The 55992-nt window shown below is 70.2% G+C and carries 55 protein-coding genes, 2 tRNA genes and 1 pseudogene (1 of these 58 only partly in view); 37 read left to right on the forward strand and 21 right to left on the reverse strand.

Annotated features, from left to right (window positions below; all coding sequences use genetic code 11):
- Positions 1-33: 33 nt before the first annotated feature.
- Together JYK18_RS20870 and JYK18_RS20875 are read left to right on the forward strand one after the other, a co-directional pair.
- Entirely contained in the window at positions 34-282 is a 249-nt protein-coding gene (locus JYK18_RS20870; RefSeq protein ID WP_206803611.1) for a hypothetical protein, read from the forward strand.
- Positions 269-769, forward strand: a complete 501-nt coding sequence (locus JYK18_RS20875; RefSeq protein ID WP_206803612.1) for a DUF5130 family protein — start codon at positions 269-271, stop codon at positions 767-769. Before JYK18_RS20870 ends, JYK18_RS20875 begins: the two co-directional genes overlap by 14 nt.
- A 55-nt stretch (positions 770-824) precedes the next feature.
- Here the strand turns inward: JYK18_RS20875 and pepN are convergent, their stop codons facing one another.
- Entirely contained in the window at positions 825-3392 is a 2568-nt protein-coding gene (gene pepN / locus JYK18_RS20880) for an aminopeptidase N (protein ID WP_206804374.1), read from the reverse strand.
- 144 nt (positions 3393-3536) lie between these two features.
- Between pepN and JYK18_RS20885 the strand changes: the two genes are divergently transcribed.
- Entirely contained in the window at positions 3537-4160 is a 624-nt protein-coding gene (locus tag JYK18_RS20885; RefSeq protein WP_206803613.1) for a DsbA family protein, read from the forward strand.
- A gap of 44 nt (positions 4161-4204) precedes the next feature.
- On the forward strand, positions 4205-5491 hold the full coding sequence (locus tag JYK18_RS20890; protein ID WP_206803614.1) for an MFS transporter: 1287 nt from the start codon (positions 4205-4207) through the stop codon (positions 5489-5491).
- A 7-nt stretch (positions 5492-5498) separates the two neighbouring features.
- On the opposite strand, the gene JYK18_RS20895 is transcribed toward JYK18_RS20890, so the two are convergent.
- Together JYK18_RS20895 and JYK18_RS20900 are read right to left on the reverse strand one after the other, a co-directional pair.
- Complete coding sequence (locus JYK18_RS20895; RefSeq protein WP_206803615.1) at positions 5499-6239, reverse strand: MBL fold metallo-hydrolase; 741 nt, start codon at positions 6237-6239, stop codon at positions 5499-5501.
- On the reverse strand, positions 6236-7003 hold the full coding sequence (locus JYK18_RS20900) for a 2-phosphosulfolactate phosphatase (protein ID WP_206803616.1): 768 nt from the start codon (positions 7001-7003) through the stop codon (positions 6236-6238). Before JYK18_RS20900 ends, JYK18_RS20895 begins: the two co-directional genes overlap by 4 nt.
- 59 nt (positions 7004-7062) lie before the next feature.
- On the opposite strand from JYK18_RS20900, the gene JYK18_RS20905 reads away from it, so the two are divergent.
- Positions 7063-7530 (forward strand): ribose-5-phosphate isomerase, encoded by a 468-nt coding sequence (locus JYK18_RS20905; protein ID WP_206803617.1) that lies wholly within the window; start codon positions 7063-7065, stop codon positions 7528-7530.
- Entirely contained in the window at positions 7530-8339 is an 810-nt protein-coding gene (locus JYK18_RS20910; RefSeq protein ID WP_206803618.1) for an Fpg/Nei family DNA glycosylase, read from the forward strand. Before JYK18_RS20905 ends, JYK18_RS20910 begins: the two co-directional genes overlap by 1 nt.
- Before the next feature lie 145 nt (positions 8340-8484).
- Here JYK18_RS20910 and JYK18_RS20915 read toward each other — a convergent pair whose 3' ends face one another.
- The 3 genes from JYK18_RS20915 to JYK18_RS20925 all read right to left on the reverse strand — a co-directional run bounded on the left by JYK18_RS20915 (position 8485) and on the right by JYK18_RS20925 (position 10966).
- Complete coding sequence (locus JYK18_RS20915) at positions 8485-9264, reverse strand: hypothetical protein (RefSeq protein ID WP_206803619.1); 780 nt, start codon at positions 9262-9264, stop codon at positions 8485-8487.
- 113 nt (positions 9265-9377) lie between these two features.
- Entirely contained in the window at positions 9378-9875 is a 498-nt protein-coding gene (locus tag JYK18_RS20920; protein WP_307795971.1) for a C40 family peptidase, read from the reverse strand.
- A gap of 281 nt (positions 9876-10156) precedes the next feature.
- Positions 10157-10966 (reverse strand): class I SAM-dependent methyltransferase, encoded by an 810-nt coding sequence (locus JYK18_RS20925; RefSeq protein ID WP_206803620.1) that lies wholly within the window; start codon positions 10964-10966, stop codon positions 10157-10159.
- A gap of 82 nt (positions 10967-11048) precedes the next feature.
- Here JYK18_RS20925 and JYK18_RS20930 point away from each other — a divergent pair, with 82 nt between their 5' ends.
- The 8 genes from JYK18_RS20930 to JYK18_RS20965 all read left to right on the forward strand — a co-directional run bounded on the left by JYK18_RS20930 (position 11049) and on the right by JYK18_RS20965 (position 17162).
- Entirely contained in the window at positions 11049-11582 is a 534-nt protein-coding gene (locus tag JYK18_RS20930; RefSeq protein ID WP_206803621.1) for an AAA family ATPase, read from the forward strand.
- A 71-nt stretch (positions 11583-11653) separates the two neighbouring features.
- Positions 11654-12286: a hypothetical protein gene (locus JYK18_RS20935; RefSeq protein WP_206803622.1), complete on the forward strand. Its 633-nt coding sequence runs from the start codon at positions 11654-11656 to the stop codon at positions 12284-12286.
- Complete coding sequence (locus JYK18_RS20940) at positions 12283-12582, forward strand: transcriptional regulator (RefSeq protein ID WP_206803623.1); 300 nt, start codon at positions 12283-12285, stop codon at positions 12580-12582. The genes JYK18_RS20935 and JYK18_RS20940 overlap by 4 nt, the downstream gene beginning before the upstream one ends.
- The gene (locus tag JYK18_RS20945) at positions 12582-13292 is read left to right on the forward strand and encodes an ABC transporter ATP-binding protein (protein WP_206803624.1); all 711 of its coding nucleotides are present in this window, start codon (positions 12582-12584) and stop codon (positions 13290-13292) included. Before JYK18_RS20940 ends, JYK18_RS20945 begins: the two co-directional genes overlap by 1 nt.
- A complete protein-coding gene (locus JYK18_RS20950) occupies positions 13289-14101 on the forward strand; it encodes an ABC transporter permease subunit (RefSeq protein ID WP_206803625.1) in 813 nt (270 codons plus the stop codon). Before JYK18_RS20945 ends, JYK18_RS20950 begins: the two co-directional genes overlap by 4 nt.
- A 34-nt stretch (positions 14102-14135) precedes the next feature.
- Entirely contained in the window at positions 14136-15014 is an 879-nt protein-coding gene (locus JYK18_RS20955) for a TIGR03619 family F420-dependent LLM class oxidoreductase (RefSeq protein WP_206803626.1), read from the forward strand.
- A complete protein-coding gene (locus JYK18_RS20960) occupies positions 15011-15457 on the forward strand; it encodes a nuclear transport factor 2 family protein (protein ID WP_206803627.1) in 447 nt (148 codons plus the stop codon). Before JYK18_RS20955 ends, JYK18_RS20960 begins: the two co-directional genes overlap by 4 nt.
- Before the next feature lie 685 nt (positions 15458-16142).
- A complete protein-coding gene (locus JYK18_RS20965; RefSeq protein ID WP_206803628.1) occupies positions 16143-17162 on the forward strand; it encodes a hypothetical protein in 1020 nt (339 codons plus the stop codon).
- Positions 17163-17165: 3 nt separating this feature from the next.
- On the opposite strand, the gene JYK18_RS20970 is transcribed toward JYK18_RS20965, so the two are convergent.
- Together JYK18_RS20970 and JYK18_RS20975 are read right to left on the reverse strand one after the other, a co-directional pair.
- Positions 17166-17636 carry an NUDIX hydrolase gene (locus tag JYK18_RS20970; RefSeq protein WP_206803629.1) on the reverse strand — a complete coding sequence of 157 codons (471 nt, stop codon included), beginning with the start codon at positions 17634-17636 and terminating at the stop codon, positions 17166-17168.
- Between the two features lie 9 nt (positions 17637-17645).
- Positions 17646-18389 (reverse strand): DUF5919 domain-containing protein, encoded by a 744-nt coding sequence (locus JYK18_RS20975; protein ID WP_206803630.1) that lies wholly within the window; start codon positions 18387-18389, stop codon positions 17646-17648.
- Positions 18390-18544: 155 nt separating this feature from the next.
- Between JYK18_RS20975 and JYK18_RS20980 the strand changes: the two genes are divergently transcribed.
- The 7 genes from JYK18_RS20980 (at position 18545) to JYK18_RS21010 (ending at position 24351) form a co-directional block, all read left to right on the forward strand.
- Complete coding sequence (locus tag JYK18_RS20980; RefSeq protein ID WP_206803631.1) at positions 18545-18967, forward strand: hypothetical protein; 423 nt, start codon at positions 18545-18547, stop codon at positions 18965-18967.
- A 9-nt stretch (positions 18968-18976) separates the two neighbouring features.
- Positions 18977-19201, forward strand: coding sequence for a hypothetical protein (locus JYK18_RS20985; protein ID WP_206803632.1), 225 nt, complete (start codon positions 18977-18979; stop codon positions 19199-19201).
- Between the two features lie 236 nt (positions 19202-19437).
- Entirely contained in the window at positions 19438-19692 is a 255-nt protein-coding gene (locus tag JYK18_RS20990) for a hypothetical protein (protein WP_206803633.1), read from the forward strand.
- Positions 19693-20022: 330 nt separating this feature from the next.
- Positions 20023-21429 carry a type IV secretory system conjugative DNA transfer family protein gene (locus JYK18_RS20995; protein ID WP_242579304.1) on the forward strand — a complete coding sequence of 469 codons (1407 nt, stop codon included), beginning with the start codon at positions 20023-20025 and terminating at the stop codon, positions 21427-21429.
- Positions 21426-23021 (forward strand): replication initiator, encoded by a 1596-nt coding sequence (locus tag JYK18_RS21000; RefSeq protein ID WP_206803635.1) that lies wholly within the window; start codon positions 21426-21428, stop codon positions 23019-23021. The genes JYK18_RS20995 and JYK18_RS21000 overlap by 4 nt, the downstream gene beginning before the upstream one ends.
- A gap of 14 nt (positions 23022-23035) precedes the next feature.
- Entirely contained in the window at positions 23036-23230 is a 195-nt protein-coding gene (locus tag JYK18_RS21005; protein WP_206803636.1) for a helix-turn-helix domain-containing protein, read from the forward strand.
- A 203-nt stretch (positions 23231-23433) separates the two neighbouring features.
- A complete protein-coding gene (locus tag JYK18_RS21010) occupies positions 23434-24351 on the forward strand; it encodes a tyrosine-type recombinase/integrase (protein ID WP_307795972.1) in 918 nt (305 codons plus the stop codon).
- 90 nt (positions 24352-24441) lie between these two features.
- Here JYK18_RS21010 and JYK18_RS21015 read toward each other — a convergent pair.
- A tRNA-Gly gene (locus JYK18_RS21015) sits at positions 24442-24515 on the reverse strand.
- Between the two features lie 84 nt (positions 24516-24599).
- Here JYK18_RS21015 and JYK18_RS21020 point away from each other — a divergent pair.
- Positions 24600-24673: transfer RNA gene (locus JYK18_RS21020), tRNA-Pro, on the forward strand.
- A gap of 67 nt (positions 24674-24740) precedes the next feature.
- Entirely contained in the window at positions 24741-25220 is a 480-nt protein-coding gene (locus JYK18_RS21025; protein WP_206803638.1) for a hypothetical protein, read from the forward strand.
- Between the two features lie 6 nt (positions 25221-25226).
- On the opposite strand, the gene JYK18_RS21030 is transcribed toward JYK18_RS21025, so the two are convergent.
- The 4 genes from JYK18_RS21030 to JYK18_RS21045 form a co-directional block, all read right to left on the reverse strand.
- Positions 25227-25775: a hypothetical protein gene (locus JYK18_RS21030; protein ID WP_206803639.1), complete on the reverse strand. Its 549-nt coding sequence runs from the start codon at positions 25773-25775 to the stop codon at positions 25227-25229.
- A gap of 87 nt (positions 25776-25862) precedes the next feature.
- Positions 25863-26015, reverse strand: a complete 153-nt coding sequence (locus tag JYK18_RS21035; RefSeq protein ID WP_206803640.1) for a hypothetical protein — start codon at positions 26013-26015, stop codon at positions 25863-25865.
- A 4-nt stretch (positions 26016-26019) separates the two neighbouring features.
- Positions 26020-27456, reverse strand: a complete 1437-nt coding sequence (locus tag JYK18_RS21040) for a serine/threonine-protein kinase (protein ID WP_307795973.1) — start codon at positions 27454-27456, stop codon at positions 26020-26022.
- An 88-nt stretch (positions 27457-27544) separates the two neighbouring features.
- Entirely contained in the window at positions 27545-28462 is a 918-nt protein-coding gene (locus JYK18_RS21045) for an AraC family transcriptional regulator (RefSeq protein ID WP_206803641.1), read from the reverse strand.
- Between the two features lie 87 nt (positions 28463-28549).
- Between JYK18_RS21045 and JYK18_RS21050 the strand changes: the two genes are divergently transcribed.
- The 3 genes and pseudogenes from JYK18_RS21050 to JYK18_RS21065 all read left to right on the forward strand — a co-directional run bounded on the left by JYK18_RS21050 (position 28550) and on the right by JYK18_RS21065 (position 30715).
- Positions 28550-28978: a nitroreductase family deazaflavin-dependent oxidoreductase gene (locus JYK18_RS21050; protein WP_206803642.1), complete on the forward strand. Its 429-nt coding sequence runs from the start codon at positions 28550-28552 to the stop codon at positions 28976-28978.
- A 51-nt stretch (positions 28979-29029) separates the two neighbouring features.
- Positions 29030-29699, forward strand: a pseudogene (locus JYK18_RS21055) (alpha/beta hydrolase fold domain-containing protein); the annotation flags it as partial.
- A gap of 137 nt (positions 29700-29836) precedes the next feature.
- Positions 29837-30715, forward strand: coding sequence for an RNA polymerase subunit sigma-70 (locus tag JYK18_RS21065; RefSeq protein ID WP_206803644.1), 879 nt, complete (start codon positions 29837-29839; stop codon positions 30713-30715).
- Here JYK18_RS21065 and argS read toward each other — a convergent pair.
- The gene (argS, locus tag JYK18_RS21070; RefSeq protein WP_307795974.1) at positions 30683-32395 is read right to left on the reverse strand and encodes an arginine--tRNA ligase; all 1713 of its coding nucleotides are present in this window, start codon (positions 32393-32395) and stop codon (positions 30683-30685) included. The genes JYK18_RS21065 and argS overlap by 33 nt on opposite strands.
- 220 nt (positions 32396-32615) lie before the next feature.
- Between argS and JYK18_RS21075 the strand changes: the two genes are divergently transcribed.
- A complete protein-coding gene (locus JYK18_RS21075; RefSeq protein ID WP_307795975.1) occupies positions 32616-33194 on the forward strand; it encodes a hypothetical protein in 579 nt (192 codons plus the stop codon).
- On the opposite strand, the gene JYK18_RS21080 is transcribed toward JYK18_RS21075, so the two are convergent.
- Entirely contained in the window at positions 33191-33580 is a 390-nt protein-coding gene (locus JYK18_RS21080; protein ID WP_206803646.1) for a VOC family protein, read from the reverse strand. The genes JYK18_RS21075 and JYK18_RS21080 overlap by 4 nt on opposite strands.
- A gap of 64 nt (positions 33581-33644) precedes the next feature.
- Between JYK18_RS21080 and JYK18_RS21085 the strand changes: the two genes are divergently transcribed.
- On the forward strand, positions 33645-35165 hold the full coding sequence (locus tag JYK18_RS21085) for an amidohydrolase family protein (RefSeq protein ID WP_206803647.1): 1521 nt from the start codon (positions 33645-33647) through the stop codon (positions 35163-35165).
- Positions 35166-35377: 212 nt separating this feature from the next.
- On the forward strand, positions 35378-36376 hold the full coding sequence (locus JYK18_RS21090; protein ID WP_206803648.1) for an autoinducer 2 ABC transporter substrate-binding protein: 999 nt from the start codon (positions 35378-35380) through the stop codon (positions 36374-36376).
- Here the strand turns inward: JYK18_RS21090 and JYK18_RS21095 are convergent.
- The 3 genes from JYK18_RS21095 to JYK18_RS21105 all read right to left on the reverse strand — a co-directional run bounded on the left by JYK18_RS21095 (position 36373) and on the right by JYK18_RS21105 (position 41236).
- The gene (locus tag JYK18_RS21095) at positions 36373-37815 is read right to left on the reverse strand and encodes a hypothetical protein (protein ID WP_206803649.1); all 1443 of its coding nucleotides are present in this window, start codon (positions 37813-37815) and stop codon (positions 36373-36375) included. The genes JYK18_RS21090 and JYK18_RS21095 overlap by 4 nt on opposite strands.
- Entirely contained in the window at positions 37812-39653 is a 1842-nt protein-coding gene (locus JYK18_RS21100; RefSeq protein ID WP_206803650.1) for a dynamin family protein, read from the reverse strand. The genes JYK18_RS21095 and JYK18_RS21100 overlap by 4 nt, the downstream gene beginning before the upstream one ends.
- 137 nt (positions 39654-39790) lie before the next feature.
- The gene (locus JYK18_RS21105; protein ID WP_206803651.1) at positions 39791-41236 is read right to left on the reverse strand and encodes an IniB N-terminal domain-containing protein; all 1446 of its coding nucleotides are present in this window, start codon (positions 41234-41236) and stop codon (positions 39791-39793) included.
- Between the two features lie 234 nt (positions 41237-41470).
- Here JYK18_RS21105 and JYK18_RS21110 point away from each other — a divergent pair, with 234 nt between their 5' ends.
- Positions 41471-42784, forward strand: a complete 1314-nt coding sequence (locus JYK18_RS21110; RefSeq protein WP_206803652.1) for an Hsp70 family protein — start codon at positions 41471-41473, stop codon at positions 42782-42784.
- The gene (locus tag JYK18_RS21115) at positions 42781-45273 is read left to right on the forward strand and encodes a helix-turn-helix transcriptional regulator (RefSeq protein WP_206803653.1); all 2493 of its coding nucleotides are present in this window, start codon (positions 42781-42783) and stop codon (positions 45271-45273) included. Before JYK18_RS21110 ends, JYK18_RS21115 begins: the two co-directional genes overlap by 4 nt.
- Before the next feature lies 1 nt (position 45274).
- Here JYK18_RS21115 and JYK18_RS21120 read toward each other — a convergent pair whose 3' ends face one another.
- The 3 genes from JYK18_RS21120 to JYK18_RS21130 all read right to left on the reverse strand — a co-directional run bounded on the left by JYK18_RS21120 (position 45275) and on the right by JYK18_RS21130 (position 50902).
- A complete protein-coding gene (locus JYK18_RS21120; protein WP_206803654.1) occupies positions 45275-46621 on the reverse strand; it encodes an FAD-binding protein in 1347 nt (448 codons plus the stop codon).
- A 10-nt stretch (positions 46622-46631) separates the two neighbouring features.
- A complete protein-coding gene (locus tag JYK18_RS21125; RefSeq protein ID WP_206803655.1) occupies positions 46632-48860 on the reverse strand; it encodes a hypothetical protein in 2229 nt (742 codons plus the stop codon).
- Positions 48861-49111: 251 nt separating this feature from the next.
- On the reverse strand, positions 49112-50902 hold the full coding sequence (locus JYK18_RS21130) for a fatty acid desaturase (RefSeq protein ID WP_206803656.1): 1791 nt from the start codon (positions 50900-50902) through the stop codon (positions 49112-49114).
- Positions 50903-51146: 244 nt separating this feature from the next.
- Between JYK18_RS21130 and tig the strand changes: the two genes are divergently transcribed.
- From tig to JYK18_RS21160, 6 genes are all read left to right on the forward strand, one after another.
- Positions 51147-52544 (forward strand): trigger factor, encoded by a 1398-nt coding sequence (gene tig / locus JYK18_RS21135; protein ID WP_206803657.1) that lies wholly within the window; start codon positions 51147-51149, stop codon positions 52542-52544.
- A gap of 96 nt (positions 52545-52640) precedes the next feature.
- Positions 52641-53249, forward strand: coding sequence for an ATP-dependent Clp protease proteolytic subunit (locus JYK18_RS21140; RefSeq protein ID WP_206803658.1), 609 nt, complete (start codon positions 52641-52643; stop codon positions 53247-53249).
- Positions 53250-53274: 25 nt separating this feature from the next.
- Positions 53275-53904 (forward strand): ATP-dependent Clp protease proteolytic subunit, encoded by a 630-nt coding sequence (locus JYK18_RS21145; RefSeq protein WP_153035081.1) that lies wholly within the window; start codon positions 53275-53277, stop codon positions 53902-53904.
- 216 nt (positions 53905-54120) lie between these two features.
- Positions 54121-55416 (forward strand): ATP-dependent Clp protease ATP-binding subunit ClpX, encoded by a 1296-nt coding sequence (gene clpX, locus JYK18_RS21150; RefSeq protein ID WP_113696774.1) that lies wholly within the window; start codon positions 54121-54123, stop codon positions 55414-55416.
- Between the two features lie 44 nt (positions 55417-55460).
- Positions 55461-55736: a hypothetical protein gene (locus JYK18_RS21155; protein WP_206803659.1), complete on the forward strand. Its 276-nt coding sequence runs from the start codon at positions 55461-55463 to the stop codon at positions 55734-55736.
- 70 nt (positions 55737-55806) lie between these two features.
- Positions 55807-55992, forward strand: partial view of a sensor histidine kinase gene (locus JYK18_RS21160; protein ID WP_307795976.1) — the beginning only. 753 nt of this gene lie beyond the right edge of the window; only the first 186 of its 939 coding nucleotides appear in the window; the start codon lies at positions 55807-55809; its stop codon lies off the right edge, out of view.

Here is a 55992-nt window from a genome sequence, read left to right on the forward strand (position 1 = left end):
ACGCTCGGCTGGGCCATCAGCTACGCTGCGCGCGTGAACTTGGTCGAGACGCTTCTGGTCTTCGCGGCCGCGCCGCTGGCCATCTACCTGGTGGTCAGCCTGTGGACGCTGCGGTCGAAATTCTCCGGTGCGCCGAGGTACCGGCCCGGCCAGCCCTGGGACTACGCGCCGATCTGGTGGAGCGCGAACCCCGAGGGAGCAGGCCGCCAGGCACCGGCGGGGACCGAGGAAGGCGGCGCCACCGCCGTCACGGCACGAGGAGGGGCTCGTGGGAGCTGGTGAACTGACGCACGGCGGCGCGAGCGCCGCCGAGGTCGACGAGCGCGACCTGCCGACCGGCACCGTGGTGCTGCCGACCGGGCGCATCACGGCCGCCAAGATGTACGAGCCCGCTGGGCCGAACGGCCCATTCAGCGCCGTCCAGCTGGCCCGCCTCGACGAGGCGCTGACCCTGGCCAGCCGCGAAACGGGCCTGGACTTCAGCGTCTACCTGGGCGAACTGGGTGAGGACACCCGCGCCGCGGCCGAACGGCTGCACGCCTCCACCGGCGAGGGCGCCACCCGTGCGGTGCTGATCGCCGTTTCGCCGGGGGAGCGCGTGGTCGAGGTGGTCACCGGTGAGCTGGCCTTCCAGCGCCTGCCGGACCGCGGCGCCAAGCTCGCGGTGATGAGCATGGTCGCCTCCTTCAAGGAGGGTGACCTGGTCGGCGGCCTGGTCAGCGGCCTGCGCATGCTGACCGACCAGGCGGGCCCCGAGCCCAAGCACTGACCCAGCGCGAACGAGAAGGGGCGTGACCACCGCGGTCACGCCCCTTCTCGCTGTCTCAGGCCTGCTGGTCGAACTCGCGGGCGGCCAGTGCGCGCACGATGCCCGCCCGACCTTCCGTGACCAGCCGGCGCAGGGCAGCCGGGTGCTCACCGGCGAGCCACGCGTCGGCCGCTTCCACGGTGGTGGCCTCCACCGCCCACGACGGGAAGAGCCCCATCACCGTCGGCTGCGCGCGCTCGCTGGAGCGCCGCTGCCACACCTCGTCGATCTGCGCGAAGTACTTCTCCACGTAGGCGCCGAGCAGGGCCTTCTGCCCGGGGTGCGAGAAACCGCCGATCAGCGCGTTGCTCACGGCATTGGGCAGCTCGTCGTCGAAGACCGCGCGCTGCCACGCGTCCGCCTTGGCCTCGGGCGTCGGGCGCAGCGCCCGCGAACCCTCGGCCTGGCGGCGGCCGGTGGCGGTGTTGTCGCGCGCCAGCTCGGCGTCGATCTCGTCGTCGCCCGCCTTGCCGTGCGCGACCAGCGCGTGGAGCAGCCGCCAGCGCAGGTCGGTGTCCACGGTGAGGCCCTCGAGCGGGGCGGAACCGTCGAGCCAGCCGGCCAGCTCGGTGAGCACGGTGTCGTCGAGCACGGCACCGGCGAGCGAGTTGACGAACGCCAGCTGGTGGTCCGACCCCGGCTGCGCCGACTTCGCCAGCTCCAGCAGCTTGCCGGTGAAGGTGGGCCAGCCCTGTGACATCGCCCACTCGGGCTCGGCGTAGGAGTTGAGCGCGGTCTGCGCCTGGAGCAGCAGCCGCTGCACCACGCCGACCTCGCTCTCCGCGTGCACGCCGCGCGAGACCAGGGTGACGAAGTCGCGGGCCTTCAGCTCGGCCTCGCGGGTCATCTCCCACGCCGCCGACCAGCACAGCGTGCGGGGCAGCGGGTCGGTGATGTCGGCGATCCGGTCGATCAGGGTGACCAGCGAACCGCTGTCCAGCCGCATCGTGCAGTAGGTCAGGTCGTCGTCGTTGACCAGCACGAGCTTGCCCGCGGGCACGCCGACCAGGTCGGCCACGGCGGTGCGCTCACCGGTCACGTCCAGCTCCACCCGCTTGGTGCGGGTGATCCGGCCGGCGTCGTCCTCGTCGTACACACCGACCGCGATGCGGTGCGTGCGCAGCTCACCGGCACCCGGCTTGGCGCCGGACTGGACCACGTCGAACGAGCTGAACTTGCCGTCGCCGTCCACCTCGAACCGCGGCGTGAGCGAGTTGAGCCCGGTGGTCTCCAGCCATTCGGCGCTCCACCAGGACAGGTCGCGGCCGGAGGCTTCTTCGAGCGCGGCGAGCAGGTCGGCCAAGGTGGCGTTGCCCCAGGCGTGCTTGCCGAAGTAGAGCCGCAGGCCGGCGAGGAAGTTGTCCTGGCCGACGTAGGCGACCAGCTGCTTGAGCACGCTGGCGCCCTTGGCGTAGGTGATGCCGTCGAAGTTCACCTCGACCGCGTGCAGGTCGACGATGTCCGCCGCGATCGGATGCGTGGACGGGAGCTGGTCCTGCTGGTACGCCCAGGCCTTCTCGACGTTGGCGAAGCTGGTCCAGGCGTTGCGGTACTCGGTCGCTTCGGTCAGGGCGAGGACGCTGGCGAAGGTGGCGAAGGACTCGTTCAGCCAGAGGTCGTCCCACCAGCGCATGGTGACCAGGTCGCCGAACCACATGTGCGCCATCTCGTGGAGCAGCGTCTCGGCGCGGCGCTCGTAGGCGTACCGGGTGACGCGCGACCGGAAGACGTAGTCCTCCAGGAAGGTGACCGCCCCGGCGTTCTCCATCGCGCCCGCGTTGAACTCGGGCACGAAGAGCTGGTCGTACTTGCTGAACGGGTACGGCGTGCCGAACTTCTCGTGGTAGAAGCCGAAGCCCTGCTTGGTCTCGGTGAACAGCCGGTCGGCGTCGAGGTGCTCGGCCAGCGAGGCGCGGCAGTAGATGCCGAGCGGGATCTCGCCGTGGTCGTCGGTGTAGGTGTCGCGCCATTCGGCGTACGGCCCGGCGATCAGCGCGACCAGGTAGGTCGACATGCGCTCGGCAGTGGCGAACACCGTGCGGACCGCGCCCTCCGGGGTGTCCTCGGTGGACTCCACCAGCGCGTTCGAGATGATCTTCCAGTCCCGCGGCGCGACCACGGTGAGCCGGTAGACCGACTTCAGGTCCGGCTGGTCGAAGCAGGCGAACATGCGCTTGGCGTCGGCGGTCTCGAACTGCGTGTAGAGGTAGACGCCCTCGTCGACCGGGTCGACGAAGCGGTGCAGGCCCTCGCCGGTGTTCATGTAGCGGCAGTCGGCCTCGACCACGAGCTCGTTCGACGCGGCCAGCTCGGGCAGCGCGATGCCGTCCTCTTCGCGGTAGTTCTCGATCGCGAGCTTGTTGCCGTTGAGCGTGGCCGAGCGCACCTGCTCGGCGACGATGTCGACCCAGGAGCCCTCGCCGGGCCGGGAGCTGGTGAACCGGACGGTGGTCTTCGAGTCGAAGATCTTCTCGCCCGGTCCGCCGCGGCCGTCGGTCAGGTCGAGCTCGATGTCGTAGGACTCGACTTCGAGCAGTCCGGCTCGCTGCTGGGCTTGGTCGCGCGTCAGGTTCGGGGCGGGCACAGGCACCTCTGGTCGTTGATATCGGTTATCGGTTCGCTTACCAAGGCATCCAATCATGTGAGCTGCCTCGCTGACGATGGGGAACAACAGCCGTGCCCGTGCTGTTGCCGAGGACAGGAGTGCCCTACCGAGCAGGGAGACGTGATGACCGCAGCCCAACCGGCCGAGGTGGATTTCTACTTCGACCCGATCTGCCCGTATGCCTGGATCAGCTCCCGCTGGATCCTCGAGGTGGAGAAGCACCGCGACATCGACCTGAAGTTCCGCGTGATGAGCCTGTCGGTGCTCAACGAGAACCGCGACGACCTGCCCGAGGGGTACCGCTCGATGCTGGACCAGGGCTGGGGCCCGGTCCGGGTGGCGATCGCGGTGGCCGAGGCCAAGGGCGAGGCGGTGCTGCGCGAGTACTACACCGCGATCGGCACCCGCATCCACAACCAGGGCCGCGGCTACGGCGACGACGTCATCCGCGAGGCGCTGCGTGAGATCGGCGCGCCGGAGGAACTGGCCGAGGCGGCGAACTCCACCCAGTACGACGAAGCGCTGCGCAAGAGCCACCACGAGGGCATGGACCCGGTGGGCTCGGACGTCGGCACGCCGACGATCCACATCAACGGCGTCGCCTTCTTCGGCCCGGTGCTGACCTCCATCCCGCGCGGTGACGACGCGGTGCGCGTGTTCGACGGCGCGTACGCGCTCGCCTCCTACCCGGACTTCTTCGAGCTGAAGCGCACCCGGACCGGTACCGACGCGCTGAACTTCGACTGAGCCGAACGCGTGACCGGTTGACTCCGGTGGGTAGGCTCCCGTGCATGGGTGCCGTATCCACACCGGTTTCGCGGTCACGGGTGGCGATCGCCGGGTTCGTCGGCACCACCATCGAGTTCTACGACTTCTACATCTACGGCACCGCGGCCGTGCTCGTCTTCGGGGACGTCTTCTTCCCGAAGTTCTCCGCGACGGCGGGCACGATCGCTTCGCTGGCCACCTTCGGCGTCGGCTTCGTCGCCCGGCCGCTCGGAGCCGTCCTTTTCGGACATTTCGGCGATCGGGTCGGCCGCAAGCGGATGCTGATCGTCTCGCTGCTGCTGATGGGGCTGAGCACGGTCGCGGTCGGCCTGGTGCCCGGGTACGCCACGCTCGGTGTGCTCGCGCCGGTCCTGCTGACCGTGTTCCGGTTCCTCCAGGGCATCGGCCTCGGCGGCGAGTGGGGCGGCGCCGTGCTGTTGTCGGTCGAATACGCGCCGGAGGGCAAGCGCGGGCTGTACTCCAGCTTCCCGCAGCTCGGCCCGGCGGTCGGGTTCTTCCTCTCCGGCGGGGTCTTCCTGCTGCTCACCTCGGTGCTGTCCACCGAGGACTTCCGCGCCTGGGGCTGGCGGATCCCGTTCCTGCTCAGCGCGGTGCTGGTGGTGGTCGGGTACTACATCCGGACCACCATCGCCGAGACCCCGGTCTTCCAGCGGGCGATGGACCGCGCGGAACGGGCCAGGGTGCCGCTGTTCGAGGTGGTCCGCCGCCAGGGGTGGGTGCTGCTGCTGGCTTCGGGCGCGATGGTGCTGGCGCACACGCTGTTCTACACGGTGATGACGTTCAACCTGTCCTACGGCACGACGGTGCTCAAGCTGAGCTACAGCGCGATGCTGACCTGCACGGTGATCGCCGCGGTGTGCCTCGGGGTGGCCACGCTCGGGTCGGCCAGGCTGTCGGACCGGCTGGGGCGCAAGCGCGTCTGCCTGGGCGCGGCGGCGGTTTCGGTGCTGTGGGCGTTCCCGATGTACTGGCTGATGAACACCGCGAACCCGGTGCTGATCGCGGTGGCGCTCAGCGGCGGCATGGTGATCATGGGCTTGTTCTTCGGGCCGATGGGCGCGTTCCTGCCGGAGTTGTTCGCCACGCGGTACCGCTATTCGGGCGCCTCGGTGGCGTACAGCATGGGCGGCATCATCGGCGGTGCGGTGTCGCCGATCCTGGCCACCGAGTTCTACGACGCGGCGAAGTCGTCGTGGCCCATCTCGCTGTACCTCGTCGGGGTGTCGGTGGTCGCCGCGGGGTGCGTGGCGCTGCTCAAGGAGACCTACCGCGGCGATCTGGCCGGGTAGTCCGCGCTCAGCCGAGGCGCAACGCGGCCCGCGTGACGTCCTCGGCCACCGGCGACCCGGCGATCGCCGCCGCGGCGTCGATCTTCCCGGCGCGCAGTTCACCGTCCAAAGTGATCAGACGGCCGAGGATGTCCTGCTGTGCCAACAGGAATTCCCGGTCGACCGGGGCGCCGTGGCCGGGCACGATGAGCTCCGCGCCGAGCGCCAGCAGCCCGCCGAGTGCGCCGGGCCAGCCGGTCAGCGTGGTGTCCGTGCCGAAGGACTCCGCGGAGAACGAGCCCGGCGGCGCGAATTCGACGAGGTCACCGGCGAAGACCAGCGACGCGTCCGGCACGTGCACCGCCACGTCGTTGTCGCTGTGCGCGGGTCCGAAGTGGACCAGCTCGACCCGGCGGCCGCCGATGTCCAGCACCGCCCGGTCGGTGAGCAGCCGGTCCGGCAGCGCGAGTTCCGGCTTGCCGCGGGCGGCCAGTTCGCGGCGGCAGTTCTCGTGGGCCCAGACCGCGCAGGGCAGGAACGCCGAGACCCCGAAGGCGTGGTCGAAGTGGTCGTGCGTGAGCACCACGGTCCACGGGTGCGGGGTCACCTCGCGCACCGCGTTCGCCAGTTCCGCGCCCTGCGCCGCGTCGGCCCTGGTGTCGACCACCAGGCAGGCGCCGTCGCCGACGACCAGCCCGACGGTCAGGTCCCAGTCCGGGTAGCGGCGCGCGTACACGCCGTCCGCGAGTTCTTCCCAGCGCACGGTCACCTTCTCGGAGTCACGTCGACGAAAACGCCTTCGTCCAGGTAGGGAGCCATCTTGGAGGAGTTCACCGCGATCGCGAGATCGACGTCGCGCATGTGCCCGGCCTGGCTCAGGTCCTTGCCCGACGACGAACTGGCGACCACCGCGCCGACGTCCGGACCGGCAGCGCGGTAGGCGCGCGCGGCCAGGCTCGCCTCCGCCGACGGCCACTGCGCGCCCGCGGTGATCAGCGCGTCGACGATGGCGCCGGCGCCGAGCAGGTCCTCCGCGCTCGGGCGCAGCGTGCCGGTGGTCCCGAGGTCGGTGAGCACGTCCACGCCCCAGCGTTCGCCCGCCGGGACCACGCCGATCGGCCCGCCCTGCGCCAGCACCCGCGCCATCCTGGCCACCGCGCGCGCGTTGCGCAGGCAGCCGGTGAGCACCTGGGTGCCCGCGTTCGCCGCCATCGCGCACAGCGTCGCGCCGTTCGGCGAGGGCAGCGCGAGCAGCGTGCCCGCCGGAATGGTCAGCACCGAAGCCGGTCGCAGGCTCCACTCCCACTCGCCCGCCGGGATCGCGCCCGCCGCCCGCGCGGCCTCGATGCCGCGTTCGTCGCGCCAGCGGACCGGCAGCACGCGGGCGCCCCGGCTGAGCGCGATGTCCACCGTGGTGGAGAACGAGAGCACGTCCACGACGACCAGCACCGCGCATTCCGCGCCCAGCGCGGTGATCCCCTCTTCGCCCCATTCGAGCCGGATGTCGTGCCCCGGCTGCCCGAAGATGCTCATCGTCACAGCATGCCGGGCGGGCGCGCCCCGTGCCGCGCCGGATGGCAGACTCTGGTGCCGTGCGTGTTTACCTTGGAGCCGACCATGCGGGCTTCGAACTGAAGAACCACCTGGTCGAGCACCTGCGCGAGCAGGGCCACGAAGTGACCGACGTCGGTCCGGCCGAGTACGACCCGGCCGACGACTACCCCGCTTTCTGCGTGGAGGCCGCCCGCCGGGTGGTCGCCGACGAAGGCAGCCTCGGCATCGTGATCGGCGGTTCCGGCAACGGGGAGCAGATCGCCGCCAACAAGGTCGCCGGCGCGCGTGCCGGGCTGGCGTGGAGCGTGGAGACGGCGAAGCTGACGCGTGAGCACAACCACGCCCAGCTGATCGGCGTCGGCGCGCGGATGCACACCACCGAGCAGGCCGTCGAGATCGTCGAGGCGTTCCTCGCCACCGAGCCGTCGCCCGACGAGCGGCACGGGCGGCGGGTGCGGCAGCTGCTGGACTACGAGCGCACCGGAACCCCGCCGGCGCTGCCCTGATGCCGGAGGGGCACACCCTGCACCGCCTGGCGCGGCTGCACAAGCGGCGCTACGGCGGTGCCCCGGTGGAGGTGTCGAGCCCGCAGGGCCGGTTCGCCGCCGAGGCGTCCGTTGTGGACGGTCAGGTGCTGAAAACCGCTGAGGCGTACGGGAAGCACCTGTTCCACGACTACGGTCCGGCCGGGGTGGTGCACGTCCACCTCGGGCTGTACGGCACCTTCGGCGAGGCGAAGCTGCCCGCCGCCGAGCCGGTCGGGCAGGTGCGGATGCGCCTGGTCGGGCGCACCCACTGGACCGACCTGCGCGGGCCGACCCGGTGCGAACTGCTCACCGAAGGCGAGGCCGACGCGATCAAGGCGCGACTCGGCCCGGACCCGCTGCGCCGCGACGCCAAGCCGGAACTGGCGTGGCAGCGCATCTCGAGTTCGCGGACCTCGATCGCCGCGTTGCTGATGGACCAGTCGGTGCTGGCCGGGGTCGGGAACGTCTACCGGGCCGAGGTGCTGTTCCGGCACGGGGTGGCCCCGATGCTGGCGGGGAAGACGCTGGACCGTTCGCTGTGGGACGCCATGTGGGCGGACCTGGTGGTCCTGATGCGCGACGGGGTGCGCACCGGCCGGATCGACACGGTGGCCGACGAGCACCTGCCGGAGGTCACCGGCCGCGCCCCGCGGCAGGACCGGCACGGCGGGGAGGTCTACGTGTATCGCCGGGCGGGCCAGCCGTGCCTGGTGTGCGGCACCGCGGTGGCCTTCCAGGAACTGGCCGGGCGCAAGCTCTACTGGTGCCCGACCTGCCAACCGGCCTGACCGATTGCTATGAGTGGGGCATTACTTGCATTCACCGCAAGTAATGCCCCACTCATAGCAATCACGGGCCAGCTGCCTGCGCGAAACGGCCCGCTCGCCGAAGCGAGCGGGCCGTCTGTCTGAGCTGTCTCAGGCCGTCTGCCGGTCAGAAGCCGCCGAAGTCGCCGCCGCCGCCGAAGTCGCCGCCGCCGAAATCTCCGCCGCCGAAGTCGCCACCGGCGTCGCCGCCCATGTCGTCACCGCCGCCGGCGTCGGCCTCGGCCGCCGCGTCCTCCTGGCCCGCGTCGTAGCCGGACTCCCACGCCGAGGCGCTGGCGATCCCGGCCATGCCGGAGAACATCGCGCTGAACAGCAGCATCGAGCCGAGCCCCCACGCGCCCGCGACCAGCGCCGGCTTCCACCAGGGCTCGCTGTACCAGCCCTGCGGCACCGGCCGCCCGGCCACGCGCCCGCCGGGGTAGTAGTGCGGGGTGTTCGCGCTCGCTTCGGGCGAGGCCTCGTAGTGCTGGCCCTCGACGTCCACCGAGCGGTACTCGGTGACCTTGCCCGCGTTCTCGCGCTCGGGGTCGCGCGGCAGGTCCGGACCCGGGTCCATGCCCATCGCGAGCCGCGCCGCGCGCACGTAGTAGAGGCCCTCCACGGCGGTTTCCTTGACCAGCCGGGCCTGTTCCTCGGTCTGCGCCTGCTCCATCTGTGAGCCGGCGGCGTTGTAGCGCTCCGCCGCGTCGGCCATCGCCTGCTGCGAGGCGGTGTCCGAACCGGTCAGGTTGAGCACCTGCCCGCCGAGGCGTTCGAGCAGACGGCGGGCGTCCGCTTTGGCGTCCTCGAGCCGCTGCTGCTTGGCCGCCGCGTTCTTCCTGGCGAGGTAGACCCCGCCGCCGACCACCAGAACGACGAGAACGATCAGCACGATCGCGGTGCCCATGGCGACTCCCTGCGTTGTCGGTCTCCTGAACCGGACAACGAGGACGGCCCACCGGGTGTTCCCCCGAGGGGGTGGCCCGGCTCACCCGGGGGAGTGGTGAGCCGGGCCTCCGCTCACCAGGCGCGGCCGACGGTGTACGAGTCGGTCCAGATCTTCTGCAGGCGGACCACGTCACCGGACTCCGGTGCCGCCCACATCTGCCCGTCGCCGGCGAAGATGCCCACGTGGTAGACGCTGCCGCCGGAGTTGGCGAAGAAGATCAGGTCGCCGGGCTGCATCGCGGACCGGTCCACGGTGGCCAGTGCGGCCCGCTGGTCGCGCGAGGTGCGCGGCAGCTCGATGCCGAGCTGCTGGTGCACGAACTTGGTCAGGCCGGAGCAGTCGAAGCTGTCCGGGCCGGTGGCGCCGTAGCTGTAGGGCTTCCCCTCCTGCTCTGCGGCGATCTCGACCAGGCTCTGCCCGGCCGGCTTCTTCTGCTCCGCTTCGGTGTGGGTGACCCCGCGGTGGTCCGGGGCCTCGACCGGAGCGGGGGCGTCCGCGGTCGGGGAGGCGGACGCCGTGCCGGGCAGGGACAGGAGCGCTCCCGCGCCGGCGACGAAAGCTGCGGTCACGGTGCCGAACCGACGGGAGCGGCGCGGCAACGATGCGGTGGACACTATTCGTCCTCCAGTGGTGTTTCGTGCGTGTCGGGGACATCGGCCGAATCGGCCGATCACGGGACGATAAACACGAACTGCCCTGGATTTCGAAATGAACGGATTGCCGGTTCAGGTGATGGTCGCTACAGATCACGTCCAGATATCGAGGCGGATTCCCTGCTCGAAGTGAACAACACCGGCTTTTGTCATGCAAAACTGTGTGACGCAGATCACATGTTGAACGGTGCTTTCGGTCACCCTTTCGGTTTACGGCTGGTCAGTATTCGCACCGGCACCTCCTCGGTGAACCGCCCGTCCGGTTGCGCGGCGGACAGTGCCTGGCGAAGATCTTCGTCGAACAGCTCCCACTGCTCCGGGGCCAGCCGGTCCCGGGGCGCCGCCGAGTAGAAGGACCCGATGAACTCGTCGATGCCGAACACTTCGCGGTAGTCGGCCCGGTGCTCGCCGACCTCGGTGTACCCGGTCCTGACCAGCAGTTCCGCGTACCCGGTGCGTTCCTCCTCGCTGCTCCCGCAGGCCGGGAAGCGCAGCGGGCCGAGCCACTTCGACGAGGTGTCCCGCAGCGCGTCCACCCAGGGCGCGTCCTGCGTCCAGACCGGCGTCCCGTTGGCGATCACGGCGACCCCGCCGCCGGGTTCGAGCAGCGGCCACAGCGTGGTGAACACCGTTTCCGCGGCCATCCAGTGCAACGCCTGGCCGATGGTCACCAGGCGCAGGCTTTCCTCGCCCAGCAACGGTTCGAGATCACCGAGATCGCTGTCGTAACCGACCAGCCACGCGGTGTTGCCGACGCCGGCTTCCTTGGCCTTGCGCCGCGCGTGGGTGAGCATGTCCGCGGACGGGTCCATGCCGATCACGCAGCCCGCGTGCGCGGCCAGCGGTACGGTCAATTGCCCGGTACCGCACCCGAGGTCGAGCACCTTCGACCGTTCGCGCAAAGCGAACTCCCCGGCCAGGAATTCGATCTCGGACGGCCGATATCCCCGGCGGTATTCGGCGTAGTGGTCCGCGGCGTCCCCGGCGAATGTGCCCGCTCTGCTCATGCGGGGGATTCTGGTCGGCGAAATCGGGCGGTGGCAACAAATTCAGCTGCGGGCGATCGGCAAGGCTGGCAGCATCGCGCGCATGTCGAACGCCGTTTACCTGATCACCGGCATCTCCGCCGCCGGGAAGTCCACGGTGGCCCAGGAGCTCGCCGAAGCGCTGCCGGCCGCGGTGCACCTCCGGGGTGACCTCTTCCGCAAGATGGTGGTCACCGGCCGTCACGAGATGTCGGCCGAACCCACGCCGGAGGCGATCGCGCAGCTGCGGTTGCGGTACCGCCTCGCCGCGGCCTGCGCCGACGGGTACTTCGACGCCGGGTTCGACGTCGTCCTCCAGGACGTGATCCTCGGCGAGCACCTGCCGGAGGTGATCGGCCTGGTGCGCAGCCGCCCGTTGATCGTGGTGGTGCTCGCGCCCGATCCGGTCGTGGTGGCCGAGCGCGAGCGGGGCCGTGCCAAGAGCGCGTACGTGGGCTACACCCCCGAGATGCTCGACGACGAACTCCGCCGCAACACCCCGAAGGTGGGCCTCTGGCTCGATTCCTCGCGGCAGACCCCGGCCGAGACCGCCGCCGAGATCCTCGCGCGTGGCTGGTCGGAGGGCCGGGTTGAGTAGCCCGTACTTGCTCCCGCCGACAACTTTGCGGTACAAAGTCCAAGTACTTTGAAACGCAAAGCTGAGGGGACGTGGCCAGGATGGCCGGGGAGAGTTCGCCGCAGTTGTCGGCGCGCGAGTCGCTGGAGCTGATCGACCGCGAGTCGGCGGTGGTGGCGAAGCGGCTGCAAGGGGGGAGCGAGCACCTGCCCGGCATGTGGGCCGTGCTGTGGTTCCTGGCGTTCGGCGCCTGGCACCTCGCCGGGGAGGGCTGGCCTGGGCCGGTTTTCCCGCTTTGGGTGCCGGGCGTGGTGATGACCGTGCTGATCGTCACCGGTGTGGTGGTGTCGGCGGTCGTCGGGATGCGCTCGGGCAAGGGCGTCCGCGGGGCGTCCTCGCGGGCCGGTGCGATGTACGGCTTCAGCTGGACGCTCAGCTACGCCGCACTGGTCACGGTCAACCTGCTGCTGATGGCCAAGGGGCTGCCCGAAGAGTTCATCGGCCCGCTGTGGGCGGGGACCACGATGGGCCTGGCGGGCGCGCTGTGCCTGGCCGGTGGTGCGATGTTCCGCGACACCCTGTTCTACGGCACCGGGGTGGTGTTCCTGGTGACCGCGGTCGGCGCGGTGCTGGCCGGAATGGACTACCAGTCCGCGGTGATGGCGTTCGGCGGCTTCCTCGCGTTCGGCGGGTCGTGGCTGATCGAGCGGCGGCGCGGCCGATGAGCGTGGAGCTGGACCCGGTCATCCACGCCCAGGCCAGGTTGCGGGTGACGGTCGCGCTCGCCGCGCTCGAGGACGGCGACGCGATCTCCTTCCCGCGCCTGCAGGACCTGCTGGGCATGACGGCCGGCAACCTGTCGACGCACCTGCGCAAGCTCGAGGACGCGGAGTACGTCGAGATCACCAAGACCCACCAGCGCCGCACCCCGGTGACCTACGTGTCGCTCACCCGGCGCGGGCGGCTGGCGTTCGAGGACTACACGGCGGCGTTGAAGTCGCTGTTGAACGGGAGCGAGTGATGAAACCGATCGAGGTCGGCGCGGTGACGAAGCGCTACGGCGGCACGGCCGCGCTCGACGGCATCGACCTGCACGTCGAGGCCGGTGAGGTGTACGGGCTGCTCGGCCGCAACGGGGCCGGGAAGACCACGCTGATGCGCGTGCTGCTCGGCCTGGTCCGGCCCGCGTCGGGCACGGTGCGAGTGCTCGGGCACGCACCGGGCGATCCGGCCGTGTTCCGCCGCGTCGGCGCGTTGATCGAGGGCGCGGCGTTCTACCCGCACCTCAGCGGTCGCGACAACCTCCGCCTGCTGACCAGGTACGCCGGGCTCGACGAGTCCGAAGTGGACAAGGCGCTGGCCCGGGTCGGGCTGAGCGGCCGGGCGGACGACCGGTACCGCGGGTACTCGCTGGGCATGAAGCAGCGGCTCGGGGTGGCCTCGGCGCTGCTGGGTTCGCCGGAACTGGTGGTGCTGGACGAACCGGCGAATGGCCTCGACCCGGCGGGCATGGCGGCGCTGCGCGAGCTGATCCGGTCGATCCGGGACGAGGGCGGCACGGTGCTGCTGTCGAGCCATCTGCTCGGTGAGGTCGAGCAGGTCTGCGACCGGGTCGGGGTGCTCCACGGCGGCCGGCTGGTCTTCGAGGGCACGCTGGCCGGGCTGACCGGCTCGCTGGAGGAGCGGTTCTTCGAGCTGACCGGTGACGGCGACTGGGCGTGGACGGCATGAGCACGCTCGCGGTCCGGGCCGAGCTCTTCGCGCTGCGGCGGCACCCGGCGGTGTTCATCGTCAGCGGGATCTGGTTCGTGCAGATCCTCGGGTTCAGCTACCTGCTGGTGTACCTGATGCGCGGCGGACTGTCCTCTTCGGACTCCGAGGCGCTGCTCGGCGCGTTGCTGCCCGCCGGGCTCGACCGCTACATCCTGGGCGGCCTGCCCGCGTTCGGCGGTCCGATGGCGTTGATCCTCGGCGTCATCCTGTCCACTTCGGACTACCGCTGGGACACGCTGCGCACGCTGCTGCTGCGCCGGCCGTCGCGGATGTCGTTCCTGGGCGGGAAGTTCGTCACCGTGCTGGTGGCGAGCCTGGCGTTGTCGGCGGCCACGCTGCTGGCCAGTCTGGTCGGCAGCATGGGCGTGGCGGTGGCTTCCGGGCGGTCGTTCGCGCTGCCGGGTCCGGGTCCGGTGCTGCTGGTGTTCGCCGCGATCTGGCTGGTGCTCACGGCGTGGGCGGCCACCGGGTTCGCGCTCGGCATCCTGGTGCGGAACGTGGCCGCGGGCATCGGCGTCGGGTTGCTGGTGACCGTGGTGCTCGACCAGCTCTCGGCGCCGTTTGTGTCGCTTCCGCTGGTCGGCGCGCTGCGGACGGGGTTGCTCGGGGCGAACTCGGGTTCGCTGGCGGTGGCGTTCGGGGTGCGTGAGGCGCCGGGCGTGGTGGAGACGACCAGCGGTCCGGTCGCCGCGATGGTGCTCGCGGCGTACGTGGTGGTGTCGCTCGGGGTGGCCGCGGTGGTCTTCCGCCGCCGTGACGTGGGATAGCCAGCGCGACTAGAACACGTTATAGTTCTGCGCTGTGAAGTTCTCCCTCTCGGTTGCCATGAGCCCGCTGGACCAGCTCACCGAGCTGGCGGTCACGGCTGAGCAGAGCGGTTTTTCCTCAGTCGTGCTGCCGGACTCGCTGTTCTACTCCGAGGAGGTGTCCGCCGACTACCCGTACACCCCGGACGGGAACAGGTTCTGGAACGAGGAGACGCCGTGGGCCGACCCGCTGGTCGCGACGGCGGCCATGGGGGCGGTCACCTCGGAGATCGAGTTCTACACCTCGGTGCTGAAGCTCGGGTCGCGGAACCCGGTGCTGCTGGCCAGGCAGGTGAACTCGGTGGCCGCGCTGACCGGCGGGCGGTTCGGGCTGGGGCTCGGGGTCGGCTGGTCGCCGGAGGAGTTCGAGTGGTGCGGTGCGCCGTACGCGCGTCGCGGGGCGCGGGTGAACGAGGCGATCGAGGTGCTGCGGCTGATCCTCGACGGCGGGATGGTCGAGTACCACGGGGAGTTCTTCGACTTCGACAAGCTGCGCATGAGCCCGACGCCGCCGAAGCGGGTGCCGTTCTACGTGGGCGGGCACACCGAGGTCGCGCTGAAGCGGGCGGCTAAGTACGCGGATGGCTGGTCGTCGGCGATGATGAAGTTCGACGACCTGCGGTCGACGATCTCGCGGTTGCGCTCGTTGCTGGCGGAGGCCGGTCGCGCGGACGTGCCGTTCGAGTACCAGGCGGTGTGCATCGACAGCTTCGGTGTCGACGGTTACCGGGCGCAGGCGGAGATCGGCGTGACGGACGTGATCACCATGCCGTGGATGTTCGACGGCATCGGCTTCGACGGCGAGCTGGGGGCGAAGAAGGACTCGATCCGGAAGTTCGGCGACGAGGTCATCGCGGTGGTAGGAGGAGCATGAGCATCACGGTCAGCTGGGACACCGAGGCCGAGCAGCCGCCCGCGCGCCTGGCGGCGTGGCGCTCGATGAACGCCGTGGTCCGCGGGGCGAAGGAGGAGTGGCTGGACCTGTTCGCCGCGGACGCCACGGTCGAAGACCCGGTGGGCCCGTCGTTCTTTGACGAGGAGGGCAAGGGGCACCACGGCCGCGAGGGCATCTCGGCGTTCTGGGACAAGACGATCGGCCAGGTGGAACGCTTCGAATTCACCATCCGCGACTCGCACGCGGCGGGGGACGAGGTGGCGAACGTCGGCACCATCACCACGTACCTGCCAGGCAACTACCGCGTCGACACGGACGGGGTCTTCGTGTACCGGGTGGGCGAGGATGGCCTGATCCGCTCGATGCGCGCCTTCTGGGAAACAGAACGAGCAATGGCCACGGCCCGGGAAGTCAAGGACTGACCCCGCTCTCACCGAAGCGGGCAACCAATGGCACGGACGACGAAGCGGCGGCCTCCCTTTTGACTGGGGAGACCGCCGCTTCGTGGTGTCTGACCTGCGGTTTTCCTGCTGGAGCGGGCGACGGGAATCGAACCCGCGTAGCCAGTTTGGAAGACTGCTTGACCTGGGCTTTCGCCCTCGGTGAGCTGGCAGGCCCCCGGTCCTGAGCTGCCCCGGTTGACCTTGGTTGACCGCCCCTAATGGCACGTTAATGGCACGACTCCAGGCGCCCGCCACACCCCACCCTGCTTCCCGACACCAAGCCCAGAACGCGGCCGGTGGTGCCGGGTCAAGGCACGCTTTCCCGCCTTGACGCGGTGCGACCGGCCGTTGTCACGATCAGGCGTCGGGATGGCAGCGTCGTCCGTGACCTCCGTAACAGAGCGTGCCCACTGATCGACTTCCGCTGACCAGGACTCGATGGGGAGGGCTGATGCTGATGCGCGCCGCTGGCGGCTACCGGGCTCCGCCCGCGCGTTCGGCGGGCGCACCGCCCGGCCACCGGGCGAAGCGGAGCGGGAGCCCGGTGTGTCGGTATGGATGCGCCCGCCGCGCGCGGGCGGCCTGCCCGGCCGCACCAGCGCGCCGCCGACGGCGGCGCGCCTTGATCCCATAGAGCCAAATTCGGCAGCGGTTGGAGCTATATATGCAGCATCAGGATGAAGTCGAATACCTGCGGGATTATCTCTATCTTGATATCGACAAGGTCAAGTCTATCGCTGGTCAGCTAGATTTTGGTGTTCCGGAGGAGCTTCGCGATACAGACACGAGCAGACGGCGTGGTTCGGTTGGATGGAACAAGGTTCTGACGGCCTCAACGGCTACGGAGAAAGGCGAAGAAACCTTTGTGCAAAGATCCCTCTTGGATTCCCTTTTTCCAGAGCTTGAAGCTGCACTGGAAGACGGATGGTTGGTTGATATCAGTGAACACTTTCGTGACGGCATTCAAAATTTCGAAAGAATAACTGAACTTCGTCACGAGGGATCGATATTTCGCCTGAGTGCTCCTGGAATCTTATTTAATTCCGAATACTTCGCGAATTTGCTCAGTGGACTCTCGGCTGCGACAGGCGGCTTTCAGAAGTTTATCGACCTTAATTCGCAGCCGTTGAACTCGAAAAACAATACTGAGTTCCACAAGGCTGGTTCAACTTTTTATCGCTCGATCCCGGAGCGTGGCGAACTGGAGGATTATATCGAGGAATTCTCGCCGGATTTCGAGATGTCTCCTGCTCGACTGAAGGCGATGGTCCGAATCCTGCGCGGCGTGTTTCGTCCTGGCTTGAGCCTGTTGATGCGCTCGGGGTATCTGGACAACTCGGTCACGTTGGCGGCCCGCTTTCAGCCGAATAGGCGATACTTCGATGCCGAAGCCGACGTCATCGGGTCGCGATTCGGTGCCTCTGAGCAAATGTGGACGATTGTTGGCACTGTTGGCCACTACTCAAGGCCGCGCGAAGAGATTGCCCTCGAGAACTTGATAAATGCATCCCGAGGATCTCTGGGGGGCGGTGAGGATAAGTTTTCGCGAGTCAAGTTTGCCAGGTCGATGTCTTCTCTTCTGGAGAATATCGGCGCATCGGGCTTAGCTGATCTTCCTCAGTATCCTGGTATTTCGGCTGTTCCGATAGCTGTTTATCGGACCTTTGCGCGCCTTCGCTCCTGATTGCTAGTCATAGTATGGGTAACTGTCTTCAGTTAAGGCGTTGGATATCCGTTTTTGAATCGAGGGATGAATGTTCAGTTGAGCAGCTTCGCTGCTGAGAACCCAGAGCACTTCTTTGCTTTCGTCACTGGGACTTACGGTGCCGCCTACTGGGCAAGCGCGGAAGCAGATGGAGAACTCCTGTCGTACTTCGCCGTCGTCGTAGGCTATGACGTGGTTGGGGTTGGAGTAGATGCCGATGAGGCCGGTGACCTCGCACTCGATGCCGGTTTCCTCGCGGACCTCGCGTACGGCGGTCTCCGTCAGGGTTTCGCCTAGTTCGAGCTGGCCTCCGGGGATGGAGTACAAGTCGTTGTCGGTGCGGCGGATCATGAGGATGCGGCCTTCGTCGTCCTGGATGAAGGCGGAGACGGCGACGGCGATGCTGTTCGCGGCTGGGGCGTTCGGGTCGTAGTAGAAGTCGCGCCGGGTCATGGGTGCCTCCTAGAAGGTGGCGGGGCGGGCGGAGTTCCAGGCTGCTTCGAAGCTTTCCGAGTAGGTCTCGAACAGGTCCCCGGCGGAGAGCCTGCGCAGGTGCAGGGCGGGGGCGTGGGCGCCTTGGAAGCCGTACACGTGGGTGTTGATGATCATTTCGTCGTCCAGGCGGAAGATCGAGTTGTAGAGCGTGGTGTTGTGGAACCGCATCTCGATGCCATCCACGCCGATCAGCGGCCGGTAGAAGGCCAGGGCGTTGCGGATGCGGGCGGCTAGCGTGCCCTCACCAAGTTGCTCCTCCTCGCTGCGCAGGGCCACGCTGTCGCCCTCGGGGTCGCCGAACGCGAGCCGGATGCGGGCACCGTCGGCGGCCTTCTGTGCCAGGTCCTTCACGAAGCGCGGTCGCTCGACCAGGAACAACGCGGCGTGGACCAGGATCTCGATGGTCTGGCCGGCGTCCTTGATGAGCCTGTCCCACAGGTCCGCGGGAATGGCGTTGCGGTGCGGGAACACGCTGACCACCTCGGCCGCAGCGGTCTCGGCCTTGCGTTCCGCGGCTACCGCCTGCGGCCACAGGTAGCTCTCCGACTCGCGCGCCAGGGCCGCCAGTTTGTGCCGGTATTTCGGGTAGGGCGTACGTCCCTTGGTGATCCAGCGCTCGACCGTTTTCGGGTCGACGTTGACGGCCTTGGCCACCTGTTCCGGGTCGAGTCCGTTGCGCAGGAGCGCGTCTCGAAGCCGCTCGTTCGCCATCTGCACCCCTCCGGGGACTAGTAGGGACGACTTCGACCGTACCAAGGACGTCCCAAGATGTCCCGCCACGTGGTGATCACGTCCGGCGTTTTGGCGGAGATTGGGTGTCACGTTGCCGGGACAGGCCCGGTGACCGAGCCCAAGGAGGCAAGTCCATGGCGATCCCGGGTGGATACCGGTTCTCGGTGCCCTTCGATGACGTGTTCCCGGAGGGCGCGTACGTGCTCGGTGTGGAGCAGGCGTTCGACTGGGACAAGAACGGCCACAAGACCCCGGCCAAGGACGTGATGTCCGGCAAGCTGGTGTGGAACGTGCAGATCACCGACCCGTCGGCCAAGGGGAAGAACACGGGCGCGGTCGTCAAGATCTCGGCGGACGTCCAGCCGGTGCCGCCGGAGACGCTGCCCGGCCTGCCGTTCCGTCCCGTGGTGTTCGAGGGGCTGACCGCGACGGCGTACGAGCAGAACGGCCGTGTCCAGTTCAGCCTTCGCGCGAAGGAGATGCGCGCTCCGGCCAGCACGGCGCAGAAGGCCAGCGGCGGGAAGTCGGCCGCATCGCAGCAGCAGGCAGCAGCGTAAGGGCTTGCGATGCGCGACACGGTGCAGATTCACGTGAGTGCGGACCTGCCGATTCGTGCCCGCGCCCTGACCTACGCCAACCGGGTCGAGGTCCGGTTCGGCAAGGCGTTCCCGGTGGCCCTGCTCATCGATGGTGAGGCATTGGACCACTTCACGGCCGCGCTCGCGGAAGCTCGCGCGGGGCTGGAAGTCGTGGCGGCTCGTTCGGAGGGGGCGGCAGATGGCGATGAATGAGGCTGTCCGGGCCTGGGAAGAGGTCTACCAGCGATACAGCGACCTCAACGGCGCGGGTTCGGCCGAGGCCACGGAGGAGATTGCGCGAATGTCCAACGCTGTCGCCTACGCCTGGCGGGTTCTCGCAGCCGAGGTCGACCAGCCTTGGTGGGTCATGGCGGCCGTTGAGACCGCAGCCCAAGCCTTCGACGCGCAAGCGCAGCAATGGCACATCCGCTCACAGCAGGAAGAAGCTCATGGCGTTCAACGCGACATGGCATCCGGGGCCGGAAGCGGTCGCGGGCATGCAGCAGATTGGTTCAGCGCGGGAGCTGGCGGCCCTGGTGATCTACCTCGATCCCGACAGCCTGGCGATCATGCCGCCGCCCGACCCTTCCCAGTGGCCCAGGTTCGTTTCCCTCCTTCGCCAGCTCCGCGACGGAGCGGATGAACTGGCCGATCACCTCGACCAGGCCGGAGTGCCAGGAAAGGACGGTGAAGTGACCGAATAGGACAGTCCATAAAGGAATAGTTCGAAAGCGTGCGACGGGTCGTGCGGCGTACAAGCACGCCCTCGCGCGTTTTCCTTGTCCTGTAAGGCGCAGAAGCGGAACCTGGCTACCAACCTTGCCGCTCCTGCGCTGTCAACACCTCGCGGAGTCGACAATGAAAACGCTAGACGACAACAACTTCGGCGCGCCAGTGGGGGTCACCCGGATGCGCGTCACAATCCGCCACCAGGCCGAGAGCCGGGGTGGTCGGTGATGAGCAGGAACCTTCGTTCGCATTGGGTTGATCCGGCGCCGTTGGAGGTGGCTCGTCCTCGCCTGCCGTGGTGGACGATGTTGCCCAACGGGGTCAAGCTGGTGCTGTCGCCGGTGATCCTGGCGTGGCTGGTGTGCTGGGTGCTGTTCCAGCTCGGCCGGGTGGTGGTGCGGTACCCGCTGCTGGTTGCGGTGGCGGTCCTGGCCGGTGTGCTGGACGCCGAACTCGGGCATTGGGGTCTGGGGATTGTGGCGGCCGGTGTGGTGCTGCTGCTGGTGTTGTGGTGGTGGCTGCACCGGGACTCGTTCCGGCGAGTGGTGCTGCCGCAGCCGCGCACGGAGTATCGCCGGTTCGCGGTGTATGCCTGTCAGTGGCGCACGGTGATGCGGCTGACCGACTTGGCCAAGACCAGCCGTGGCAAGGAGTTCCGGCCCAAGCTCGGGCATCTGCGCTCGGAGGGCTGGCGCGACCGGGTCCGCGTGAAGATGATCAAGGGGCAGGCGCCGGAGCAGTGGGAGCTGCGGGCCTCAGGGCTGGCGCACTCGTTCAACGCCACGGGGTGCCGGGTGCGGGTGCGCAAACCGGGCCGTCTGGAACTGGACTTCCTGCACCACGATCCGCTGAGCAAGCCGGTCCTGGTCCCTGCGTTGGGTGCCGAAGTGGACCTCAAGCGGCTCCCGGTCGGCCGGACGGAGACGGGCAAGCCGTGGCGGTTGCGGCTGCTCGGGACTCACGTGCTGACGGTCGGGGCGACCGGTGCGGGCAAGGGGTCGCTGTTGTGGTCGGTGGTGTGGGCGTTGGCTCCGCTGATCCGCGCTGGTTCGGTGCGTCTGGTGGGCATCGACCCCAAGGGCGGCATGGAGTTGGGCCAGGCCCCGGAGGTCTTCGACCGGGTGGTGTTCGACAACGGAACCGACGCGGTGGAGCTGCTGGAAGAGATCGCGGCCACAGTGAAGGAACGCGCCACCCGCTACCGGGGACGCCTGCGCTCCTGGACTCCTGCGACCGGTGACCCGTTCCTGTTGCTGGTGGTCGATGAGCTGGCGGACGTGATCGCCTACCAGTCGGACAAGCAACTGCGGGAGCGGGCGTCGCGGGCGGTGCAGACCATCACCAGCCAGGGCCGCGCCCCGGGTGTATGCGTGCTGGGGCTGCTCCAGGACCCGCGCAAGGAGATCGTGTCCTTCCGGCACCTGTTCTCCACCCGCATCGCGATGCGCCTCGATGAACACACGCAGGTGGACATGGTGCTCGGTGACGGGGTCCGGGCGCGCGGTGCTGCGGCGCATGAGATCTCCGAGCAGACCCCGGGCGTGGCGTGGGCCAAAGAGGACGGTCGTCGGGAACCGCTGCGGGCCCGGGCCTTCCACGTGACCGACGGCGACTTGGACGAGCTGGTCGAGTACGTCACCGGTCGGGCGGTGCGGCGGGCTGAGGTGCTGCCGTTCCCGGGCCGGGACGCCGAGGGTGGTGCTGCGGCATGACCCGGGCGGAGCGGATGGCGTTGCCGTTGTCGGCGGAGGTCATCAAGGCCACGGCGGAGAAGCACGGCGTGTGCGTGCGGCCGTTCACGATGGAGGTCGGAGACCCGGACACGGGCGAGCTGAAGTATGTGCCGGTGCCGTGTGGGTCGACGGTGGAGAGCGTGTGCCTGCCGTGTGCACGCAAGGCTAAGGCGCTGCGTCAGGTCCAGTGCCGCGAGGGCTGGCACCTCACCGAGGAACCCGACTTCACCTCGGCGCCACCGAGCAAGGAACAGACCGAACTGATGGAGTTCCGCGCTGACCTGGTCCAGGCGTACCAGCACAACCGGGACAACGAACTGGAGGCCGAAGAGCTGCGAGAGGAGATTCGCTCGGTAGACCAGGAACTTCGGCAACTCGGGATGCGGGGTCGGCTGCCGGTGCTGGACCCGCCGGCCAAGGCAGGCGTGAAGCGCTCGACCAAACGGCGCCAGGACGCGCCGAACCTGCCTCGGCGGCGGGTGGCCAAGACGACGGTGGGCCGGGAGTTCGCCGGGAAGTACCGGCCCTCGATGTTCGTCACGCTCACGTGCGACACCTACGGGCGGGTGCGGGAGGACGGCTCACCGGTCGATCCGGACGCCTATGACTACCGGCGGGCAGCTCGGGACGCGGTGCACTTTGCCGCGCTGGTGGATCGGTGGTGGCAGAACCTGCGCCGCGTGGTCGGCTTCGACGCGCAGTACTTCGCGACCGTGGAGCCGCAGAAGCGCACGGCGCCGCATCTGCACGCGGCAATCCGCGGTTCGATTCCGCACGAGGTCGTACGGCAGGTCACCGAGGCCACGTATCACCAGGTGTGGTGGCCCAACCACGACCGAATCGTCTACGGCGACCGGATGCCGCTGTGGGACCCCCACGCCAAGGCGTTCGTGGACCCGAAGACCCTGGAGCCACTGACCACCTGGGATGAGGCGCTGGAAGAGGTCGAGCATCCGGCGCACGTGGTGATGTTCGGCCGTCAGGTGCACTCCAAGGGCATCCTCGGCGGCTCGGAGGAAGCCGGGCGGCACATCGGGTATCTGACCAAGTACCTCACCAAGTCCACCGGTGAGGTCGTGGAGGCCAGCACGGCCAGGCAGCGGGATCACCATGACCGGCTGCACGCGGAACTGTCGATCACGCCGTGTTCGCCCCGGTGCGCGGTATGGCTGCTCTACGGTGTCCAGCCGCAGGGCGTGACCTCGAAGACGATTCCGGGCCACTGCAAGGGGCGGGCGCATCGGCGGACCACGCTCGGGTTGCCGGGACGGCGGGTGCTGGTCTCGCGCAAGTGGTCGGGCAAGTCGCTGGCCGATCACCGCGCCGACCGCAAGACCTTCGTCCGGGACATGCTCGCCGGGGTCGGGATCGAGAAGCCCGAAAAGGACACCTCGCGGCTGATCTGGCGCAAGGTCGACTCGTCGGACCGTGACGTGCCACCTCGGGCTCATCTGCTCATGCACGCCATTTCGGAGCGCATCTCCTGGCGGGCCGAGTACGACCGGGCGCTACTCGCGGCGCAGGGACCGCCGGGCGATCCAGAAACTTCGGCAATTCCGCAGGCTGCCTGATCGGAGGGGGAGAGATGGAGAGCAAGTACCTGAACGTGACGCAGGCGGCGACCTACCTCGGGACCTCGGTGCGGTTCATCCGGCGGCTGATCGCGGAGCGGCGGATCGCGTTCCACAAGGTCGGTGCGCACGTTCGGATCGCGGTCGGTGATCTGGAGACGTTCGTGCAGGCGGGCCGAGTGGAGGCCATCACGAGGAGCGTGGCGTGATGGCGAACCAGAAGGGGCATCGGAGGTTCGGAAGCACGCGGAAGCTGCCTTCTGGTCGGTACCAGGCGCGGTACCTCGGACCGGACAACTTGGTGCACCCCGCGCCGAGGACCTTTGCGACGAAACGGGATGCCGAGCAATGGTTGTCCGTTGTGGAGTCGGAGATCATCAGCGGAGATTGGCTCGATCCTGAGTTGGGGAAGGTGTCCTTTTCGGACTACGGAGCGGCGTGGATTCGCGAGCGCAAGGTGTCGCGGCGGGTTCGGGAGGAACATGCGAGCATCTGGCGCAACCACGTCGAACCGTTCCTCGGGCGGCACCACGTGAACCGGGTGACTCCGGAGATCATCCGCCGGTGGCGTTCGAACTTGCTGGACTCGGGGCGGTCGGAGGATCGGACGGCCAAGGCGTACCGGCTGGTGCGCTCGATGTTCACCACGGCGGTGGACGACGGCCGGATCAAGCGCAACCCGTGCCGGATCAAGGGGGCCGACCAGCACCGGACCCCGGAGCGCCCGCACGCCTCGATCGATGAGGTGTACGCCCTGGCGGGTGTCATGCCGGAGCGGTACCGGTTCCTCGTGCTGCTGGCGGCGTTCTCCGGCCTGCGCTGGGGTGAGCTGGTCGCCCTCCAGCGGCGGGACTTCAATGTCAAGGCGATGACGGTCCGGGTGGCTCGGCGGGCGTCGCAGGCACAGGACGGGGAGATCAGCATCGGACCGACCAAATCCGCGGCTGGTGTCCGGACCGTGGCGCTTCCGGCGTTCCTGTCCGGCGAACTGGTCAAGCACCTCGACGCGTACGCCGAGGCTGGGCCGGGTGGGCTGGTGTTCGTCGGCAAGGCCGGTGGCATCCTGCGCCGGGGCAACTTCCACCGGGAGACGAAGTGGACGGCGATCGTGGTGGTGGCTGGCCTGCCCAAGGGCTTCCACTTCCACGACCTGCGGCACACCGGCAACCAGCTGGCGGCCGAGGCCGGAGCCACCACGCGGGAGCTGATGCAGCGGATGGGGCAGAGCACGGTCCGGGCGGCGCTGATCTACCAGCACGCGACCAGCGCGCGTGATCGACAGATCGCCGAGGAACTGAACGCGCGGGTTCAGAAGCAGCGTCGGAGCTAATGGCACGCTAATGGCACGGACGACGAAAGCGGCGGTCTCCCTGGAGTCGGGAGGCCGCCGCTTCGTGGTGTCTGACCTGCGGTAATGCGCTGGAGCGGGCGACGGGAATCGAACCCGCGTAGCCAGTTTGGAAGACTGGGGCTCTACCATTGAGCTACGCCCGCGTGCTCCCGGAGGACCGGGTGCACAGGCAGCTTACCGGTTGCCGCTAAGCTGGGTGCAAGCCACCCGGGGGTGGCCTGGTTCTACGGGATGTGGCGCAGCTTGGTAGCGCATCCGCTTTGGGAGCGGAGGGTCGCAGGTTCAAATCCTGTCATCCCGACAAGCAGTGGTCGTCGACCGCAACGCGGGAGACGTCTTGGCCGCGCCGGGCGGCGGATCATCGCGGCATGCGCAGAATCCTCGCCTTGCTGACCGCGGTCGCGGCGACGCTGGTCCTGTCTGCCACGCCCGCGGCCGCCGGGACGGTGTCCGTCGACTACGTCTGCAACGGCGGCTCGATCGTCTCCTTCCCCGCGACCTACCTGACCACGATCACCGCGCCGGCGTCGGTGTCCCAGGGTGACACCGCGACCGTGCGCATCGAGTACACCGGCGTGGTGCCCTGGCACTCGGACACCGCGGCCGGCACCTACACCGGCCAGGGCGGGTTCAAGCTCGGCGGCGCGGCGACCGGCTTGGTCCAGGCGCCCTGGCTGTCCAACCCGGCGATCCGCGCCGGCGAGGTGATGCGCTTCACCGGCGCGAGCGCGCAGGTCACCTTCCCGAACAAGGGGCAGGTCACCTTCACGCCCGACCGCTTCTTCTACCGCGCGGGCTGCATCCTCCGGAACACGGCGAGCGTCGCCGCCACCACGAACGTGCTCTGAGCCGGGTCAACCCCGGATGGCCAGCAAGCGGCGCGGCGGGTGGTAGTCGTATTCGTAGTTCGGGTCGCGGAAGCCCAGGCAGAGGGCGAACGGAGCGTCGCCGAATTCTCGTTGCAGAGAACGCCAGTTGCGCGCGAGGTATTCGGTGGCCGCCCAGGTCGTGTCTCCCCGTCGGCCCAGGCAGAACACCACGGTCGTGCCGCGTGCGGTGTCGTGGACCTTCTCGACGATCGCCAGGTCCAGGGAATCCGAGGTGATGCGCCGGCCGAGGTCCGCGCCGCTGAGCACCTGCGCGTACCGCTCGTCGGTGTCCGGCTCTTCGACGGAGATCCGCAGGCTCACCAGGTTCTCCCGCAGGTACATCCGGCGGATGCTGTTGCGGGGCGCCGCGCCGACCACGACGAGGTTGCCGCTCAGTTCGGGGAACTGCTCGGGGTCGTCGCCGGGTGCCGGGCTCACGGTGTTGCGGAAGTCGTAGCGGTGGCGCCCGAGGTAGATCGCGTCGACCAGACCGCGGACCAGGTCCGGGAGGCGGAACGACGCCGAGCCGAACAACCGGGTGATCGCCTCGGCGGCCCGCAGTTCGTGCAGGGAAATGGCGTAACCGCGCGGGCGGGAACTCGTCGCCGTGGTCCACAGGTTCTACAGGCAGACGACCAACTGCTGATTCGTGTGCAGGCCGAAGAAACCGCGGAAGCGCCGCTGCGCGATCCGCGCCATCGCCGCCACGGCGAAGCCCAAGCCGAGCCAGAACAGAATGTTCGCTATGACGTTCGTGGCGATGTCCAGCAGCACTGGATCATGATCCCCTCGGTGACTGAGTGGGTGAGCGCAGCCTGGCCGCGACCGCCGCTGTGGTGGTGGTGAGGAGGCAGCCGATGACGGTCAGGCCGACCGCGGTGCCGTTCGCCTTGTGGAAGCTGAAGACAAAATGGAGCTGGTGCGCGAATGTCTCGCCTCGCAGTAGCGGGGAGACGAAGACTGCCACGAAGAGCAACGCGCTGAGACCGCACAACGTCCATGCGCCCGCGGGCATTCGTGCGAAGATGAGCGCCGCGGTGGCCGCCAGGCACAGGGCCGCGGCGAAACCGCCGAGGATGTTGGTCCACGTCAGGCCCATCCACTCGCTGGGCGGGCCGCCGAGCTGGATGTTGACGATGGCGAACCAGACCTGCATGGCCGCCGTGGCCAGGCCGAGGGAACCGGCGATGGCCGCAGCGGGGGCGTTCGCCCTGGGCCGCTGGGGAAACGAGGCTCCGGCACCCTGCGGGACGGCCATGCGCGGCCGGCCGCCCGGAGGGGCGTTCCACGCGACCGGCTGTGGCTGGGTCGTCTGGACCACCGTCTCGGCCCCCGGCGAGACGAGCGCGGTGACCCGCTCGCGCTGCGCGGTGATCATCCCGTGCACCGCCTCCGGCCACGGCCGCACCGACGGCGCCAGCGAGCCGACCAGCTCCAGGATCCGGGCCGGCGTCGGCCGCGCGGCGGGGTCCTTGGCCAGGCACGCCGCGACGATCGGGCGCAGCCGTCCGGGCACCTTGGCGAGGTCGGGTTCGCCGGACACCACGTTGTTCAGCGTCTGCAGGGTCGACGATCCGGCGAACGGACTCACCCCCGAACGCGCCACGGCCAGCACGATGCCCAACGAGAACACGTCGCTGGCCGGACCCAGTTCACCGCCTTCGGCCTGCTCGGGCGACGCGAATCCCGGCGAGCCCACCAGCCATCCCGTGCGCGTCAGGTCGCCGCGCCCACCGTCGGCGTCGGCGGCGCGGGCGATGCCGAAATCGACCACGCGCGGCCCGTCCTCGGCCAGTAAAACGTTGGCGGGCTTGAGATCCCGGTGCACCACGCCCGCCGCGTGGATGCCCGCCAACGCGGTCGCCAGCCCGGCCGCGAGCCGCAGGGCGGCCTGTTCCGGCAAGGGGCCCGTCGCCTCCAGGGCTTCCTTCAGCGAAGGGCCCACCACGAACACCGACGCCAGCCACGGCACCGCGGCGTGCGGGTCGGCGTCCACGACCGCGGCGGTGTAGGCGCCCGAAACGGTGCGGGACGCGGAAACCTCGCGAGCGAACCGCGCGCGGAACCCCTCGTCCTCCACGATGCCCGACAGCACCTGCTTGACCGCGACCAGCCGCCCGTCCGGCCCCGAAGCCAGCAGCACCCGGCCCATTCCGCCGCGCCCCAGCTCGGCGAGCACCCGGTACGGGCCCACCACATCCGCCGCCAACCCCACACACACGCCTCCGCGGACCACTTTCCGGCAAACCGCGGCGAGCCTAGCCGCGAGCGATGAAACTCCGATGAAATCCCCGCGGCCGCCCTCAAGAAGCGCGCGTCGCGGCGCGGAATTGGCCTGGGGCCTGGGAACGCGACCGGCGGAAGGCGCGGCTGAACGCGTAGACCGAGGTGTAACCGACCGAGCGCGCGATGGCGTCGAGGGTGTCGTCCGTGTCGCGCAGCCGGACCGCGGCCAGGTCCATGCGCCACCGCGTCAGGTAGTCGGCGGGGGCGGCGCCGGTCACCGCGCGGAACCGCCGGGTCAGCGTGCTGCGCGAGATCGTCAGCTCGGTGGCGAGGGACTCGGTGGTCCACGCCCGTGCCGGTTCCTGGTGCAGTTTGGCCAGCGCGACGCTGATCACCGGATCGGTCAGCACGCTGAGCCACGTCCCGCGCGATTCGTCCGGGCGTTGCGCCAGCCAGACCCGGAGCAACTGCACCAGCAGGATGTCGACCAGCCGATTGAGCACGAACGTCGTCGCGACCTGCGGGTACGCCAGTTCCCTCGACAGCAGCCGGACGGTGTCGTCGAGGCAGGTGCCGCCGTTGTCGGCCCGGATGTGCAGCACCCGCGGCAGCGTGGCCATGACCTGCGTCGACACCGTGGGGTCGTATTCGTAACTGGCGCCGAGGATGTGCGTCTGCACCTCGTCCGCGCCCAGTCGCAGCACACTGCCGTGGGCCATGGCCTCGTCACAACGCGGGCACGACGGGGTCGGCAGGCCGGGAGCGCTGCTCAGCGCGTGCGGGGTCCCGCCCGGCAGCAGGACGACGTCACCGGGCATGAGCTGCCGGGGTTCGTGCTCGCGCAGGCTCAGCCACGCCGTGCCCGAGGTGATGGCGTAGAACGCCGCGGCGCCCATGACCTGCCACGACATCCCCCAGGTGCCGCCGGCCTCGATGCGCGCACCCGCCGTGCCGCGCACGCCGCCGACCGCCAGCACGTCCGCCAAGAGGTCCATGACACCGATGCTAGTGCGACAATCGGATATGTTTCTGACCGATCCAGCTATCGATCAGGGCACCGAAGATCGCCTAGGCTCGGGGACATGACCGACACGATCGACTTCGACGAGATGAACCGGAAGGTCATCGCCGAGTTCCGGGAGACCGGGGGCAAGGCCGGCGGGATCTTCGAGGGCATGCCACTGGTCCTCGTGCACCACATCGGTGCCAAGACCGGGACCGCGCGCATCGCCCCGCTGGTTCCCCTGGTCGACGGGGACCGGCTCTACATCTTCGCCAGCAAGGGCGGCAGCCCCGAGAACCCCGCTTGGTACCACAACCTGGTGGCCAACCCGAAGGTGGAAGTCGAATACGGCACCGAGCGCTTCCCCGTGAACGCGCGGGTGCTCACCGGCACCGAACGGGACGAGGTGTACGCCAAGCAGGTCGCCGTGCAGCCCCAGTTCGGCGAGTACCAGCAGAAGACCGATCGGCTCATCCCGGTGATCGAGCTGGAGCGCATCGACCGCTGACCACCGATTCCTTTCCGGTGCGGCCGGGGTCTATCCGTCATGAGCGAAACGATGGAGGACCCCAACCGCGCGTTGTGGGAGTCGTGGGCACGCGGAGCGCAGGACCCGGCCTGGGAGACGCTGACCGCCGAACCCGAGGCCGTCGAAACCGCCGAGGCCCAGGCCGGGGCGTGGCTGCGGCCACGCGACGCCCCGGCCGGGCCGGTGGTCCTGGCGATCCACGGTGGTGGATTCGTAGGCGGATCGGTGTCCACGCACCGCCGGATGTTCGGCCATCTCGCCCGCGCCGCCGGGGTGAACGTGTTCGCCGTCGAGTACGGCCTCGTGCCCGAGCACGTGTTCCCCAGTCAGCTCGACACCGTGACGGCCGCCTACCGGTGGCTGCTCGGCACCGGCGCCGGTCCGATCGGCGTGGTCGCTGACTCCTGCGGTGCGCTGCTGGCGCTCGGCCTCGCGATCCGCGCGCGGGAGGATGGGCTGCCGATGCCGTCCTCGTTGCTGCTGATGTCGGCGTGGACCGATCTCGACGCTGAAGGCGCTTCGTACGACACGGGCAGCGACCCGTACTTCACCAGGGAAATGGTCCGCGGGCTCGCGGCGGGTTACCTGGCCGGGGCTGACTCGCGCAACCCGCTGGCGGCGCCACTGCACGCCGACCTGCCTCCAGGCCGGTGCCGAGGAAGCGCTGCTGGACGATAGCAGGCGGCTGGCGCAGCGGCTGCGGGACGCGGGCGTCGAGGTGCAGTTGGAGGAGTACCCGGACCAGGTGCACACCTTCCAGATGACCGCCGGCCGGACCACCGCGGCCGACGACGCGATCGGTAAGGCGGGGGCGTGGCTGCGGTCGACACTGGTCCGGTGACGGATTTCGAGCGGGTGGCGGCGCCACTGCGCGGTGAGCTCCTGGCGCACGGCTATCGGATGCTCGGGTCGTGGCACGAGGCCGAGGACGCGGTCCAGGAGACCTTTCTCCGCGGGTGGCGCGCCTGGGACGCCTTCGAGGACCGTTCCTCGGTGCGGACGTGGTTGCACCGCATCGTCACGAACGTGTGCCTGAACGCCGCCAGGGACCGCGGCCGGCGCGCGCTGCCCTCGGGCATCGGGGCGCCGTCGGAAAACCAGGGCGTGCTGCCCGCGGAGGCGTCGATCGAGCCGTTCCCCGGCGACCGCGCCGATCTGAGGCTGGCGCTGGTCGCCGCGATGCAGACGCTGCCGCCGAGCCAACGGGCGGTGTTGCTGCTGCGGGACGTGCTGGCGTTCCCGGCCGCCGAGGTCGCCGAGATGATGGGCACGTCCGTCGCGGCGGTGAAGAGCAGCCTGCAACGTGCCCGCGCCAGGTTGGCCGACGTCGACCTCGGGCTTGACGACGTCGTCGAGCCCAGCTCCCCGCAGGCGCGGCGGCTGCTCGACGCGTACGTGACCGCGTTCGAGATGGCGGATGTCACCGCCTTGACGACCGTGCTCCGTGCGGACGCGACGCTGGAGCTGGTGCCGGACCGGACGTGGTTCGCGGGCAAGGCGGACTGCGCCGGGGTGTTCGCCGCGGCGGTGGGGAGCCCTGGCGACTGGCGGATGGACCGCGTGGTCGTCAACGGCCAGCCGGGCGCCCTCGCGTACCTGCGCGGGCAGCCGTTCGGCGTCGCGGTGCTCGACGTCCGCCGGGACGGCATCGCCGGAGTGACCGTCTTCGGCGGCATCGCTGATTCAGAGGCGTTCCGGGGCGGCGATGCCCAGTAGGCCCAGGCCGTGTTCGAGGGTGCGGGCGGTGAGCCGGCACAGGGCGAGGCGGTTGGTGCGCGTGGGTTCGGCGGCCTTGAGCACGGGACAGGCTTCGTAGAACGTGGTGAACGCGCGCGCCAGGGCGTAGAGGTAGCCGCAGAGGCGGTGTGGTTCGAGCGTGGTGCCGACGTCGACGAGGGTGCTGGCGTAGGCGTCCAGCTCCAGGGCCAGCGTCCGTTCCGGTGGAGTGAGCGGGACGGACGCGTCTACCACCGGCTCGGTGTCGCCCGCGTTGCGCAGGATGGACCTGATGCGGGCGTGGGCGTACTGGAGGTAGACCCCGGTGTTGCCGGTGAGGGCCACCATGCGGTCGACGTCGAAGGTGTAGTCCCTGAGCCGCGACGTCGACAGGTCGGCGTACTTGACGGCGCCGATCCCGGCCTGCTCGGCGATGCGGTCCAACTCGGCGGGTGCGCGTTCGGGGTTCTTCTCCGCCACGACGGCGCGTGCGCGGGCGACGGCGTCGTCGAGCAGGTCCATCAGCCGGACGGTGCCGCCCGCCCGGGTCTTGAACGGACGCCCGTCCGAGCCGAGAACGGTGCCGTACGGCACGTGCGCGGCCTCGATCCCGCCGGTCAGCCACCCCGCGCGGCGGGCGGCTTCGAAGATCAGCCGGAAGTGCAGTGCCTGCCGGGAATCCGTGACGTAGAGCAGGCGGTCCGCCGCGAGGTCGTGGATGCGGTAGCGGATCGTGGCCAGGTCGGTGGTGTCGTAGCCGTAGCCCCCGTCGCGCTTGCGGAGCATGAGCGGGACGGGGTTGCCGTCCGGGCCGGTTACCTCGGTTGAGAAGACGACCAACGCGCCTTCGCTTTCGACCGCGATTCCGGCTTCGCGCAACGCTTCCACGGTTTCGGCGAGCAGGGGGTTGTAGAAGGACTCGCCGACGGAGTCTTCGGGTGTGAGGAGCACGCCGAGCCGGTCGTAGATGACGCGGAACGCCTTCTCGGATACGGCGACGATCTCACGCCAGCGGGCCACTGTGTCGGCGTCACCTGATTGGAGCGCGACAACGCGCGCCCGCGAACGGTCCGCGAACGCCTCGTCCGACTCGAACTCCGCGCGTGCGGCCCGATAGGTGTCGTCCAATGTGGACTCGGTGGACGGGTGCTCGTCGAGGTACTGGATGAGCATGCCGAACTGCGTGCCCCAGTCGCCGAGGTGGTTCTGGCGGACCACCTCCGCGCCGAGGAAGCCGAGCAGGCGGGCGAGGCAGTCACCGATGATCGTCGTGCGCAGGTGCCCGACGTGCATTTCCTTGGCGATGTTGGGCGCCGAATAGTCGACCACCGTCCGGCGGCCCAGTTCCGGGGTGCCGATGCCGAGCCGCGGGCTCGCCAGCCGTGCGGAGATCTGGTGCCACACCGACGAATCGGACAGTGTGAGGTTCAGAAAGCCTGGCCCGGAAAGCGCGGTTTCGTCGATCAATGAAGCAACCATCGCGTCACGCACTTCAGCGGCGAGTTCGCGAGGTGCGGCGCCGACCCGCTTCGCGAGTGCGAGGGCGGCGTTGGCCTGGAAATCGGCGTGCTCGGAGCGGCTCACCACGGGGTCGGCACCGGCCAGCTCGGGTCGCGCCCGGCCGATCGCGGCCGTGATGGTGGTGGCGACCTGGTCCAGCAGTGGCGATACCTCGTGCACGGCGGCCCTTCCCTTCGTGGTGGTTGGCACCATTGTTCCGGCCGCCGCCAGCGGTTTTCCGGGATTCAAGATCCGCACAAGGTTTGTTCCAGGGGGTGCCCGGCAGACTGACCGGTGTACGAAGTGCTTGGCCGAGGGGGAAGGCGGGGTGGTCGCGCCGGGAGCGCGGCCACCCCGCCCCGTTTCGACAGTCACTCGATCAGGTGAGAGACTGCCGCCTGTGACCCAAGCCACGCTGCACATGCACCAGAAGGTCACCTTCGCGGTGAACCGCTACCAGATCTTCGCCGACCAGGGTGGGGAGCCCGGTCAGTTGATCGCGTTCGTCGAGCAGAAACGGCTGAAGTTCAAGGAAGAGGTGACGATCTACACCGACTCCACCAAGAGCACCGTGCTGGCCAGGTTCAAGGCCCGCAAGGTGATCGACCTCGGCAGCGGCTACGACGTCACCGACGCCGCCGGCCGCTCGATCGGGCTCTTCCGCAAGGACTTCGGCAAATCGCTGGTCAACTCCACCTGGCACCTCGACCCGCCCGGCGGGCCGACCGTCACCGGCCGTGAGCGCAACGGGGGCATCGCCGTGCTGCGGCGGCTGTGGAACGTGCTGCCGATCATCGAGAACATCCCGTTCCCGTTCCGCTACCACTTCGACTTCGCCGCCGACGGCAGGCAGGTTTTCAGCGTGGACAAGAAAACCTGGCTGCGCGACCACTACCGGATCGACATCGAGGACGCGGCGATCGACCAGCGGCTGGTGATCGCCCAGGCCGTCGCGGTGGACGCGCTGCAGGCCCGCTAGGGCACCACCTCACCGATCCCGAGCATGTTGCCCTCGCTGTCGCGGAACCACACGGCCCGCTCGCCCCGGCCCCTGCTCGGGTAGTACCCGTCGATCTCCATGATCCCGTCGACGGTGCCCTCGTACTCCTCGAACACGACGCCGCGGTCGCGCAACGCCGCGACCGTGGCGTCGAGGTCGTCGACGGAGAACGACATCTGGGTGAACGAGCCGTCGGCGGCACCGGCCGAGGCGAACAGGCAGAACACCCCGGAAGCGCCTTCGTAACGCAGGCCGCCCTCACGCTCTTCGGCCGGTTCCAGCCCGAGCTTCTCCGCATACCAGCGTCGTGCCCGGTCCAGGTCCTGGGTGGGGAGGCGGGTTTCGATCCGCGCGTCGCTCAGCATTCGCACGATGCTAGGCGGGCGAGTAGGTTCGGGCCCGCGAACGGCGAAACTGGGGAGTTTGGAAATGGCCGAAAGCAACCGAAGAGCGTTCCTGTCGTGGTTGTCCCGCAGCGGGCTGGTGCTCACCGCCGCCGGGGTGCCGGGACTGGCCGGGGTGGAGCGGGCGGCGGCCGCCGAGGTGCTGGTACTGGTCAACGCGACGCTGATCGACGGGACCGGCGCCGCGCCGGTGCCGGAGGCCACGATCGTGGTCGCCGGTGACCGGATCGCCGCCGCGGGACGGCCGCGCGTGCCGCTGCCCGCCGGCGTCCGGGTGCTCGACCTGCGGGGCAAGTACGTGCTGCCGGGACTCTGGGACATGCACGCCCACACCCCGGCGCCGGCCGCGCTGCCGAACGTCGAGCAGCTCGTCCTGCCCGCCTACGTGGCCAACGGCGTCACCTCGGTGCGGGAGATGTGGGGCCAGCCGCACCTTCCGGAGCTCCGCGACCGCATCGAACGCGGTGAGCTGGTCGGGCCGCGCATGGTGATCGCGTCCAACATGGTCGACGGGCCGCGGTCGTTCCTCGATCCCGAACCGGTCAGGGTGAGCACGCCCGCCGAAGCCAGCGCCGCGGTCCGGCGGGCCAAACAGGACGGCGCCGACCTGGTGAAGGTGTACTCGCTGCTGAGCGCGGAGGCCTTCGCGGCGGCCACCGCCGAGGGCCGCCGGATCGGCATCCCGGTCGCCGGGCACGTGCCCGAGCTGGCCCGGTCCGACAGCGCGGCGGCGTTGTCGATGAGCACCCAGGAGCACCTGTTCGGGCTCTACTTCGACGTCTCGTCGGAGGAGGAGCGGCTGCGCGAGGTGCTGGCGAAGACCCAGTTCCAGCCGGACCCGCTGACCTGGTGGGCCGGGGTGCGCACGACGCTGGAACCGGAGGCGCTGCGGTACTACGACCCGGTGCGCGCGGCCGACGTGTTCGGCGCGCTGGCGGCCAACGGTGTCGCGCTCGACGCCACGCTCACCGGCGCGCGCCTGTGGTGGCTGCCGCCCGAGTCGTTCCACGGTGATCCACGGACGAAGTACCTGCCCGGCTGGGTTCGCGAGGACTGGGACGCTTTCCTCGGCGGGCCTTGGGATCCGGCGCGGATCGAGGCGGGCCGCGAGTTCTACGCCGCGACGCAGCGCCTGCTCGCCGAAGCCGCGGGTGCGGGCGTGCCGATCACCGCGGGCACGGACTGCGGCATCGGGATCCCCTACGACTTCCCGGGATTCGGGCTGCACGACGAACTCGCGCTGATGGTCGAGGGCGGGGTCACCCCGATGCGGGCGATCCAGGCGGCCACCGGGGACGCCGCGCGTGCCGCCGGGCGCGAGCGCGTCAGCGGCACGATCGCGCCCGGCAAATACGCGGATCTTGTTGTGCTGGAAGATGATCCGCTCACGGACATCACCAACACCAGGCGCATCGACGCGGTCGTCAGCCGGGGGCGGTTGATCGACCGCGCGGCCCGTGAGCGCCTGCTCGCGGAGATCGAAGCCGTGGCCGCGCGGACCCCGAGACCGGGCACCAGCGCCACGCGGTGCTGCCCGGGGCCCTAGCCGGTACTCCGGACGGGGGTGAGCCCGGTCACGTCCGGAGCCCGGCCCGTTCGCGGCGGTGTGAGCCCGTCCGCGTACACTCCGTGTTCGCGCACGCCCGGATCGGCGATCGCCAACCCTGATCAGAACGCGGCGATTTGGTTACTCGCCCGCAACCCACGTGGTGGACGTTCGTTCTGTCCTGCGCGTGCGCCCGACGAAAGGATCCACCGATGAGGCTGCCGAGACGGCTCGCCGTGATCGCGGCCTGCCTGCTCCTGGCCGCGTGTGGCGCCGAGCCGGCCCCCGAGCCGCCCGCCAGGCCCATCGAGGTCGCCTTCGTGCCCAAGGTGCAGTCCATCGCCTACTTCGACGCGATGAACGAGGGCGGCAGGCGCGCCGCGCAGGTGCTCGGCGTGAACTGGACCTACCGCGGCCCGCTCACCGCGGACGCCGCCGAGCAGGCCGCCATCGTGCGCGAGTTCATCGGCCGCGGGGTGAACGTGGTGGTGGTCGCCCCCAACGACCCCGACTCCATCGCCCCGGTGGTGGCCGAGGCCAAGGCCAAGGGCATCCGGGTGCTGACCACCGACACCGACGCCCCCAACTCCGGCCGCGAACTCTTCGTCAACCAGGCGGGCGCGGAGAGCGTCGGCCGGGCGCTGACCGACGCGCTGATGCAGAAGACCGCGGGCACCGGGCAGTACGCGATCGTGTCCTGCGGCCCGGCCGCGGCCAACCTCAACGCCTGGATCGCCGTGCAGAAGGCGTACACCGCGCAGAACTACCCCAACGCGCAGATCGTCGACATCGTCTACGTCGGCGAGGACCAGAACGCCGCGGCCGCCAAGGCCAAGGAGCTGATGACCACCCACCCCCAGCTCACCGGGCTGGTCGGCGAGTGCACCACCTCCGCGCCGGGCGTGGCGAAGGCGGTCCGCGAAGCCGGGCGCATCGGCCAGGTCTTCACCGTGGGCGTCGGCACCCCGCAGACGATGAAGGAGTACCTGCGCGACGGCTCGTCGTCGGCGTCGGTGCTGTGGGACGTGGAGAACCTGGGCTACCTGACGGCGTGGGCGGCGAAGCAGGCCGCCGACGGCAAGGTCCCCGAGTCGATGAACAACGTCAGCCCGGAGCTGCCCGCGGTGCGCTACACCGCCGCCGACAAGACCCTCGTGCTCGGCGACCCCTTGTTGATCACCAACGACAACGTGGACCAGTTCGACTACTAGGCATAGGCCGGGTCTCGCGCGAGCATCGCCTCGCAGCTGCGCAGGACCACTTCGGCGGCTCGCCGGGCGGCGCCGCTCAGCGCCGGGTTGACCGCCTGCTCGCGCCAGTGCCAGAGCGCGTCCTGGATGGCCTCCTGCAACTCGGCCGGGGAGACCTCCTCCTCGATGCCGAGGCGTTCCAGCAGGCCGACGCCCTGGCCCCCGGTCAGCCGGATGGCGTCCTCGGCCAGGTCCTCGGGCAGCTCGGTCCGGCCACCGCGCAGGGCCGCGAGCACGCGCAGCTCGTTGAACGCGTGCGCTCCTGAGACCAGCCGGTCCAGTTCGGCGGCCAGCTGCTCGCTGCCCGGCCGGGGTTCGCGGCGCAGCAACACCTCCAGACCGAGCAGGGCCGCGCGTGCCTTCAGCACGTCCTCCCGCGCGCTGAACTGCTGCGCGACCGCGTCCCGCAGTTCACCGAGCCCGCTGCGCTGCACCAGCTGCCCGGCCAGCGCGGGCACGGTGTTCGCGCCACGGCGGATCAGCGTGGTCGCCAGCCGCAGGCCGAACAGCCCGAAGCGGCCGAGCAGCCATTCGCGGGCACCAGGCTTCAACGGCAGTGGCGCGTCGGCGCGGATGAACCGGTCCGCCGAGAGCAGCCTGCTCTCCAGATCCGGCCGCGGCACCTGGGCCAGCGCGGAAAGCGCGGCGAACTCCGGTTCGCTCAGCGTGCGGCCCGCGCTCGCCACCAGCCCGGCGACCGCGACCACGTCCTGGCACAGGTCCTGCACCTCGTCGGTCCGGCGGTAGCGGCGGGCGACCTGGCGGGCGGAGATCAGCGCGTCCACCCGGCCCGCGCCCAGTTCGTCGGCCTTGGCCAGCACCACCATCGCGTGCACCGGCGGCGCCCAGCCGCTCGGCGGGCCGTGCAGCGCGCGCAGGGCGCCCAACTCGGGGCCGTGCGGCCGCCGCACCAGGTACAGCACGGCGTCGGCGTCGGTCAGCCCGCCGGCCAGCGCCTGCGGGCCCGCCTCGGGGTCCAGCGCGGGCGTGTCCATCAGCACCAGGTCGCGGAGCTGGCGGCTGGGCCAGTCGACCACCAGCCGGTCCACCTGCTGCCCGCCCAGCGGGGCCAGGTCCACGCGCAGCCGCCGCTCGGTGCGCTCGGCACCCATCTCCCACGGCGCGGCCCCACCCGGCGGGTAGGCCAGCGCGCGCGGCGCCGACCCGCCCTGGTACCAGGTCACCACCTGGCGGTCGCCGATCTTCAGCGGCGCCACCTCGTCCCCGGCCAGCGCGTTGAGCAGGCTGGACTTGCCGGTGCCCGCCGGCCCGACCACGGCCAGCCGCAGCGGTTCGGCGAAGCGCGCCAGGTGCCGGTCCAGCCAGCTGGTCGCGCGGGCGCTGTCCTGGTAGAGCGAGAGCGCGCGCTGCAGCAGTTCGCCGGCGGCCTCGGCGATCACGCGATCAGCCCGCGCGGGGAACTGGGCGCGATCTTCGCCGCCGCCATCGCCTTGACCCGCTGGCGGATCGCGGCCAGCTCGTTCACCGCGGTCCTGATCTCCTGCGCGCGCTGCTTGCGCCGCGCGGCCTCGGTGTCGATCACCTGCTTGATCGCCTTGGCCGAGGCGGAGATCTCCTGGCGCTGTTGCTGGGCGTAGGCGGTGAACCGGTCGCGCAGGGCGCGCTGCAACAGCCGCGCGGCGTCCTTGCTCTCCTTGCCGTAGGCCAGGAAGAAGTCGTCGACGTGGCGTTGCGCGGCGGTCTTCGCGGTGGCCTGCCGCCGCTTGAGCCGGTTGCCGCGTTCCTCGAACACGCTCTTCGCACCGAACGCGGCACCGGCACCCAGCGAGATCGGGTTGATCAGCGGCATCCCGGCCACCGTGGTCGCCAGGCCGAACATCAGCAGGCCGGTGTACGACCCGCGCATGCCGACGAACAGCTTCTGGCCGACGGTGAACCGCTCCACGCGGGGCTTGCGCATCCCGCTCGCGTGGTCCGGCGGGGCGTCCGCGACCAGCAGCTCGTGCAGCAGGTCCTGGTCACCCGGCGCGACCTGGCGGGCCAGTTTGTGCGCGATCCAGTCGAACCGCTCCAGCAGCCAGTTGAAGTTCGTCTCGGCGACGGTGGCCAGGTTGTCCTGGAGCCAGTCCTCGAAGGTGTCCCAGTCGCGCGAGGGGTCGGCGGCGTCGAAGTACTCGTCCACGTCGCGCAGGATCTGCCGGGTGCGGTCGCGCAGGTCGTACTCGAGGTCCGCGATCAGGTCGGCGATCTCGTCGCCGAGCAGCGTCTGCCAGCGCGCGGAGTCCTGCTGGAGCTGCTCCAGCTTGCGGCCGGCGGCCTGCCAGCGGGCGACCACCTCCGGCGCGTCGCCGCGCTGGGTGGTGGCGAACTCCTCGTGCAGCGGCGGCACCAGCTGGTCCACCGTCATCCCGGCGAGCGCCGCCACCGACCGGGTGTGCAGCACGTCGACCTGGTCCAGCCACTCGTGCTTGAGCCGGTGCATCAGCTCCTCGAAACCGGATTCGGCGTTGAGGTCGCGGTCGCCCGCCTTCGCCGCGGCCAGCCGCAATGCGGCCGAGACCGGCACCACGGTGGCGCTCACCCCGGCCTTGGCCAGGCGCGCGCGGTTGCGCTCGGCCACCACCCGCCAGCCGGGCACGATGTCGATCTTGGTCAGCGCCACCATCACCGTCGGGCACACCCTGGCCACCTGGCCGAGCAGCTCCAGCTCGCTCGGCGAGAACTCGCTCGTCGCGTCGGTGGCCATCAGCACCGCGTCGGCCTGGAGGATCTCCGAAAGCGCGTTCGCCGTGCGGGCGGCGTCCCCGGCGGGCGGGGTGTCGATCAGCACCAGGCCGGTGGCCAGCAGGGCGCGCGGCAGGCCGATGTGCGCGCGGGCGATCTCGGTGCCCGGCTGCGCGGCCTCGCGGTTGGCGTCGGCGGTCACCGAGTCCACCGCGGCGGGCACCAGCTGGTTCGACGGCCCGCTCTCGATCATCCGGTCGTTGCGCTCGGCCGCGTTGAGCACCACCGCCGCGGTCGGCGCCTCGGCGTACTCGACCACCGCGGGCACGGTGGTGGTCAGATCGTCGCCGGTGGCGCACACCGGCGCGTTGACCAGCGCGTTCACCAGCTGGCTCTTGCCCTGCCCGGTCTCGCCGATGACCAGGATCCGCAGCTTCGGGTCGATCAGCTGCGCGCGTCTTTCACGCAGGCGACGGAGCAGATCCGGGGTCCCGTGCGCGGCGCAGGCCCGGATGGTGTCGTCCATCAGCTGGAGCCAGGGCGGAGCCATCACCCGAAGGAGTGTGCCGTGTCCGAATCGAAATGCAAAAGTGGCCCGGCCCGTTCAGGTGAACGGACCGGGCCACGGGGAGGCGACCGCCGAGCGGGTGTAGCTGGCGCGGGCTCGACAGGGGAGGTAGTCGCCGTGGTCTAGAAGTCGAGCAAGCCGCCGGTGATGTCACCCACGTCCGGCAGGCCGTGACCCGGGTTCAGCTGGCCGAGCGGGCTTTCCGAGGCACCGCCGGTGCTGCCGCCGGGCAGCGGGTTCGCCACCGGCAGCTCGGGCAGTTCCGGCAGCTCGACCGGGAGCTGGCTGGGCAGGTCGGTCGGCACGTCGACCGGGAGGTCGGTGGGCAGCTCCGCCGGGGTGTCGATCGGGGCGTCCACCGGGAGGTCGGCGGGCAGCTCGGCGTCCGGCACCTCGATCGGCATGTTCTCCAGCTGACCGGCGAGCTGGCCGGTGCCGGTGGCGATCTGGTCGGCCAGCGAGCCGGCGCCGTCGACGACCACCTGGTCGGCCGGGGCCGCGCCGGTCAGGTAACCGCCGAGCGTGGTGCCGCCGGTCTCGACGCCGTCGGCCAGCCACTCGCCGCCGGTGGAGACGTACCCGGCCAGCGTGCCGGAGGTGGCCGAAGCGGCTTCCTCACCGCTGCGCGGCATTGCGGCGTCGAGCGCGGTGGGTTCGCCGAGGCCGGCGAGGTGGCTGCCGCCGAGGTCGCCGAGCGTGTCGCTGTCGACCGAGTACTCCTGGCCGGCGATGTTCAGCGAACCGGCGAAGCCGTCGGTGGTGGCGAACAGGTCGCCGCCGAAGTCACCGGCGGGGGTGTCACCGGCGAACGCGCCGTTGACGCCGTCGAGGCCGCCCGCACCGGCGAACCCGGCGGACAGCGGCTCGGTGGCGAACCCACCGGCGGCCGCGGCGCCCTGCGTGGTGCCGGAGACGGAGCCGGCGAGGTCGGCCTCGTCGGTCTCGGCGGCGAGCGAACCGGCGGCGCCTTCGGTGCCCGCCGAGCCGCTGGCGGAGCTGTTGAGCTGCTCACCGGCGAAGGCGCCGGTGGCGGCGAGGCCGTCGGTGGAGACCTGGTGGGCACCGGCGACGGAGCCGAGCGGGGTCTCCTCGGCGAAGGAGGAACCGGTCAGGTCGTCGAGGCCGGGCAGCTCGGAGGTACCGGGCAGACCGGAGAGGTCCGAGGCGCCGGTCAGGCCGGAGAGGTCGGAGGCACCGGGGAGCCCCGACAGGTCGGAGTCGCCGGGCAGGCCGGAGAGGCCGGACGTGCCGGGCAGTCCGGACAGTTCGGGAACGGCGCCGTTCCCGGCGACCTGTGCGAGCGCCTGCAGCTGCTGGATCGCGCCGTCGGCGCCGAGGTCACCGGCGGGCAGGGCGGCCAGACCCGACTCGAGCGCCTCCGGCGAAACCCCGCCGGGCGCGTAGTCGAGGACCAGGGGGACGACCTCCTGGACGTCCTGAGCGGTGATGTCCTGCAGGCCCGCGCCGGACAGGGCCGCGGCCGGGTCGGTGCCGAAGGCGGACCGGGCGGCGTCGTCGGTGAGCAGGTTGAGCACGAACTCGTGCAGGGTCTGGCCGGTGGGGGACAACTCGTTACTCCTCGGGCGGGGGGTTCTGCCCGGCTAACGCTAGGTAAGGGGGGCGGGTTGCCGCATCGGGGATGGCACCGGTCACGCCGCCCTAACCTGCACGTGGGACGCCCGCACGGCGGTTAGGGGATTAGGGGGCGTTTCACTCTTTCGCATGGGGGACCCCTGCACACGGTGTGTTCTTGGTAGGAAGAACTACTGTCCGCGCAAGCTCGCCGAGGGATTCGCCCGCCTATGCCGTACGTCCTGGGGATCGATCTCGGGCACACCCGCACCACCGCCGCGGTGTGCCGCCGGGTGGGGGCTTCCTGGGGGGAACCCCAGGTGGTGGCGCTCGACGGGGATGCCCGCTGGGTCGAGTCGGTGCTGCACGTGGCCCCGGACGGGTCGGTGGTGTTCGGCCAGGAGGCGGCCCGGCGCGCGCTCGCCGAACCGCAGAGCGCGGCCCGCGGTTTCCTCGGGCGCACGGGCGACGCGGTGCCGCTGGTGCTCGGTCAGCACCTCTACACCGCCGAGGTGCTCACGGCCTCGCTCGCCGGCTGGGTGGCCGACCAGGTCGCCGAGTCCTTCGGCGGGCCAGCCGACCGGATCGTGGTGGCGCACCCGGCGGGCTGGGGCCCGCACCGGCGCGCGGCACTGCGGACCGGGCTCGAAGCGGCCGGGCTGCCCGGGGTGCTGCTGCTGCCGAAGCCCGTCGCCGCGGCGGAGAACCACGCGGCCGGGGAAGCCGGGGACGACCTGGAGATCGGGTCGGTGCTCGCGATCTGCCGGATCGGCGGCGAGCACGTCGAGTCGGCGCTGGTCCGCCGCACGCAGAGCGGGTTCGACCTGCTCGCGCACACCGGCAGCAGCGGGGGCCGCGGCAGCGCGCGGATTGACGAACTGCTCGCCGAGCACGTGCTCGCGCGGTCCGGCGCGAAGGTGCCCGACCACACCGACCCGGCCCTGCGCGGCCCGATGACCGGCTTCCGGATCGCGAGCGTGCTGGCCAAGGAACGGCTGTCCGTGGCGCCGTCGGCCTCGCTGACCGTGCCGCTGCCGGACGTCACCGGCGAGGTGCACATCACCAGGACCGAGCTGGAGGAGCTGGCCAGGCCGGTGCTGACCGCCGCGGTGGCGCAGCTGAACCGGCTGGTCGAGCCGGTGCCGGACGGTGAACTGGCTGCCGCCCTGCTGGTCGGCGGAGGCGCGCGGATACCCTTGGTCACCTTCCTCGCCGAAGCGGCACTGGGCTGCCCGGTGCTGGTCGACCCGGATCCGGCCGCGGCGGTCTGCCGCGGCGCGGCGCTGGTCGCCCGGCCGCGACTGGCCGGTGAGGGCCGCAAGCCGTCCCCGCGGCCGCGGGGCGCGGTGCAGGTGGAGGAGTCGACCGCGTTGATCCCGCGCACGCTCGAACCGCCGCTCCTGGCCGGTGAGGACGACGACGAACTGGGCCCGCCACCGCCGCGGCCGCCGGTGGAGGTCACCCCGCTGGAGGCGCCGAAGCGGTTCACCAACCCGCTGCGCAGGCGGTCCGAGCGAGAACCCGAGCGAGAGGACAGCCGTTGACCCGACCCGCGTCGACCCGGGGCGCCGAACCGGTGCTGGACGAGCCGACCCGGCAGTTGTGCGCCGCGATCGCCGAGCGCAGGCTCACCCAGGTGCGCCTGGCCGTGGTCGCGGCCGGGGAACACGGCAAGACCGCCCTGCTGGAGCACCTGCGCGCGCTGTGCTCGGCCGCCGGGCTGAGCGTGGCGCGGTTCGACCCGGCGCGCGCCGAGGACGAACCGGTCGACCTGGTGCTCGCCGACGACGCGCACACCTACGGCGAAGCGGAACTGGCCGTGCTCGCGCGGTTGGCCGGGGACGAGCGGACCGGGCTGGTGGTGGCCGCGCGGCCGCGGCCGCGCCCGGCCGGGCTGAACGCGGTGCTGGGCCGGTTGCGCGGGCAGATCCTGTTGCGCCCGCTGGAGAAGTCACAGGTCGCCGAACACCTGGCGGCGTACGGGGTGTCCACCGAACTGGCCGAGTTCGTCCGCGTGCAGACCGGCGGCGTGCCGGGCCACGTGCACCGGGTGGTGACCGCGCTCGCCGCGGTACCGCCCGCGGAGCGCGGGGAACTGCCGCTGGCCGCGTTCGGCGGCATCCGCCAGGAACTCGACCGGACCGAGCCGGGGGTGCTGCGCTTCCTGCTCGCCGTCGAGGCGGGGGCCGGGCCGGACATCGACCTGCTGGGCGGGCTGCTCGGGCGCGATCCGGAGGGCGTCAGCGCGGTGATCGACCTCGCGCGGGCGACCGGGTTGTTCGGGGCCGACGGCACGCTGCTGCCGATCACGCTGGCGGCGTTGCGCGCGCTGGTGCCCGCCGAACGGCACGCCGCGGTGCGGCAGCGCCTGGTCGAACTGCAGCTGGAACGCGGGGCGCCGGTGTTGCGGCTGGTGCGGCCGTGGCTGGGCAAGCCGATCGCCGGGCCGAGCGTGGCCAAGGCGTTCGAGGCGGCGGCCGAGGAGGCGCTGGAGTCGGATCCGGCGCTGGCGGCCCGGTTGCTGGAGGCGGCGGTCGCCGCCGGGCGCCCGGCGGCCGAACTGGGCGCGCGGCGGGCCGAGGCGGTCGCGCTGGCCGGGGACCTGGATGGCGCGCTGCGGCTGGCCGACGAGGTCATCGCCGCGGCGGGGGCGACCGGGCGCGCGGACGGGGCCAGGGTGGCGGCGACCGCGCTGACCCACCGCGGTCAGCTCGGCCGGAGCGCGGAACTGCTGCAGTGGTCGGGCACCCGGCGTTCACGGGCGTTCGCGGCGATCAGCCTGATCGCCACCGGCCGTCGTGCCGAAGCCGAGCGGGAGCTGGAAAAGGCGGCCGAGGGCGGCGGTGACGAGCCGCCGACGCTGCTGTCGGGCGCGTTGTCCTCGGTGGCGCGCGGCGTGGTGGAGTCGGTCGGCGGCGCGCCGACCGCCGCACTGTCCACTTTGGTCAGCTCGGCGGAGATGCTGGAACCGGTCGGCCGCGCGGTGCTGCTGCCGGACAGCCCGGCCGCGCTCGGCGCGCTGGTGGCGCTGCACAGCGGTGAGCTGACCATCGCCGAGCCGCTGCTGGAACGCGCGATCGCCGCGCGCACCGGCGGGGTGACGCTCCAGGCGCGGCACCAGCTGCTGCTGGCGTGGATCGCGATGGTGCGCGGGGACACGACGCTGGCCGCGGAACGGCTCAACGCGGCCGAGGAGGTGCGGCAGCCGCGCGACTGGCTGTTCGCGGTCGGCCTGGAGGTCGGGCTCGCCCGGCGCACCAGCGATCTGACCGCGTTGCGCCGGATCTGGGGCGTGGCCTGCGAAGCGGTGATCCGGCACCCGGTGGACCTGTTCTCCTTCCTGCCCTTCGGCGAGTTCGCCATGGCCGCGGCGCGGCTGGGCGAACGCGACCGGCTGGCCCCGCACCTGGCGCAGGCGCACTCCGTCCTCAGAGGACTCGGTGAACCGCCGCTGTGGGCGGCTTCCCTGCACTGGAGCGAACTCCACGCGGCGATCATCGCCGAGCGCGCGGGCGAGGCGAAGGACCACGCCGCCGCGCTGGCCGCCTGTTCCGGGCACGGCGCGTACTTCACCGCGGTGTCGGACGCGGCGGCGTGCTGGCTGAAGGTGCTCGACGGCGACATCGACGCCGAAGAGGTCGAAGCCGCCGCGCACGCCCTGCGCGGCAGCGGCCTGTGGTGGGACGGCGCGCGGCTGGCCGGCCAGGCGGCGATCCGGACCACCGACCGGAAGGCGATGGTCGCGCTGCTCGACTGCGCGCGGTTGCTGCAGGGCGCGGTCTCGTCGCCGGTGGTCCCGGCCACCGAGGGCGCCGCGGCCGACGACACCCCGGGCTCGGCGCGGTTGAGCGATCGGGAGTTGCAGGTGGCGGAGCTGGTACTGGGCGGCATGACCTACAAGGAGGTCGGCGCCCGGCTGTTCATCTCGGCGAAGACGGTCGAGCACCACATGGCCCGCATGCGCCAGCGGCTGGGCGCGGGGAACCGGGCGGAACTACTGGCCCACCTCCGCGAAATGCTCGGCGACCGCTGAGTCAGCGAAGTCCTTGTCCCGCGCCGAAAACGTGGTTCGGGTCGTGGTGGTGCCGGGCGGTTTCCAGTGCTTCCCACGCCGGGCCGAACTGTTCGGCCCAGTCCGCGGGGGACATCGGCAGGGCGTTCGACGGGTACACCGTGCCACCCAGCGCCTTCGCCTGCCGGTACAGCTGGATGTTCAACTCCGTCAGCCGCGCGTTTTCCACCGGGTCGGCGGGCTTTCCCGTGCGGAGCAACGAGAACAACCACACCAGCTCACCGGCGGGCACCTGCAGCAGCGGCGTGTCCAACGCACTCGCCCGCACCGGGTAGAGCATCACCAGCCCGGTCCCGCCGAGGTCCTCCCGCCGGGTTTTCGCCAGCGTGCCCGCGACCACCGAGCCCACCACCTCGTCCGGCAGGAACACGTTCAGCCACGGGTGCGGGTGGAACCAGCTCCCCTCCGCCCGCAGCGCCGCTTCGCCCTCTTCCATCCGGTTCAGGAAATCGAAGTACGAAGTGTCTTCGACCTCCATCCGCTCGAAGCTCAGATCCGCCACCGACGCGGTCGAATACGTGACCGCCTCGAGCATGTGCGTCCAGCCCCCGTCCTCCAGGATGAGCTGGCCTTCCACGTAGTCGAACCGGCCGTCGCGCACCACCATGCGCTGGTCGGCCAGGAAGGCGTCGAGCGAGTGGTAGTACAGCTTCCAGCGCCGGGCCGTCGGGGGCGCGGGGACCAGCCGCAGTTTCACGCGGGTGATCACGCCGCACAGCCCGAGCCCGCCGCGGACCGCGTCGAACAGCGCGTCGCCGGGGCGGCAGACACGAACCTCGCCGGTACCGGTGACGACCTCCAACTCGGTCACGTTGTCGGTCTGCGTGCCGTGGTGGTGCGCGGCGCCGCCGATGCCGCCGACCACCAGCGTGCCGCCGACGGTCAGCTCCAGATAGTCAGTGAGCACCGGCGGGGTCAGCCCCTGCGGCAGTGTCAGGTCGAGAACCTCCCGCCAGCGCGCGCCCGCGTCGACGGTCACCTCGGTGCCGGAGACCTCGCGCACCGGCGGCAGGCTCCGCATGTCCAGCACGAGACCGCCTTCGGCCTGTTCCTGGCCGAACGGCGAATGCCCGGCGCCCCGGGCGGACACCGGCAGGCCGTGCTCGCCGGCGAAGGTGATCGCGGCCGAGATGTCGGCCGAAGAAACCGGCCGCACCACGGCGGCCGGACGGGAGTGCACCAGGTGGCCGAAGTCCTGGGCGGCGGTGACCAGCGCGCACTCCCCGCGGTCCACCTCGCCGTCCGGGACGGACAACCAGGCGGTGATCGGCCCCGAACCGTGCTCGCCGCCTGGTTGTCCTGGCTTCATACCGGGGAGATTACTCCTCCGCGGCTCCTTCGATCGCGTCGAGCGTCTCGCGCGCCTGCTGCCGGATTCCTTCCAGTACCAACGGGTTGAGGTTCTTGTTCTCGAACGTGCGGACCAGCTGGCGCAGCACGTCGCGGGCCTGGTCGGGGTGGCCCGCCTTCGCCTCGGCCTTGGCCTGCGTGCGCATGGCCAGGTTCAGCGTCACATTATCGACACCGCCGACGCCGCCGGAGTCGGCGATCGAGGCTTCGGCGACCTGGCCGAGCAGGCTGGCCGCCTCGGTGCCGTTCGCCTCGCGGATCCGGAGCGTCTTGTCGGTGGTCAGCTCCTTGAAGTCGCGCTGCTGGTTGACCCCCTTGACCAGCCGGCCGTACACCGCCAGCGGGTGGTCGGGGAAGCGGTCGAGCAGCGTGTCGATCGCGGAAACGCCCTTGCCGAGCTGGCTCGCGTCGGACCCGAGCAGCGCGAGCAGCTGGCCCTGCTCCTCACCGAGCAGCAGTTCGGCCGCGGCTTCGTCGGCGGGGGTGGCCGGCGGGCGCACGCGCACCCGCAGCACCGGCGAGATGACCCGGGAGCCGTCACCGGCGATGTAGGTGGCACGCAGCCGGTACGTGCCCGGCGCCTCGAACAGGAACCCGTCCGCGCCGAAGCCGATGTACGCGCTTTCGTACAGCGCCGCCTGGTTGACGCCGACCTGGACCGTGCGGTCCTCGTCCACGCAGTGCCGCAACATCGGGCGGTACAGCACGGTCCGGCCCGACGGCTGCTGCACGGCGATCGAGACCAGGTCGTCGTTCGGGTGCAGGTACCCGTGGGTGGCCCGGCCGCGCAGCTCGGTGCCCGCCAGCTTCAGTTCGACCACGACCGGTTCCCCGTAGGCGAACCCGGGTTTCGGCGAGCGCAGTTCGAGCGCCAGTCCCGAGTGGTCCACCAGCGGCTCGTCGAACAGGTCGGGGTCGACCTCGGCGGCGCCGGTGCCGAAGGCGTTCGCCCCCATGATCACGTCGCGGTAGAAGCCGTGGCGCAGGTGGACCAGCTCGTTGTCGGTGAACTGGAACGGGAACGCCGCCCAGTACGCCGCCGCGCCACCGGGCCCGCCCGCCGATTCCTGGTACTTCCAGTCGTAGTTCATCCACGACAGGTCGGCGAGGCCGCCGTTCGGGCCGAGCGGGGCGGGCGGGTTCGCCAGGTTCTTCTGCCACGAGTGCAGCAGGTTGAACGCGTGGCCCAGCTCGTGCACGTAGGTGCGCAGCTGCGAGCGCTGGGTGGCCGCGTCGGCACCGCCGATGGCGTCGTAGAAGACCGCGGCGCCCTGGCGCTGGAAGGCGTCGCCGTAGTCGAACATGATGCCGCGGTACCCGCCGTCGTGGGCGGTGGCCACCAGCATCCAGACCTGCCACCGCGCGGCGTTGGTGAACCCGCTGAAGTGGTTGACCATGGCGGCGTGCAGTTCGGCGTCGCTCCACTTGGCGTTCGCGCCGGCGGAGGAGACCGGGATGACGTTCGTGCCGCCGGTGGTCAGCAGTTCGAGCCCGGCTTCGGCGAACGCGCCGGGCACGGTCAGCACGCGGGCCGGGCTGCCGGCGGGCTGCGGCAGCGAACCGGTGTTGTAGGCCAGGAACGGCACCGTGCCCGCGACCGAGTCCTGTTCGTAGGAAACGGTGCGGAAGAACCCGGATTCGAACGGGCAGTGGTAGGTCGCGCCCGGGTTGTTCGAAACCGTCAGGAATTCCAGCGTGCCCGGTTTCGGCGCTTCGAACAGGGAGGCGCGGTTGATGGTGAGCCGGAGCTTCGGCGCACCGGCGGCCCAGGTGAACGTGCCCAGACCTTCGACCTTGACCTGCGAAGCGGTGGTGGTCACCGTCGGGGAATGCACGGTGAACGAACCGAAATACGAGGTGGTCGACCCGGAAACGGTGAAGAAATCGCCGCTGATCCGCTTGGTCGGCCGGTTCCCGTCCACGTCCACCCGCAGGGTCAGCAGCCAGCTGCCGCTCGCGCTGCGGTAGCGCCCGCGCACCAGGCGCTTGCGCACGATGATCGGCGGGACGGGCCGGATCGGCAGCGGCGGCGCCGCGGTGGCCTCCTCGAATTCGACCGCCGGGGCGGGGGTTTCGGCCGCCGCCGCGGTGCCGTGGCCGTTGGTGGTCGTCACCTCCGGCTCGGCATCGGGCGGCCGGTCGATGGTGCTGGTGCCGGTGTCGCCACCGCCCACCGTCGGATCGGAGATACCCAGCATGATGTGCCCCTTCCTGGGCAGGACGAGCATGATCGCCAGGGGCGTAGAACAATTGCGCGCCGACTTGGCGGAGTGAGGTTACGACTGTTTCGGGCCGGGCGCGGTGGAAACGGTCGTAATATACCCGGATGGCCCAGTTGACCTGGGCTTTTTCGTGTCCGGCCGGTTATCTTGGACATTCACAACGCGGAATGCGGGCGCGGTATTGAATCACCTGTTTCCATTCGGTGAGAGAAATCCACGCGAAAAGCTCAGGCGAGCCGGATGGGCGGGTCGGCCCGGCGGCCGAGCAGTTCGGCGGCCGGTGCCGGTTCGGTGTCCACATCGAACGGTTCGTGGTGGACGCACTCCGCGGGCACGTCGTGCTCGGCCAGCACCCGCAGCGTGTGCTCGGCCAGCGTCCGCGGGGCGCAGACGAACCACTCGTCCACCTTGGCCGGGTGCAGCCGCCCGTCCAGCAGCGAGGACAGCCGCGCGGTGTCCAGCCGTCCCCGCACGAACTGCTCGTGCGTCACCGCGAGCACCTCGCTGATCGCGTCGACCGGCTGGAAGTCGCGCCCCTTGCGCAGTTCGGGGTCCTGCTCGTCGGTGCGGTAGTGGACCACCCGCAGCCTGCCGTCGAATCGCTTCGCCAGTGCCGAAACCTCGTCGGCCAGCATGGTCGTCGAGCCATTCCGGTTGACGTAGAGCAGCGTGGCCCGGCTGTGCGCCTCGGTCTCCAGCGCGGTGGCGAACATGGTCAGGATCGGCGGCAGCCCGCTGCCCGCGGCCAGCCCGACGTAGTGCCGCGACCGCCGCGGGTCCGGTTCGAGCGTGAACTCCCCGGCCGGCGGCAGCACGTCGAGCCGGTCGCCCGGCCGCAGCGTGTTGGTCACCACGGTGGAGAACGGCCCGCGCTCGACCCGCTTCACCGCGATCCGGAGCTCCCCGCGCGGCGCCGGGCACAGCGCGTAGCTGCGGCGCAACGGCACCCCGTCGACCAGCGCGCGCACGGTCACGTGCTGCCCGGCCAGGTAGTCGAAGGTTCCGGTGAGCTCGTCCGGCACGGCGAACCGGACCGCCGCCGCGTCCGCGCCGACCCGTTCGACCTCGGTGACCAGCAGCGAGTGGAACACGCGCAGCCGCCGCGGTGGCGGCTCGGCCGGTGGCTCGGCGGCGGGCCGCGGCGGGAACCAGCGCGAGGCCCGGTACTCCTCGGCGGTCAGCTCCCGGCCGCTCCACGCGCGCACCGGCACGCCGAGGTCGAGGTAGGCCTCCACGTTCCGCAGCCACACCCGCCGGTACCGGTAGAACGGGATCGCCGGGTGCAGGTGGTGCACCAGGTGGTAGTTCTGGCCGAGGGTGAGCGGACCGGCCAGCCGTTCCAGCCCCGCGTGCACCCAGGCCACGCGCAGCCGGTCGGGGCCGGGGCACGCGGGAAGCCCCCGGTGCGGGAACCAGTCGAACAGCACGACCACCAGCGCGAGCCCGATCCGCTGCGGCACCAGGTACAGCACCAGCAGCTCCCAGCCGTACCCGCCGGCGATCGCGGTGGACATCGCGCCGAAGGCCAGCGTGGCCACCGCGGTGGTCTCGTGCACCTCGCGCGCCGGGCGGTGGTGCATCCGGCCGAGGTAGTGGCGCATGAACCAGAAGTCGACGGTCAGCCACCGCAGCGGCAGCTGCCAGCCGGGCGCGCGGGCGGTCCAGCCGGCCACGTCGGCCCGGCCGCCCGGGCTGCGGTGGTGCTCCAGGTGGAGGTGGCGCACCGGCGGGAACGCGCCGTAGGCGGCGACGAACGGCATGGCCAGGCGACCGAGCAGGGCGTTGACCGTGGTCAGCCGCCCGGCCGCGTGGTGCATCGCCTCGTGCGCGACGGTGAACATCATCACCGTGGCCACCGACTGGAGCACGATGGTCACCCACAACGGGGCGGGCCCGGCCAGCGCCAGCCAGGCGCCCAGCGCCCAGACCGAGGCGCCGCCGGCGAACAGCGCCACCGTCGGCCCGGCGACCAACGGCAGGCTGACCCCGGGGGCGGGCAGCTCACGCACCGTGCCCATAGCGCCCACACTCCACCCCCTTGCCACCCGCACAGCGGTACAACAGCGTTACGACACCGCTAACTGTGACCCGAATGGGTGATGTCGGACAAGAGTGAGTTACGCGGTAGGTCCCGCCCGCCCACAGCGGCGGCCGGGCGCTGGCCTAGACTCGGGCGTCCCGGTCCACCTGTGACCTGGGGCCATCCGCCAAGGATCGCGCAACACCCCTGTCCCAACACCGTCACGGCTCGAGGAGAAGAAGTTGAAGAGCACCGTCGAGCAGCTCAGCCCGACGCGAGTCAAGATCAATGTCGAGGTGCCGTTCGACGAACTCAAGCCGAACTTCGACCGCGCCTACAAGAAGATCGCGCAGCAGGTTCGGATCCCCGGCTTCCGGCCGGGCAAGGTGCCCGCCCGCGTGCTGGAGAGCCGGATCGGCCGCGCGCCGGTGCTCGACGAGGTCGTCAACGAGGTCATCCCGGCCAAGTACCTGGAGGCCGTGCAGGCCGGTGAGGTGCGCACCCTGGGCCGTCCCGACTTCGAGGTGACCAAGCTCGAGGACCGCGACGTGCTGGAGTTCACCGCCGAGGTCGACGTCCGGCCCGAGATCGAACTGCCCGACTACAGCGGCATCTCGGTCAGCGTGGACGACGTCGAGCTGGACGACGCCGAGGTCGACGCCGAGCTGGACCAGCTCCGCGCCCGCTTCGGCACGCTCACCGGCGTCGAGCGCCCCGCGGAGAACGGCGACTTCGTCTCGGTCGACCTCTCGGCCACCGTCGACGGTGAAGAGGTGCCCGACGCCTCCACCACCGGCCTGTCCTACGAGATCGGCTCCGGCCAGCTCGTCGACGGCATCGACGACGCGATCATCGGCGCGAGCGCCGGTGAGACCAAGACCTTCACCACCCAGCTGGTGGCCGGTGAGCACGCCGGCAAGGACGCCGAGGTCAGCGTGGTCGTGCAGTCGGTCAAGCAGCGCGAGCTGCCCGAGGCCGACGACGAGTTCGCCCAGCTGGCGAGCGAGTTCGACACGCTCGACGAGCTGAAGGCCGACCTGCGCGAGCGCCTGTCCAGGATGAAGCGCATGCAGCAGGGCGTGCAGGCCCGCGACAAGGTGCTCGAGGCGCTGCTGGAGACCACCGAGGTGCCGATCCCGGAGAAGGTGCTCGAGGGCGAGATCGAGAGCCGCAAGCACGACGCGATCCACCCGTTCGACCACGACGAGGCCGCCTGGGCGAAGTCGCTGGAGGCGCAGGGCACCACGGTCGAGGCGTTCGAGACCGAGGCGCGCGAGGAGTCGGAGAAGGCCGTCCGCACGCAGCTGCTGCTGGACACCATCGCCGAGAAGGAGGGCGTCGACGTCAACGACGGCGAGCTCACCGAGCGCATCATCTACCAGGCCCAGCGCTTCGGCGTCAGCCCGGACGAGTACGTGCAGCGCGCCCAGCAGTCCGGCCAGCTCGGCGCGATCTACGCCGACGTCCGCCGCGGCAAGGCGCTGGCCACCGTCGTGCGCGGGGCCACGGTCACCGGTGCGGACGGGGCCGAGCTGGACTTGAGCGATCTGTTCGGTGGTGCGGAGGAGACTGCGGAGGCCGGCGAGAGCGCTGAGACCACCGAGGCTCCGGCGGCGGAAGAGACCGCAACCCAGAAGTAATGCTCTGAGCGAACTTGGGCGGTGTCGGGCATTCCGACCCGCCCGAGTTCGTTAGGGTCGATTACAAGATCTGAACCGGCGAAAAGGCAGGCACACGTGACGCACCACTTGCCCGAGGGGCGGACCAGCACCGCGGGACTCAACCTGACCGACTCGGTGTTCGAGCGTTTGCTCGCCGAGCGCATCGTCGTGCTCGGCTCCGAGGTCAACGACGAGGTCGCGAACCGGATCACCGCGCAGCTGCTGCTGCTGTCGGCGGAGGACGCCGAGTCCGACATCCGGTTCTACATCAACTCGCCCGGCGGCTCGGTGACCGCGGGCTTCGCCATCTACGACACCATGCAGCTGATCAAGCCCGACGTGCAGACCTACGCCATGGGCCTGGCCGCGTCGATGGGGCAGTTCCTGCTCTCCTCCGGCACGCCCGGCAAGCGCTTCGCGCTGCAGCACGCCCGCATCCTGATGCACCAGCCCTCGGCGGGTGTCGGCGGCACCGCCTCCGACATCGCCATCCAGGCCGAGGTGTTCGGCAAGTGGAAGCAGGAGCTGGCCAGGATCACCGCGGAGCAGACCGGGCAGACCTTCGAGCAGATCACCAAGGACGCGGACCGCGACCGCTGGTTCACCGCCGAGGAAGCCAGGGAGTACGGCTTCGTCGACCAGGTGCTCACCCGGGACAACCCGCTGCCGGCTTCGAACAGCTGACCGGGAAGGTAGAGGAGAGATCGAGATGAGCAACTTGCACCTTCCCCAGTCCCGGTACGTGCTGCCCTCCTACGTGGAGCGGACCAGCTACGGGATCAAGGAGTCGAACCCGTACAACAAGCTGTACGAAGAGCGCCAGATCATGCTCGGCGTGCAGGTCGACGACGCCTCGGCCAACGACGTGATGGTCCAGCTGCTGCACCTGGAGCACGAGGACCCGGACCGCGACATCACCATCTACATCAACTCGCCCGGTGGCTCGTTCACCGCGCTGATGGCGATCTACGACACCATGCAGTACGTCCGGCCGGACATCGTCACCATGTGCATCGGCCAGGCCGCCTCGGCCGCGGCGGTGCTGCTGGCCGCGGGCACCCCCGGCAAGCGGTTCTCGCTGCCGAACTCGCGCGTGCTGATCCACCAGCCCGCCACCGAGGGCACCTACGGGCAGGTCTCGGACCTGGAGATCCAGGCCGCGGAGATCCAGCGCGTGCGGCGCCTGATGGAGACCACGCTGGCCAAGCACACGAACAAGTCGCTGGAAGAGGTCCGCGACGACGTCGAGCGGGACAAGATCCTCACCGCCGACCAGGCCAAGGAGTACGGCATCATCGACGAGGTGCTGCCCTACCGCAAGGCCTCGGCGGAGAACTGAGCGATCAGGCCGGGGCACCGGGGTCACGCGAGCGCGTGATCGTACCGGTGTTCCGGCCGATGGCCTCTTCCGGCGCGCCTAGTACCGCTCAGGTCCTCCCGTAGGACGCGCCGGGCGGGTACCGTCTGTGGAATACGCGTCAGAGTCCCGTCGCGACGGGCAGGCTAGAGAAGTCAGGTGCACCCGAGCGCACCGGAGGGGACGAGGTCCACGGTCATGGCACGGATCGGTGACGGCGGAGACCTGCTGAAGTGTTCTTTCTGCGGGAAGAGCCAGAAACAGGTGAAGAAGCTCATCGCCGGACCCGGCGTGTACATCTGTGATGAGTGCATCGATCTCTGCAACGAGATCATCGAGGAGGAACTGGCCGAAGCGGGCGACGTCAAGCTCGACGAGCTGCCCAAGCCGGCCGAGATCCACGACTTCCTCGAGCGCTACATCATCGGCCAGGACGAGGCCAAGCGCACGCTCGCGGTAGCGGTCTACAACCACTACAAGCGGATCCAGTCCGACGACAAGACCGGGCCGAAGGACTCCAAGGACGAGCCGGTGGAGCTGGCCAAGTCCAACATCCTGATGCTCGGGCCGACCGGCTGCGGCAAGACCTACCTGGCCCAGACGCTGGCCAAGCTGCTGAACGTGCCGTTCGCCATCGCCGACGCCACCGCGCTGACCGAGGCAGGCTACGTGGGCGAGGACGTCGAGAACATCCTGCTGAAGCTGATCCAGGCGGCCGACTACGACGTCAAGCGCGCCGAGACCGGCATCATCTACATCGACGAGGTCGACAAGATCGCCCGCAAGTCGGAGAACCCCTCGATCACCAGGGACGTCTCGGGCGAGGGCGTGCAGCAGGCGCTGCTGAAGATCCTCGAGGGCACCACCGCCTCGGTGCCGCCGCAGGGCGGCCGCAAGCACCCGCACCAGGAGTTCATCCAGATCGACACGACGAACGTGCTGTTCATCGTGGCCGGCGCGTTCGCCGGGCTGGAGAAGATCATCAACGAGCGGGTCGGCAAGCGCGGCCTCGGCTTCGGCGCGGAGATCCGGACCAAGTCTGAGATCGAGAACAGCGACATCTTCTCCGACACCATGCCGGAGGACCTGATCAAGTTCGGGCTGATCCCCGAGTTCATCGGCCGTCTGCCGGTGGTGGCCAGCGTGACCAACCTGGACAAGGAGTCCCTGGTCTCGATCCTGACCACGCCGCGGAACGCGCTGATCAAGCAGTACAAGAAGCTCTTCGAGATGGACAACGTCGAGCTGGAGTTCACCAAGACGGCGCTGGAGGCCATCGCCGACCAGGCGATGCTGCGCGGCACGGGTGCCCGCGGCCTGCGCGCCATCATGGAGGAGGTGCTCCAGCCGGTGATGTACGACATCCCCAGCCGCGACGACGTGGCCAAGGTCGTGATCACCGAGCAGACCGTCCGCGAGAACGTGAACCCGACCATCGTCTCCCGCCAGCCGTCGCGGCGGCAGCGTAGCGAGCGCGGGGAGAAGTCCGCCTGACCAGCCCGGAAAGATCCCAGTTCGGCGACCTGCCGCAGCGGCTGGTGACCGTCGGCAGGCTCGCCCACCCGCTGAACCACCGCATCTTCGGCGGGGTGCTGGTGCTGCTCGTGGTGTTGTGCGTGATCGCCACCACCACCCGGCAGTCGCTGCTGACGCTCACCCCGGTGCCGCTCTACCTGCTCGGCGCGTTCGGCCTGTGGCAGGTGCGGCGGACCGAGGCGCCGCCGCGGCTGCTGGGCTGGTGGGTGGTGCTGCTGAGTGGAACTCTGGGTGGTTTCTGGCTGATGGGTTTCGTAGCCAACGCATTAGACCGGTAGCGCCCGGGGATTCACCGGCTAAGCTGGACAATCGCCGTCCGAGACGTTCTCTGGTGGAAGCGTTGTGAATGTGTTCAGTCATCCGGCCCTGTTCTACCGCGGCCGTGACGAGTTCCTGGCCGGTACCGTCCCCTTTGTCACCGACGGCCTGGCCGCCGGGGAGCCGGTGGCCGCCGCCCTGCCCGGCGAGCACCTGACCTGGCTCAGCGAGGCGCTCGACGAGAGCGCGCGGCAGCGTGTGCGGTTGATCGACATG

The sequence above is a fragment of the Amycolatopsis sp. 195334CR genome (genome assembly GCF_017309385.1).
Lineage (GTDB): Bacteria > Actinomycetota > Actinomycetes > Mycobacteriales > Pseudonocardiaceae > Amycolatopsis.

Excerpts from the sequence above, each read along its gene's own strand:
- JYK18_RS20885 (WP_206803613.1), top strand. The coding sequence starts at position 3,537 with ATGACCGCAGCCCAACCGGCCGAGGTGGATTTCTACTTCGACCCGATC.
- JYK18_RS20890 (WP_206803614.1), top strand. The coding sequence starts at position 4,205 with ATGGGTGCCGTATCCACACCGGTTTCGCGGTCACGGGTGGCGATCGCC.
- JYK18_RS20900 (WP_206803616.1), bottom strand. The coding sequence starts at position 7,003 with ATGAGCATCTTCGGGCAGCCGGGGCACGACATCCGGCTCGAATGGGGC.
- JYK18_RS20910 (WP_206803618.1), top strand. The coding sequence starts at position 7,530 with ATGCCGGAGGGGCACACCCTGCACCGCCTGGCGCGGCTGCACAAGCGG.
- JYK18_RS20915 (WP_206803619.1), bottom strand. The coding sequence starts at position 9,264 with ATGGGCACCGCGATCGTGCTGATCGTTCTCGTCGTTCTGGTGGTCGGC.
- JYK18_RS20925 (WP_206803620.1), bottom strand. The coding sequence starts at position 10,966 with ATGAGCAGAGCGGGCACATTCGCCGGGGACGCCGCGGACCACTACGCC.
- JYK18_RS20930 (WP_206803621.1), top strand. The coding sequence starts at position 11,049 with ATGTCGAACGCCGTTTACCTGATCACCGGCATCTCCGCCGCCGGGAAG.
- JYK18_RS20940 (WP_206803623.1), top strand. The coding sequence starts at position 12,283 with ATGAGCGTGGAGCTGGACCCGGTCATCCACGCCCAGGCCAGGTTGCGG.
- JYK18_RS20945 (WP_206803624.1), top strand. The coding sequence starts at position 12,582 with ATGAAACCGATCGAGGTCGGCGCGGTGACGAAGCGCTACGGCGGCACG.
- JYK18_RS20950 (WP_206803625.1), top strand. The coding sequence starts at position 13,289 with ATGAGCACGCTCGCGGTCCGGGCCGAGCTCTTCGCGCTGCGGCGGCAC.
- JYK18_RS20960 (WP_206803627.1), top strand. The coding sequence starts at position 15,011 with ATGAGCATCACGGTCAGCTGGGACACCGAGGCCGAGCAGCCGCCCGCG.
- JYK18_RS20965 (WP_206803628.1), top strand. The coding sequence starts at position 16,143 with ATGCAGCATCAGGATGAAGTCGAATACCTGCGGGATTATCTCTATCTT.
- JYK18_RS20970 (WP_206803629.1), bottom strand. The coding sequence starts at position 17,636 with ATGACCCGGCGCGACTTCTACTACGACCCGAACGCCCCAGCCGCGAAC.
- JYK18_RS20975 (WP_206803630.1), bottom strand. The coding sequence starts at position 18,389 with ATGGCGAACGAGCGGCTTCGAGACGCGCTCCTGCGCAACGGACTCGAC.
- JYK18_RS20980 (WP_206803631.1), top strand. The coding sequence starts at position 18,545 with ATGGCGATCCCGGGTGGATACCGGTTCTCGGTGCCCTTCGATGACGTG.
- JYK18_RS20985 (WP_206803632.1), top strand. The coding sequence starts at position 18,977 with ATGCGCGACACGGTGCAGATTCACGTGAGTGCGGACCTGCCGATTCGT.
- JYK18_RS20990 (WP_206803633.1), top strand. The coding sequence starts at position 19,438 with ATGGCGTTCAACGCGACATGGCATCCGGGGCCGGAAGCGGTCGCGGGC.
- JYK18_RS20995 (WP_242579304.1), top strand. The coding sequence starts at position 20,023 with ATGTTGCCCAACGGGGTCAAGCTGGTGCTGTCGCCGGTGATCCTGGCG.
- JYK18_RS21000 (WP_206803635.1), top strand. The coding sequence starts at position 21,426 with ATGACCCGGGCGGAGCGGATGGCGTTGCCGTTGTCGGCGGAGGTCATC.
- JYK18_RS21005 (WP_206803636.1), top strand. The coding sequence starts at position 23,036 with ATGGAGAGCAAGTACCTGAACGTGACGCAGGCGGCGACCTACCTCGGG.
- JYK18_RS21025 (WP_206803638.1), top strand. The coding sequence starts at position 24,741 with ATGCGCAGAATCCTCGCCTTGCTGACCGCGGTCGCGGCGACGCTGGTC.
- JYK18_RS21045 (WP_206803641.1), bottom strand. The coding sequence starts at position 28,462 with ATGGACCTCTTGGCGGACGTGCTGGCGGTCGGCGGCGTGCGCGGCACG.
- JYK18_RS21050 (WP_206803642.1), top strand. The coding sequence starts at position 28,550 with ATGACCGACACGATCGACTTCGACGAGATGAACCGGAAGGTCATCGCC.
- JYK18_RS21080 (WP_206803646.1), bottom strand. The coding sequence starts at position 33,580 with ATGCTGAGCGACGCGCGGATCGAAACCCGCCTCCCCACCCAGGACCTG.
- JYK18_RS21085 (WP_206803647.1), top strand. The coding sequence starts at position 33,645 with ATGGCCGAAAGCAACCGAAGAGCGTTCCTGTCGTGGTTGTCCCGCAGC.
- JYK18_RS21090 (WP_206803648.1), top strand. The coding sequence starts at position 35,378 with ATGAGGCTGCCGAGACGGCTCGCCGTGATCGCGGCCTGCCTGCTCCTG.
- JYK18_RS21110 (WP_206803652.1), top strand. The coding sequence starts at position 41,471 with ATGCCGTACGTCCTGGGGATCGATCTCGGGCACACCCGCACCACCGCC.
- JYK18_RS21120 (WP_206803654.1), bottom strand. The coding sequence starts at position 46,621 with ATGAAGCCAGGACAACCAGGCGGCGAGCACGGTTCGGGGCCGATCACC.
- JYK18_RS21125 (WP_206803655.1), bottom strand. The coding sequence starts at position 48,860 with ATGCTGGGTATCTCCGATCCGACGGTGGGCGGTGGCGACACCGGCACC.
- JYK18_RS21130 (WP_206803656.1), bottom strand. The coding sequence starts at position 50,902 with ATGGGCACGGTGCGTGAGCTGCCCGCCCCCGGGGTCAGCCTGCCGTTG.
- JYK18_RS21145 (WP_153035081.1), top strand. The coding sequence starts at position 53,275 with ATGAGCAACTTGCACCTTCCCCAGTCCCGGTACGTGCTGCCCTCCTAC.
- clpX (WP_113696774.1), top strand. The coding sequence starts at position 54,121 with ATGGCACGGATCGGTGACGGCGGAGACCTGCTGAAGTGTTCTTTCTGC.